Raw genomic sequence first — 40,468 nt, 5'->3', positions numbered from 1 at the left:
GCAGCCTGGCCGGTTTTACGCCCCATCAGGTGTTTAGCGGGGAATACCTTGAAATCGCTCACCTCCGGCAAGCGGCACTGGACGAGATGTACGCTCAGCACCCGGAGCGCTTCAGTAAAGGTCGTCCAAACGTACCGCTGCCACCGGCCGAAGTCTGCATCAATCCGGTGCCAGAGGATGCTGATCAGGAGACAATCGAAAAAGGCGTGAACTTCCCAACGTTGCCACGGGCGATTACAAAAGCAATGTAATGTTTAAAAAACTGGCTCAAATGACGTTGACACGTTCCGGCCCCTTAAACTCAGATCCGTTTAAACAAGGCCGAACGCTGCTGTTCTTCCGCACCATCGGCAGCAGTAACAAATCGCTCCATATGAATATCGCGTTCAAACAGTCGCCCTTGCATCAGGGTGCTGATGGCGGCGTCGATCATCGGTGGCGGGCCACACAGGTAGGCTTTGTGGCCTTCGAATTTGCCATCGAACCGGGCATTGACAGCATCGTGGACAAAGCCGGTAAAGCCTTGCCACTGGTCGTCGGGTTCCGGGGCATTCAGTGCCGGAATGTAGTGGAAGTTGCTGTGCTGCTGTTCGAGGGTTTCGAAAATCTCGCGGTTATACAGTTCGCTGATGTTGCGCGCTCCCTGGAACAGGTAGATCTGGCGACTATCGCCTTCTTCGAGCAGATCCAGCACCATGGATTGCGGGCTGGACAGGCCGGAACCCCCGGCGATAAAGATCACGTCCTTGTCGTCCGATTTGCGGGTGAAGAACTGGCCGTAAGGGCCGGAGATGGTGAGTGTGTCGCCGACCTTGAGCTGATTGTGCAGCCAGGTCGTACCGGCACCGCCGGGCACCAAACGGACATGCAGTTCCAGGGTGTCGGCTTGTGACGGTGTGTTGGCAATGGAGAATGCGCGACTGCCTTCAACGCCGGGAATAATCAGGTTGATGTATTGCCCGGCCTGAAAAGCCATATCCCGATCCAGACGGAAATGAACACCCTTGATGGTGGGCGACAGGTTGATGATGTCGGTTACTTCTGCGCCAAAGTCTTCTACCGGGTGTCCGGCAAAATCCGGGTCGACGTCGATGTCGGCTTCTATCACCAGATCGCTTTCCGGGATGGCACAGCAGGCGAGAATTTTGCCTTCGTCTTTTTCCATGTCCATCAAGGCAAACGGTGACGCAGCACCAACATCGACATCCCCTTCCAGCACCTGGCATTTGCAGGTGGCGCAGGTGCCGTGGCCACAGGCAAAGGGTAACCAGACCCCCTGGCGCAGCGCTGCATCCAGAATGGTTTGCCCTTCTTCTACCTCAATCTGCTCGCCAGTGGGTTCAATGGTGACCATGTAGCTCATGCTGTTATACCCCTGCGCCCTGGAAACCGGTCAGTTCCGGTGTGGTAAATCGCAACAGTGACTTGTGGCCAATGCCTTGTTCCGCCAGGCCTTTGTTGATATCGGGTGTGAAGGACTGGCCATCCAGTAGCCAGACAACGGTATCCCAGTTGATTTGTTCCCATTCAGGATGAATCCCAAAGGCTTCGCCCATGACCTGGTCACGAAAGTCGCTGAATGGCATCGCCGGTGGCACTGGCCAGGCGAAGGCAGCCGGGAACATCAGGTGTCTGTCCCAACCGGCGTACACCACTTGGTTGCCGTGGAAGTTTTCGATCTTGTCTTTGATTTCGCCGACATAGTCTGGCGTGATTGCTTGAACAGCCATATTGTTATTCTCTTGTCTGGAGCCTGACATCTGCTGTCAGACTCGGTGTTGTTTTTTCCGTAGGGACGGGCTCCGTCCCTGTCCGTTTCGCTCCGTCCCTGTCCGTTTCGCTCCATCCCTGTCCGTTTCGCTCCGTCCCTGTCCGTTTCGCTCCATCCCTGTCCGTTTCGCTCCGTCCCTGTCCGCTTCGCGCCCAGCACATCCGGTGGGGTCAGGCTGATTTCCATTCCTTCCAGCGCTTTTCATCCGGACTGCCTTTAAAGTCGAGGTTGTCGGCTCCGAGATTAAAGTTGTAATAATCACGCAGCACCTCTTCCATCCCCGGGCCACCGCAGTTGCCCTGGAAAATTTGGTGTGCCGGTAACCAGGCCTGAACGTATTTTTCCGGCTCGTCATCGAAGATGTCTTTACAGCCGTCCGAGCAAAAGTGGTATTTGTCGCCCTTGTATTCCGACATCCGGTAGGAGAGCTGGCCGGGGTTGTCCATTTCGGTAAACAGCATTGGTATCTGACAGGTGTTACATAGCTGCGGCAGCGCCTTGTTGTATATACGCTTGCCTTCGTCTTCGAGTTTTTGCGCCAGCTCCCAGCGTGGGCGGTAGTATTTGTCGAAGGTATTAGGGTACTTTTCGCTCAGCCAATCCATTTCCTTCTCGGTCGGAATCCAGGTATGGAAGCCCGCAGCATGGCCGAAGGTGTAAAACGTCCACCAGGTCTGATGGCTGATGTGTTCTTTTTCTTTTTCAGTGGTCTCAACGTACTTCGGCTTGCGAATGCCGTAGCGGGCCAGATCCTTGAACAGCGCACCACCGGCTTCTTCAAAGTAAACTTCCCAGGCTTCCTGCCAGCTCATCACCTTGTTCGGCAGCATATAGTCCATCATCATGCCGACGAGACTGAGCATACGGGTGCCACGCCAGAACCATTTGTCAATCCACTTCTGCACGATGGGTACGTTGGCTTCGTCCTGTTCCAGCAGGAACTTGATCACTTCCAGACCCAGGGTCATATGGCGGGCTTCGTCGGACTGGGCCGAAAAGCCGAACGTCACCGTCGCCATATCGCCGTTGTGTGCCGCACCCGACATAAAGGGTACAAATACCAGGTTGGTGAGTACGTACTCAAAGCTGAAGCTGATCGCTACCAGGAACTCGAACGGGCCTGCCGTGCGGGCATCATCAAAGAAGGATTTTGGCACCGACAGATACCAGACCCGGTCGTGCATATGGCTCCAGTCCTGGAAACCATCAAAGAACTTGTTGTACTGACTCATGGCATGTATCTGGGTCTGTACGTGTCGCAGTTCGTCGATGGACTGCATCTGACAAGCCACGCGGGCACCGACGCCGCCAAACTGGCGGCCAACATGGGCAAAGCCCTGAAAAGCCTGATATTCCAGCGGTGAAATACCGGTCAGGAACAATTTGATGGCATTCATATAACGGGGGTCAGAGACGTTCAGGTGACCGTTATTCTGTGCCGATGCATCAAAAATGGCGTAGAGCTTCTTTTCTTTCTCGGCCTGGTATTTCCAGTAAGCGTCCATGGTCAGACGGAAAGGGTCTTCCCACTTCGACCAGTCGTTGATCTTGATGCCCTCAAAATCTTCGTAAGGAAAGGCCTGCTTGCGATCTTCGTAGGAGAATTCCCAGTCAAGATCGCGAGTCAGTAACTTGTATTTGTCTTTCAAATTCAGTTTTTTTACAGCCATGATGTGGCTCCTTGTTATTTTTGTTGGGTCAGGCGTCGGGGGCAGACGGCTTTCAAAGCACCCAGCTCAGCTCAAGCCGGTCTTCATCCTCATCCACGTTGCCACCCAGGGAAATCAGGTTCAGATGCAGTTCCTGCACGTCCCAATCACGGCCGAGTTTTTCTTCTACGGTTTCCCGCTTCACCACCATAAGATTCTCCTGCTCCATGCGGATCATGGCGGGCTGGTAGATCACCGTGACTTCTGGGTTATCTTCTTCTACCGCTTCGACGATATAGCGTGAGACGTCGTTGTCTTGCAGGATCAAATACACTTTGGACATGGGGTTCCCCTTCAGGACAGGCCGAGTTTGGCGGTACGTTTATCCAGTGCCAGCAAGGCATCTTCCAGTGATGCCGTACCACCACAGAGCTCCTGCGCCACTGGAGCCAGCGCTTCGGCAACGCGGCCACGCCAGTCGTTCAGCCACTGGCCTAGCAGTGCCTTGTTGGCGTCGGATTCTGCTGCGGCGGTCTTGAGTACGCTGTCGATCCAGCGACTGTTGTCACGATTCCACTCACGCATAAATTCGGTCAACATGCCGACGTCCTGCGCGCCATTGGCGTTCAGCCATTGATCGTACTGCACGTAAAACAGCTCGAAGACCAAGGTGTCGATCACCAGATCCTGGGCAATAAAGGTTTCGAACCAGTCCTGTACCGTCAGGGTTTTTTCACACAGGGCACGCATGCCTTGCCAGGTGGGGTCTTGCATCCAGAGTTGCTTGGCCTGCGTAAGCAGGTCACCGCTATTACCATCCAGAATCAGGCCAATCCGCGACAGGTACTGGGCAATGCCCAAACGATCCATACCGTTAAACAGCAGCGCCTGGGTTATGGATGTACCAAAACCGATGGAGCAGCCATACACGTTGTTAAGGTTGGCGGTGTGTTCGACATGGCGCAGCGGAATCAGATGCCGAACCAGACTGGCCTTGACTGCGTCCGACAGGTGTTCTGGCAAGCCGCGCTTTTCAAAAAAGCTGTAGTTGTTCTCGGCTTGCTCCTGCATTTTGGCGCGTTGCTGTACGTAGGTGCCGTAATAGAACTGGCGTGGGTCTTTCAGGTCGTACCAGTCGGCCATGGCCACAGCCGTTCTCGAACGGTCGTTCAGTTCTTTGTCTGGCTGCCATAACGGACGGTAGTGAAAGTTGATTTCAGCCTGAAGATCGTAAGTGGCTTCCTGGTAACGGGAGGCTGGCTTGTCGCCAAAGCGACGTTCCAGATTGGCGAAGGTCTGGCGCACCGGCTCCAGCGTCGAGGTTTTGATTTCTACAGTCATAATTGACGTCCTGATTGGTTGTTGTTGTTTTCAGAGTCAGTAGCTACTGGTAAAAATGGCCAGATACGCGCCATGTATGTATGGCGATTAACTGTGCATTTTCTGATCACTCTTCACCCAGTGATGTCAACACAGGCGAATATTCAATAGCCTGCTAGTTTCGGGAATGGTTATCAGCCATCAGCGTATCTTCGCCGTAGCGCCATTTCGCCGTTTCAGCATCCACTGTCTGCTTTTGTGCTTCGGTCATTTCGATGACGTTATTGGCGCGACAAAAGGTCTCAAATACCGCTGGCGGCATAATAAGTTCGACAAACAGGGTTGGATCTCCAATAGCAAAATCGAATTCAACAAAGCGGGCACCTTCCGGGCTACGCACACGGATATAGCGAGTTGCTTCATTAAAATGGGTGTTTGAGGATTCATATTTGAGTTCATGCATACTGAAATAACCTGTTTATTATTTTTAGCTAACCAGTGATCTTCTGTACCCAGGTATATCAGCAAGACGTATGCCACAAACAACGCTACATTTCAGGCCAGAACAGGGGCTATATCGTCGATATAACCCTCCGTACCTGAGCAATTCATCAGGCGACCGAAATAGCCTCATGATATGATCAGGTCATGCGTTGCGGCGGTAACTGATATAATTAACCGATTCGATTCCGATGCAGCAAAAACAGAACCTGCTACATCGCATATGACCGTCGACGGCAATTCCAAAACAATAAAAAGATACCTATGACAACTTCATCAGCGACATCAAATAACGTGCAGCCACCCGAAGTACCGGATGCCAAAGATCTGATTTCCCAAATCCGCTTTTGCCATGAAAAAGGCGAAATATGGCTGCAGGAAGCCCGCATGCTGCTGATTCATGCCAGTGATATGGGCATTCTGCGGGAGGAGCTGGTGACGTCCATGGGGATGGAGCGAGCGCGGGGGTTTCTCATGCGTTTTGGCTACCAGTCAGGCCAGCGAGATGCCGAAGTCGCCCACAAAATACGCAGCCATATGTCTCTGGAACAGGGGTTTATGGCCGGGGTTCAGCTCCATGCCATCGAAGGCATTGTTCTGGTGGTCGCCAAAAAAGTGCAGCTGGATCCGTCGATCCATCATTTTTATGGTGAGTTCGACTGGCACGGCTCGTATGAGGCGGATCAGTATCTGGCCAAGCACGAGCTGTCTGACTCACCGGTGTGTTGGACGCTGCTGGGGTACGCCAGTGGTTATACGTCAGCCTTTCTGGGCATGCCCATTTTGTACAAGGAAGTGCAGTGTCGGGGCATGGGACATGAACACTGTTCGATTGTCGGCAAGCCGGCAGAACAGTGGGAAGACCGTGAAGCCATGCAGCGGTTGATGACACCCGACCACCTTGCCGATGAGCTGTTCTCGCTGCAACAACAGGTCTGTCATCTGAAAGCCAGCTTCCGCCAGGGTGCACTGGATGACGATCTGCTGACCAATTCAGTCGGTCAATCGGAAGCCTTTATGCAGGTGTGTCAGCTGATTCGCAAAGCCAGCCAGAGTCGGGCCACGGTGTTATTACAGGGAGAAACCGGCGTCGGCAAAGAGGTTGTCGCGCGCGGGCTGCATAACGCCAGCGATCGGGCCAATAAAGCGTTTATCGCCGTCAACTGCGCCTGTATTCCACCGGATCTGATCGAGGCGGAATTGTTCGGAGTCGAAAAAGGCGCATTTACCGGGGCGACCGTCAGCCGTGAAGGCCGTTTTGAGCGGGCCAACGGTGGCACTATTTTTCTCGACGAAGTCATCGAACTCTCCCCTCGCGCCCAGGCAACCTTGTTACGGGTTTTGCAGGAAAATGAACTGGAGCGGGTCGGCGATAACCAGACCCGTGCCATTGATGTCCGAGTGGTCGCAGCCACCAACGAAGATCTGGAAAAAGCCGTCAAGGAAGGTCGCTTCCGGGCTGACCTGTTTTTCCGGCTGAACGTTTTCCCGGTGCGAATTCCACCACTACGCGAACGGCTACAGGACATTCCCCTGCTGGCGGAATATTTTCTCGAAAAATACCAGAACCTTTACCGTAAACAGCTGGCTGGCATCACCGACAAGGCCATGCAGTCGCTGATTCGCTACAAATGGCCAGGTAATATTCGCGAGCTGGAAAACATGATCGAGCGAGGCGTTATTCTCACCGACAACGGTACATCAATTGATCTGTGTAATCTGTTTCCATCGTTGATGGAACCGTCGCATCCGCTGAATGTAATCGACCAGAACGGTTCATTGTCGGCCAGCACGTCCCAGCTGATTGTGCAGCAGAATCATATCCGCAGCCTGATCGACGGTGGTGTCGGGCTGGAAGAAGTAGAAAAACAGATGCTGCAACAAGCGATGGAACAATCCGCTAATAACATCACCCATGCAGCGCAGTTATTGGGTATCAGCCGGGCGGCCATGTCCTATCGATTAAAGAAGCTGAATGATATGGAAAAGAACGATTCGCAGTAGAAACAGCCAAAACAGAAACAGCCAAAACAGAAACAGCCAAAAAATAATAATTTACATAACAAGAAAGGATATATCGGTGTAAAAGGGCGGGTAAAAAAAGCGGGGCAAAAAAGGCGACAATTGCACCCGCCAAAGGTCAAAACCGGAATATTCCAAGAGGCCAACAATATTCTTAATACTCTGGCAATAGTCGCAGTATTTTAACAGTGTCCACGGTACCCGGATGATTATATGCACCGGGTTCTCAGGGTTACTAATCCAGACTGATTGTGAGTTCCAGTCGTAATTTGTGCGGCCGGGTCAGGTCGATATGACCCTCAAACAACCCGGCAACCAATCGCGTTTGAATCAGGTTACGATCGTCAAAAAGGATTCATGTAATTTACGTTGCGCAAAATCCAGACCACCGCCTTCTCCCAGTCCTTCAAAGGTCCAGGTTAATACCTCGCTGTCTGGATACACGGTATAACCACCCATAAAGGTTTCAAAGCGGTTACCCGATGGATCCCAGGCATAAATGGTCGCCCCACGGGTGATGCCATGACGGGTTGGGCCAATATCGACCGGTACATCGTTCATCGACATCAGGTCGGCAGCACGCAGTACTTTTTCCCAGCTATCCAACAGGAATGACAGGTGATGCAGCTTGCCGGGTTCCGGGTGTTCAACAAAGGCAATATCGTGAACCTTGTTGGAACAGGTCATCCAGATGCCCATATTGGCTTCGCCATCCGGCGTCAGTGAGCGCTCCACCAACTGAAAACCCAGTACATCTTCAAAAATCTTCTGCACTTCCATCACATTTGGCCCATACAGCAGGCAGTGATCAAGACGCAGTGGCGCAATGCCTTTTTCAGCCCCTTCGTTCCAAGGGTTCGGGTTGATACCACCGAGGCCGTTACCAATGCGGGTCTTCTCGGCATACAGTTCAATATCGTGGCCGGACGGCAGGGTAAAGCGCACCCGCTCACCGGTTTCCAGCAGTTCTCCGGCCGGGATACGGGTGGTTGGCAAACCGTATTCAATCAGGTCGGCTTCCAGCTTGTTGAGCGTCGCGTTATCCAGCACGCGAAAAGCAAAAAAATCGATACCGGCGGAGTCGGCTTCACGCAGAATCACACTGCTGTGATCGTACTCTTCCCAGCATTTCAGATAGACGCGGCCCTGATCATCTCGCCCGGTTTCGGTCATGCCGAGGATGTCCCGGTAATGATGAACCCCTTCTTCAAGATTCATTACCCGAATCTGGGCATGCCCTGGACGTAAAACACCTGTCATTGCCATCTTGCTGTCCCCTTTTTGTTATTTTCACAGTGGGTATTTTTAAAAATCAGCGGATGCAGAAACGGTCAACTCACCATAAAACGTCGTCTTGCCGACGGTTGGCGATGATCGATTTCACACCATATGAGCCTCAAATTATCCCAGCACCCGATACTCGTCTAATACTATTGACCCGGCCACTTCATGCCAATAAGGTATTAAGATCTCGTTGGCCATCCCAGGAATGACGTATGGAACTTCGCCAGATCCGCTATTTCATTGAAGTTGCAGAAGAAGGCAATATTGGCCGGGCAGCGCTGAAACTGCATATTTCCCAGCCACCTCTCACCCGTCAGATTCAGCAACTGGAAGAGAATCTGGGAGTGCAGCTGTTTGTCCGTACCCCCAAGGGCGTTGAGCTGACCGAAGCCGGTGCCATGTTTCTGGAAGAAGCCAGGAATATCCGTTCGGTCGTCGCACTGGCGGCCGAACGCACCCAGCGTGCTGGCCGAGGCCAACTGGGCCGACTGGATGTCGGGATTTTTGGTTCGGCCATTTTCGATACCATCCCCAAGCTGCTATTGGCGTTCCGCAACCGCCATCCCGACGTCAATGTGGTGCTGCACAATATGGAGAAAGGCGAACAGATCGAGGCGTTACGCCAGCGCCGTATCACGATCGGATTTAACCGCATGCTGGCACCGCTGCCCGATATCGTCAGCGAAGTGATTGGCACCGAAAAACTGTACATTGCCGTGAATGTGCAATCGCCGCTGGCTGCCCTTGCTGCCTTGCCTTTCCGGGTACTGGAAAACGAACCCTTGATTGCCTTTCCCAATTCTGGCCGCCCCAACTTTGTCGACAAGATTGTCAACCTCTGCCAGGAACAGGGATTTCTGCCCAATATTGTGCAGGAGGTCGGTGATGCCGTCACCGGTGTTGCGCTGGTATCCAGTGGTTTTGGCGTGTGTGTTGTGCCTCAGTCCGCCACCAAACTCGGGCTGCCCGGCGTGATATTCAAACCCTTTGAAGGCTTGCCGGAAGCCGCTTCGGTCGACCTCAGTTGCGTGTATCTGAAAGACCGGGAGTCACCGATCCTGACCTCGTTCCTGGAGACCGTAAGGACAACCGCGCTGACTTAGTTGGACTGGCGAGCACTATGCTCGTCAGTGCGAGCGCTGCAACTGCCGATATTTTTTCAACCGGTATTCAAACTGGGCTCGGGTCATTTTCAGCAGTCTGGCTGCGGCCGAGAGATTGCCGCCACTTTGTGCCAGGGCATAGTCCAGAGCGCTGGTTTCCATGCTTTCCAGCGAACCGAAAGTATCCAGAAACGAGGCAATCAGTCCATCGCTGCTGCCGTCACCAGCCGAGGGTAACGGATGGTCAGTCACCCTGGTATTCGCAGCAGCACTCGGCTCTCCCCTGCCGGAACGGGTCAATTCGCCATCCGGCCCCAGTTTGAACAGGATTTCCAGATTGTCTTCATCACCAGAAAACAAATGGTGTAAATCGATATTGGCGTCGTTATCCGCCAGAATAACTGCTCTTTCGATGATATTTTCCAGTTCCCGCACATTGCCGGGCCATTCATAAGCCCACAAGGCTTCGCTGGCGCGCTGTGTGATGCCCTTGATCACCTTGTTAAAGCGCTGCGAATAACGTTTTACAAACACGCTGACCATCAGCGGCAGATCTTCCCGGCGTTCCCGCAGTGGAGGTATTTCGATGGGGAAAACATTCAGCCGATAGAACAGGTCTTCACGGAAACGTCCGGCTTTGACTTCGTCGCGCAGGTTACGATTGGCAGCGGCAACAATACGCACATCCACCGCCCGAACCCGGATGTCACCAACCCGTTCAACTTCACCTTCCTGCAGCACCCGCAGCAATTTGCCTTGGGCATGGAGTGGCAAGCTGGCGATTTCATCCAGAAACAGGGTGCCGCCATCGGCTCGTTCAAATCGTCCGGGGCGCGATACGGTCGCCCCGGTGAAAGCGCCTTTTTCCACGCCAAACAGTTCTGCCTCGACCAGATCTGCTGGAATCGCAGCGCAGTTTACCGAGATCAGCGGTTTATCCGCACGGGGGCCAATCGCATGCAGGGTTTTCGAAAAACGTTCCTTGCCAACGCCGCTTTCGCCCTTCAGCAGTACCGTGGCATCTGTCGGGGCAACCCGTTTCAACAAGTGTACCGCTGCGTTAAAGCTGGCGGAGGCACCGACCAGATCGGGTAAACTGCTGATGTCGGCCAGTTGAAAACCCTTGTCCTGCCGGGGTGGCGGTCGTCGGCCTGGTGCCGCCACAAAGTCCTCGATTTGTAAAAACTTCAGGTGTTCGGCGGAGTCGTCACACTCATCTAACGGTTGTCCAACCACGCGACAGCGAGCATGACCCATGGCAACGCATTCTACCTCGCGCCAGAGAATCGGACGCCCCATCATGGTCGTGGTTGCACCGCAGGCGTAACCCGTCATCATCCAGCAAGCCGGAATGCCACTGATGCTGTAATGCTGCAGATGAGCATCGGCTTCCCATGACGATTGCCAGTAATAATCGCCCCAAAAATCACCGGTCTGCTCATTGAAGTGCATGCGGTCGACGGCCTGATTACGAACGAATCCCTGCAGTTCCCGCAGCCTCGGCAACATCGCCAGCTTGGTGTCTGTCTGACCGCCTTCGGACTCGATCAGCGAGCGGGCATCGGCCACGCCCTGCTGATAGCCCAACCGGGTGAACATCTCTCGGGTCTTGTCCAGCCCCAAGCGTTCGATCAACTCCCGCCGCAGCGCGGCCAGAGAAAATCCATGCACCAGTAACATGCGATTTTCAAACAGCTGGATAAGTCCACTATCGGGTGCAAAGCGGAGTTTTTCCGCCAGTGCCTGATCATCAATAAATTCACGGATCGGATGTAACGTCTGATGTGGGTTGTGGGCTGACATAGCAGTTTCCCACCTCCTGTTTATTTTTATTATTAGAGCAATTTTCTTTATTTAAGCAATTGCTGAATTTCATCATTTTATTAAAGCAGTCTATTAAACCATCAGCAATAAAATTAAATTCCCATAAAATTCAATATGTTACAAGAATAAAAAAACTGGCATATCGGTTGCTATCTCCTAGTCAGCCCGACAACCGGGACTGTGAACAATAATAAAAATGATCAAGGGAGCAGGCCATGACCGGTCCATTGCTTTTCACCGTACGTATTCAGCAAAAACTCACGCTGGCAGAAGATATTATTGGCCTAACGCTTGTTTCACCAGACGGTAGTTTATTACCTGAATTTGAGGCCGGTGCCCATATCGATATCCACCTTGCCAATGGCATGGTGCGTCAATATTCGCTCTGCAACAGCCCGGCACAACGCGACCACTACCAACTGGGCATCCTGTTGGATCCGTTGAGCCGGGGTGGCTCGCTGGCGATTCACCAGACCCTGCAAGCAGGCGACACACTCACCATCAGCGCACCGCGTAATCTGTTTCCACTCCAGCCTTCTCCACGCTATCGGCTGTTTGCCGGAGGCATCGGTATTACCCCGATTCTGGCCATGGCCGAAAGCCTGCAGCGGCAAGGGCAGGACTTTGAACTGCACTACTGTGCCCGTTCGCGTTCCCGTGCCGCCTTTGTCGATCGTCTGCAAACATCTGCCTTTGCCAGCCGGGTGCAGTTGCACTTTGATGACGACCCGACAACCGCACCACTGGATGCCCCGGCGCTGTTAGCCAACCCGGATTCCAGCCATCTCTACGTCTGCGGGCCGGAAGGCTTTATTCGCCATCTGACGGAAACGGCCAAGGCCTGCCTTTGGGCGACCACTCAGGTGCATTACGAGCAGTTTTCAGCCCCCGTTACCAACCACGAGGCGCTGTCCAACCGTCATGCATTTGAGCTGCAACTGGCCAGCTCTGGCCAGATTATCCCGGTCTCTGCCGATCAGTCTGCCGCCCAGGCGCTGATCGCAGCCGGTGTCCCGGTGGCGATCTCGTGCGAGCAGGGCATCTGTGGCTCCTGCCTCACGGCGGTGATCGATGGCGAACCGGATCATCAGGACTATTTTCAGACCGAGGCTGAAAAAGCCACTAACAACCGTTTCACGCCCTGTTGCTCCCGCGCCAAATCCAGACGTCTGGTACTGGATATCTAGGCGGATTGGCAGCCAGTCATAACACCCGTTCAGTCACCGTTTTGGTTGAGCCAGTCTCAGCCACGCTATGGCCGTACAGCGTCGGCCACCCTTCAACACAACATGAGATATAACAATGACAACAACGCAAAATCTCCCTTATCTGAGCAATATCTGGTACGTCGCAGCCCTGTCCACCGAAGTCGATGATGAGGCCCTGTTCAGCCGCACCTTGCTGGACACCAGCATCATGATCTACCGCCGCCAGGACGGCACCCCGGTTGCCTTGCGTGATCGCTGCCCACACCGTTTTGTGCCGCTGTCGCAAGGCAAGCGAGACGGTGACAGCGTGGTCTGCCCTTACCACGGCCTGAGCTTCGATTGCAGCGGCAAGTGCAATCACAACCCCCATGGCAACCAGCATATTCCCGAGGCAGCGGTGGTGCAGTCTTTCCCACTGGTGGAGCGTTATGGCTTCCTCTGGATCTGGATGGGCAACCAGCCAGCCAACCCGGATCTGATTCCCGACTATGGCCCGCTGGTTGATGGCCACCCGAACGGCGTCGGTTACACCTACATGCGCCGGGAATGCAACTACGAGCTGATCAACGACAACGTGATGGATCTGAGCCACATTGACCACCTGCATGGTGAGATCATCACCACTCGCGGCAAACTGTCACCCCAGGTGCCGCAACTGTCCGAAACAGCAGACACAGTGTCGGCCCGCTGGGAATGGGAACAGACACCACCCATGCTGATTTTTAACCAGTTCCTGCCAGCCCCCGAAGCCTCAGCACGGCATTTTATCGGTATTACCTGGAGCGCCCCGGCCAATATTCAATTGACGGTGGGTGCCACCCAGAACAATGACAGCCTGGATCTGCATCATTGTGTCGGTCAATACGACCTGCATACCTGTACTCCGGAAACGCTGAACTCAACTCACTATTTCTTTGGTACCCGGCGCAATCATCTGGAAGAAGATGCGGAATTTAACGCCATGAAAACCAAAGCCATGCACGATGCCTTTGAAACCGAAGATGGCCCGGTGCTGGATGCAGTTCACCAGCAAATGGGCACCACCGACCTGTTCAGCCTGAAGCCGGTCTTGCTGCCCAGTGACATTGCCGCCGTCAAGGTGCGTCGCAAACTGGCTGAACAGATTACGCTGGAACATCAGCCATTATGATGGCTAACGTGCTAACCGGCTGATCGATTCTGTTCTGCCACTCGACTGGGCTGTTGTGAAGCAACAGCCCAAACCCAAACCCAAACCCAAACCCAAACCCAAACCCAAACCCAAACCCAAACCCAAACCCAAACCCAAACCCAAACCCAAACCCAAACCCAAACCCAAACCCAAACCCAAACCCAAACCCAAAAATAAACCTAACAGCGGCAGCGACGACGGTTTATTCCCAGGCCCGCTCAGCGACTTCCTTCTCGGTGGGGACGATGATCTGACCAGCGATATTGGAAACCACCCGAAAGTAGTCTTCCCGCAAACTCCCTTGCATCACCTGTTCCCGAGGCTTACCGGTCACCACGTACACCGACTGCACACTCAAGTGATCAAAACGCCGCCAGCTTTGCGGGTCCTTCAAACCAGTAAAGGTCAGCCCTTCAAGGCGTTTCGCCAGTGTCCGGGAATCCAGTGTGCCTGCTTCCTCGGCCACGCGCTGGTAGTGCCAGACAAGGCTATAGGCGGTAGCTGCCAGCGCCGACGGGTTGGTTTCGTAACGTGCAACATAAGCCTCGGTAAAACGCACACCATCGCCATAGCGGTAGTCTTTCGCGACCTGCCAGCTCCAGGGAACCGTCGCAATCACCCCTTCCAGCATGTCCGCTCCCACCGCGCGGGCCACACTGAGCGTCATATTGGGAGCGACAATTTTTAACGCCGTGGTCAGCCCCAATTCATGGATCACCTGCAATGCCTTGGCCAGGTCATCACCCGCTTGCACCAGTACCAGCACCTCGGCCCCGTCATCCCTGGCTTGCTCAACGGCGGCGATAAACTCCTTGCGGCGCGGGCCAGGAAAGCGGGTTAACGACTGTCCGTGCACACTGAGATCGGTGGTATGGGTGAATTTGCGCAGAATCTGCTCTGTCATTAATCCCCCAGTGCTATCGCTGGTGATATAAAACATCTTCTTGCCGCCAAGCGACTGGTTGATATAAAACGCCAGCGTCTTGGCCGCCATCCAGGCATCGTAAGAGGCATAAAACACCGTCGGCCGTTGTATACGGTCGCCGGGCGAATGAAACAGGGTATCGAAATACAGCAGGTTGGCATTGGCCGCCGCCGTGGCGGTTGCCTGCGGTTGCAGCGAGCTGCCAAAAGCCATGCTGACACCCGCGTTGACCAGTTCGCTCACATGCTCCTGTTCCTTACCTTTGCGGCCAGAGGCCGACAGCAGCAACTCCAGCGGCTTGCCCAGCACGCCACCTGCCGCGTTGATTTCATCAATCGCCAGCAAGGCTCCACGCGCCTGATCGATACCCAGATTTTTGTAGCGTCCGGTATTCGGAAACGTCATGCCGATTTTGACGGTATCGGCGGCCACGACCGGTAACACCAGTAGCGCCAATAGCCAGACACAGCCTCTGAACGAGGCCGCCAGTAACCCAATCATCTTCATAAACTCAACACCCGTTCACAAACCAGTGACACAAAAAGGCCCGCACAGGGCGGGCCAAACGAGCACTCCAACAAGAATCTAACGACCGGCAGCGCGCAGTTGCTGTACGGTAAACTTGGACGCCGGACTCAATTCAGGGTTAACAATGCCCTTGAATTGACCCGTGGTGCAGTGATCCGCCTGCATATCCACCATTGAGAACGAGTCATCGATCGACACACCCGATCCCTTGTTAATGGCCAGATGGTGGTCTGGATGCGTCTGACCAATGGTGAAGGTTTTCCACATTGCCCCGTTGCGGTCATAGGTGATGTTACGCGGGATCACGTACGTCTGGGCGTCGATATAATGCTCGCGACGACCAACCGGATGGTTGGGATCGGTTGGCTCCGACCAGAGGACGTAGGTCTTGCGCAGCTGCCAGGTGATCTGCGGGAAACAACCGCCCTTGCCACCAAAATCGACAAACTGATACCCCTCATCGTCCACTGGCTCAGCGGCCAGTGCCAAGTCGTTGTGGTTATACATCGGCGACAACATCCACTGGGTACCCTTGTAGGTCCACTCCATGTCACTGATGCGGCCACCATAACCTTCAAAGTCTTCGATCATGATGTCGGTACCGAGGAAGGCATCCGTGGTTTGACCAGACGACAAGCGACGCACCCGGCGCTGGAAACCCAGATACAGGTAGGCGTTATCGTTTTTGGTATCGTCCTGGAACTTGTGAATCAGCAGCTGGGTGTTCTTGACGTCAAACGGTTCCAGCACCTGGGCATAGGTGCCACGGAACAGGCTGGACGGGTTCGGAGTGATTTCCGGGTAAGGTTCCTGGGCAGTACGGCGGGAAAAGTTCAGGAAGTTGAAATTGAACTTGAAGGTACGTTCAACCTTGCCGGACGACATGTTTTTCATGGTCCAGTAGAACGGCATAATGGCGGCAGAATCGCCCCAGTTGTAGCCGTACTTGTAGTTCCAGGCCAGCTTTTCACCGGCTCGGGGATCATCCAGGGATGGCTCCTGCGGGAACGGTCGACCGGCACCCGGTGCATTGATTTCACCCACTTTTTCTCCCAGCGACGCCTGCCCGGCATATTGGCGAGTGGCATCGACATACGACTTGTGGAGATCAAACGAGGTCGTTGCACCGACGGTAATTTCATAATCACCGTTCTTGATAAACATATAGGTGGCCGGATCCAGATACGACACCACCGAGTCGACGTTGCTGGCGTTGATCACCATACCGGGTTTGATACCGGCAACCTCCGGGACGCCCCCTTTCGCATACGGATAAAACGATTCCTGAATCACCGCTTCCGTCACTGGGGCGGCCTCGACGGCCAGCGCCGGGCCAGCCAGCACGGCTATTAATGCAATCTGCTTGTACATGTCGGTTACCTTTTATGGTTATCAGAAGCCGTAACGAACGGTCAGCTGGAGTTCATCTTCCTGGTTGGCAACACCAATCGGGCCATTACTAAAGCGGGCCAGTGGCTCCCACTGCGGCACATCGGGTTCACCGGCCAGAGCGCTGGCGGACCAGTCAAATTTCTGTTTGCCGCCTTCCTTGATATTCAGAGCGAGGTTGACCAGCCAGTGATTGTCCGGCTGATACGAAATACTCGGGGCAATCGCGGTGGCTTCGGCCTTGACATCGTGAGCAACCAGCAGCTGTGGACTGAGGCGGTTGTTCATATAGAAGCCCTTGAAGAGCAAGGTGCCGGTCCAGTTTTTCTCGGCGTCCGGCATATCGTCTTCGTGATCCAGTACGTGTTGACCAAACACCTGCATCGATAGCAGGAACGCGCTACGGGTGCCGAGCGCCGGAATAATGATGTTCTTGTCCATACCAATCACGTAACGGGCAATATCGGTTTCCTTGTGCCCATCGAGATCACGCGCCAGCTCTTCACCCTGGGTGTAGGCTGCTTCCACACGCCAGGTGGCATCGGTATTCATATCGTAATAATCGAGCGAGCCGCCGAGCAGGCTGACGCGAGGGAAGTAAATATCAAACACACCATCGGCGGCCGGGGTGCCGGGATCTGGCCCACGCCAGTGAATGGAAGGCAGCTGCTGGAAGTAACGCAGCGCATTCACCGAGAAGGTGGCATCGCCATAGACCCCTTCCCACTTCAGCCCACCCTGGGTATTTTCCAGGCTGCGATCCGGCAACTTGACGTCGTGAATGATCGGAATGGTGCCCGCCAGGTAAGACGAGAAGAAGCAACCGGCATCCAGAATGGCGTATGCCTGACCACAGGTGCCCAGGTTGTTGGGACGGAACTTGTCGAAGTTCCAGATCAGCTGGAAGTTCATGTCGTCAAAAACGCTGTTGGCACCCATCAGCAGGTCGGCTTTCAGCATCCACTGGGGAATACGAATGTCTTCCAGTTCGTCGTAAATATTGTGGCGGGAATAATCCACCGGGTTGATGGTATCCAGTACCCGGAACAAGTCTGTACGCCCCCAGATCACTTGCTGTTTACCCAGCCGGACGGTCAGCTGGTCTTCACCGACATCGCGGGTCGCATCGATATACAACTCACGGATAAAATCCAGTTCGTCGTTAAAGTCAGGGGTGCGGACGTCTTGCGAATCGTCATCCATATAGCCATGCAGGTTATCGCACAGCTGCTCATCGTTCTCACACGGCAGCGGCACTCCTGCGGAAAGCAACAGGCTGGACGCACCGCCGTCCGGGTGCCAGTTTTCGCCCAGATAGTCTTGTTCGGCATCCTTGCCAAATTCATCACTGTTGAGGTCGTAAACACCATCGTAGGTAGCGCGTAATACGCCGTTTAACGTGACGTTGTACCAGCTGCCACTGGTATCAACAGGTCGTATAAATTCAGCTTGTACGGTGTTGCGGAACTTGGATAACCCAACCTCGTCCCGATAGTAAGTCGCGTTCTCTCCAAACCCACTCCAGCTCGTCTCATTGGCCACCACCAACGATGGACTGACAGCGGCTGCAACAGCAAGGGCTATCAGGGATCGTTTGGCCAGCATGATTCCAGGCATGTTATACCTCCGGTTTATTGTTATTTTCGCAGCGCCAACCACTCTGGATATGAAGAATCCAGGCAGCAGGCAGCCGATTCCCGACCTCGACCAGGCGAAGCGCGTGAATTTTTTATTAACGGTTAATCGGCGTGAATAATACCGTCTTCGTCAGTGTACGATTGACAGATAAACGCCGGTTTGAATACCAGTATCCAGCTGGGTACCAGTAACATGGCGGCCAATCCGTTTAATACCACCATAACAATCAATAACAGTGCGGCATCGGCCTGAAACCTGAGGTCCGATAACAACACCCACATAACGATACCGGATATCAGCGTAATCGCAGTAAAACTCACCGCCAGACCGGTGGTTCTCACCGCTTGTCGAACCGCAATATTGATATTATGCGAACGCACCATTTCACTACGAATCCGGTCCATCATATAAATCGAATAATCGATACCCACCCCGACACCGACGGCAATAATAGGTACAGTATTGATATTAATACCCATCCCCATCACGCCCATATAGGCATACGTCAGCGTGGTGGCGAACAGCATCGCCATAAACATCATTACCCCTGATATAATCGAGCTGTAAAACAGGGCGACAAACACAAAGATCAGAATAAACACCAGCGGCAAAACCCACAGGTTGGTTTCGTAAGCCGCTTCGTTCATGGCGGCGGTTACGCCAATAGTGCCACCGGCCAGGCGAATACTCAGCCCTTCAACCTCGTCGCCATGGGCGGCGATCCATTCCTTCACCATATGAATGGCACGACGAATAGTCTCTCCCTGGTGATCCTTGTAATAAAACACCAGGTTGGCAATACGTTCGTCGGTATCAACAAATTCGTTCAGCGCGCCAGGAATCGGGTTCGACATCATGTAGGTAAACATCAGCCCGCCGACGTACTGCTCATCATCGGGAATTTGCAGCCAGCGCGGGTCATTGGTGTGCAACAAGCGGTTGACCTGCATCACCAGATCGGGGATGCCCTTGGCCCCGCCCACGTCCGGGTCAGTCAGCATATGGCGTTCCAGATCGGCCAGCGCCGCCAGTACTTCCGGACGTTTGATGCCGCCCTTGCTGTCGGTTTCGGCAATGATGTAAAGCTCTTCCGAACCGGGAAAACTATTGTTAATCGCGCTGGAAGACAGGTTGTAGTCGTGATCCTGATAAAGAATCGGCGAGCCGGGTTCCGATTCACCAATCACCACCAGCGACGAGGCATAAAACCCGCCACACAACAGCAAACCGCCCAGCCACAACGCCCGGCGTGCAGATTGGGTATCGCTGACCAGATCGGCGCAGACAAACCCGACATGACGAAACAGGGTGTGTTTGATGCGGGTGTTGCGTGGCCGAGGCAATACCGACAGCAACAGCGGCACCGCCAACAATACGGTAATGATAATGCTCAACGCCCACAGCGAGGCGTAATGGGCCAGCTTGGTATTCAGTGGGATCGAGCCAACCGCAATCAGCAACAGGCCAATGGCATCCGAGACCACACCCAGGCTGCCCGGCCGGAACAGGTTTTCAAAGGTGGTGCGGGCGGCCAACTGGTGATGATCCTTGCCATCTGGGGTGGCCTCATCCAGCTCATTGATTTCGGCATAGTAGCGCTCAACGATCTGGATGCCGTGCGACATCGCCCGTGCCGAAATCAGAAACGGAATCACCATGCCCAGCGGGTCAATGTTGTAGCCAAACAGCGAGATAATACCAATGCCCCAGATGGTCGACACCAGCACCGCCGCCAATGGCACCAGCACGCCGTATAATTTGCGAAAGTAGAACACCAGCAAGCCGATCATGATCACCGCAGTAAACAGAAAGATCTCGATAATCTGATCCAGATACTGGTAAGCCCAGCCCACCAGCATCGGCTGGCCGGTAACGTGAATGCGGTATCCAGGTTGCGCTTCGGTGGCTCGAATCGCCTGAATTTCATTAAACGTGGCCTCGTAATCAAGTTTGCCTTCGTTTAACTGCGCCTTGATCAACGCCATGCTCTTGTCCGGACTGACCAGTGGGCCATACACCCGAGGATTCGAGACCACGTCTTTTTCCAGCTTTGCCAGCGCCGCCGCCGAAAGATCACCGCCCTGGGGGTCGAAATAGGATTGGGAATTGACATTACCTTCCGGCGTCATCCACACCTTGCGGGAGTTGCGGTGCGTAACGGAAGTCACCAGATTGTGGTTCACCCCGGTCAGGCTATCCACCGCCATCGTTACCCGGTGAATTTTCTGCAGCGCCTCATTGGAAAAGACGCTACTGTCGAGTACTTCAACTCCCACCACAATCACATTGGCACCACCAAAACTGTCTTTGATGCTGTTGTGCAGCTCGATATACGGGTGTTCCTGCGGCAACAAATCGGCAAAATCAGAATACATTTTAACGGCCGGAATCTGCGCCGCAAAAAACAGCGTAATCAGTAAAATAGCCGCCAGAATGGTACGAGGATGCTTAAAAGCCGACGTCTCTAGCACATGCAGAAAATGCGTTGCCTTGTGGGCGTCTGCGGAATACTGGTTCATTTGAAGGTCTCTGTTCTGCTTATTATTGTATTGGATTTAACGCAATTGATTACGGGCCACGACAACCAGACCACCGCTGCCTCCCACCAGAATCAGCTGCTCGCCCACGAGTACCGCATCGCGAAAATAGGCACCATGGCCAACACCACTGACGGTGTGCCACTGCTCACCGGATCGACGTAACAGCAGACCGCTCTCCCCCAGTGCCATTATCTCGTTGCCCACTTGCTGCAAGGCATAAACCGGTGCCGCCACACCGGTTGGCTCGGCCACCCAGTGCTGGCCGCCGTCACGGGTGTGCAGAATCGAGCCGCCCAGACCCGCCACCCAGCCTTCTCCAGAGGTCTCGAATAATGCTCCCTGAGGGTAAAAGTCATCATCAATCAGCCCGGCAGACTGCCAGCTGAGACCGCCATCGATGGTGTGGTACACCAGCCCCAACTCGGCCACGGCGTAGGCGTCAGAGGTGGAGACAAAATCGATCTGGGTGAAGATGGCGTCTTCGCCCAGGCTTTGCTCCTCCCAGGATGCACCGCCATCCAGGCTGCTGAGCAAGGTACTGAAACTGCCACCGACCCAGAGTGTATTATCGGGAGCGCAATCCAGCGTCAGCAGCGATTCCAGCGTTGGTATTGGTACAGAACGCCAGTGTTCACCCTTGGCGTCACTGACCCAGAGCTGGCGATTATTCGACAGCGCGTAAAAGCGCTGATCCGGACAGACTTCAATATCAATCAGATTAGCGTCTCGTCCCAATGCCAGCCGCTGCCAGCTGTCCGCAGAGGCCCGTGGGCGCACCAGCACCACGCCAAAATTCCCCACCACCACCACTACCTCATCATTGGCCGCTACCGCCATCAACTGATCGGTACGTTGAACCGGCTGGCGATTGTTTTCCGCCACCCGCTCCATATTCAGACGTGCCTCACAACCATACAGGCCGACAACCAGCAAAAAGGCACAACAAACCCTGACAGTCATAAACATAGTCATATCGCCATATAAAAAATAAAAGCCCGTCCCACCTGTTATTCAGGCGAGCATCATTACGAGCAGAAAAATTACATCAAATCATGCCGCCTGATTAAATCGACGCGCCAGCTTGCCAACAACCTCCAGGGTTATATCACTGCGGGGATATACCCGACAGGCAAGGACAATATTTTTTTGTTGATCTTCGGCACTGATATGACAACGAGCCATCGGCCCCGCTTCGTATTCGCCGGAGGTAATACGGACTTTGCAGATACCGCAACCACCACCACGACAACCAGCAGGCACCGCACGGGAGTTGGATCTCAGCAACCCGGTGAGCAAGGAATCCGAATCACGACAAATAACCGTGCGGTCACAGCCGGAGACAGAAATTGAGTAATGCATGGCGACCTCGACTTTTTATTTTTATTCAGCAAGTCTGATGGTGTTAGAAAGCTACAATAACTCGACAGAAATATACTCTCTAATACTATTTGCAGACCGGCTTAATACTGATTAGGTATTAGAAAATACAGCGGGCTACAACAAAGCGGATTTACGACTGTCTGGCCCGATTTCCCAGCGCCTGCTGCCATGCCCGACCAGCCGTTATCACCCCAATCGCCCAACCTGCAGGACGGATACTGTCTGGCAGTACAAAAAATAACGAGTTACCAATATGGGTTTTCGAGGATTCATATTTGAGTTCAAACATACGGAAAAAACCTTTTTATTATTGTTGGCCAATGACTCCCGCAATATCAGCAAGACGTATGCCATAAACGACACCACATATCAGGCCATAACTCGGGTATATCAGTGCGATAACCCTCATCGCCTGAGCAATTGGGGACATCCATTTAATCCTGCACGGCTCTGCGCGAGTGTTGCCGTTGTTCAGGGCAAGGCGACGAATGCAGCGAAATGACGAGTCCTTTTCAAATTCGTCAACACCGCACTGGACGGCGGCAACCCGCGCCCTTCGGGGGCTGCCGGATGATCTCGACTCGGTGTCGCCGACTTTTGACTTGACCCGTCAGGCCTGCAAGTCGGCTTCGTGATTCGAAACCATCCGGTGGCCCAGAGTGAGCACCGGATTAAATAGATGTCCCCAATTCATCAGGCGGCTCAAACAGCCTCATTATATGATCAGGTAAGACGCTATTACCGTAACGGATATGACGCCAGCATGGTGCGCCGCTGTTTGACTTGACCCGCCAACAGATGACCCAGATCACTGCGACAGATCGGATTGACTACTCACTACTCCTGCCCGGCCCGCGCTTCCAGCTCCTGCTTCCGTGCCCGATCCGCCGTAATCCCGCCAATCGCCCAGTCTGCCGGACTGACACGGGTACAAATACCCCGGATTTCCATCCGATCAATCCCCAGGCTGGTGACCAGAATCGCGGTAAAAGCAGCATGCAGCTCCTGCACCTGACTGGCAGCACGGTCTTGCAGCACAAAAAACTGGTAGAAAGGGGCCAACAGCGTGGCGTCAGGCAAACCCAGCCAGCCACCACCCGCCGCAATCTGAGCCGCTGGCAATATCTGGATATAGGCACGAATACGCTCAACCGGCGCAGCCAGTATCTCGGCAAACACCCGGCAGGCTTCGGTGCAAATCACCTCGCGGGATTCCCGCACCGCGTCGGTATCAGGCAATGTAAAAATAATAACCGGCATTTTAATGACCTCTCATCAACAACATAATCAGGACACTGTTACAGCAAGACAAACAGGAACAGCAGCACACACAGGCCTGCTATGGCAGGCCACGGCGACGGCCACTATCCAGCATCAACGTCGAACCCGTCATCGAGTCCGCCTCGACGGCCAGCAGCGTTTTAACGGCCCAGGCCACTTGCTCCGGAGTGGTAAAAGCCCCGATAGACGATTCTGCTTGCATTTCTTCCAGCACCTTCTCCACTTCAATACCGCGCTGCTCGGCACGGGCTGTGGCCACGTGCCGCAAGCGTTCGGTATCAGCCGGCCCCGGCGCAATCGTGTGAGCCGTGACGCCACGCGGCCCCAGAGCCAGACTGATTTGACGTACCACGTTAAACAACGCCGCGTTGGCCACTCCGGCAGAAGCCGCATAAGCCGTCGGCTCCAGACCATAATGACCGGCAATCGCGACCAGCCGCGAATGGGGCTCAAGGTACGCATCGACGGCACGACACAACCGCATAAAGCCACCCACCTTGATATTGACGGCATCCACCATGGTGGCCGTCGGTGCCACCAAAATGCCACCAGCCACCCCGACACCCGGCCCATGCACCACCAGCTGAACCGGGCCAGTCACCGCATGATGAATGATTTCTATCGACGAATCCTCAGAGATATCGGCCGCGACAGTACGGATGCCGGGATACTGTTCTTTCAGTGCATCCAGCGAATTCTGACGGCGGGCAACCGCCAGTACTTGTAACCCTTCGGCCAGCAGTGTTTTGACAATGGCCTGACCAAAAGCACCGGTTGCCCCCACGACCACAGCGGTTTTCTGACGATTATCCATGATGTCTCTCCAACGCCTGCGTCGTGCGCAGGTTTGTTATTTTTAGAAGCGTTAATAACGTGTAGAAGGCACCGCTGCAAACGCCACGAGCGCCGTCGTTTTCAGCGGTGCCTCAGGTGTACCCCAGGAGCCTGTCGGACTTAGGCGTTCGTCGCGAGGGAAAGACTGATTTGAGGCGAATAGTGGTTCTATTTAACAAGAATTTGCTCACAAAAGAGCCAGATTCAGCTTTTCCGCAGTAGAGCAGCCCTAAGCTCGACAGATTCCTAGACTAAGGAGATAGTAAAATACCTTCCAATACCCTTTGGAAACGCTCTTCATACCTGAAAAGAAGTACCCTTCCCCATCGCAGCAGGCACTGCCAGAAAAGCCGGGCCGTGACCGGAAGGGCAGTGATTTATACAGGATGTTTGCCTGCCGCAACGGCGTACAACATCTCCAGCGCCAGGGTTGCTCCCGCCAGCGAGGTGATTTCTGCATGGTCATAAGCAGGAGCCACTTCCACCACGTCCATACCACGAATATCCATTCCGGCCAGGCCCCGGATAATTTTTAACGCACAATCCATGCTCAGACCTGCCGATACCGGAGTGCCGGTGCCAGGCGCAAACGCCGGGTCGAGAGCATCGATATCAAAGCTGATATAAACCGGCCGCCCTGCGACCCGCTGGCGAATGCGTGTCAGTGTCGCAGCTGGGCCAAGGTCGTTTAACTCGGCTGCATCAATGACTTCGAACGGGTGCCCATCCAATTCATAAGCAGTACGAATCCCCAACTGAATCGAGTGTTCGGTATCCACCAGCCCTTCAACCACCGCATGGTGAAACAGCGTGCCATGATCGTATTGGCTGCCGCCGTCATAGGTGTCGGTGTGGGCATCAAAATGAATCAGCGCCAGTGGTCCGTGCTGTCGCGCCTGGGCCCGCAAGATCGGCAGGGTGACAAAGTGATCGCCACCAAAAAACAGTGTCTTTTTCCCGGCCTGTACCAAAGCAGCGGCGAAGGCTTCGAGGTTGTCTACCAGCGTCTGTGGTTCGCCATGGCGGAACGCAAGGTTCCCGGCATCCTCCAGTTTTAACACGTCACCCAGCGCAAAAGTCCATGGCCAGCGCTTGCCTTCCCAAATCAGGTTGGCCGATGCCTGACGCACCCCCTGAGGCCCGAAACGGGCACCCGGACGACCAGATGTTGCCATATCAAATGGCACCCCTGCCACAATGACATCGGCCTGGGAATGGTGAATATCCGTCATCAACGGGCACTGCATAAAGGTCATGCCTAACGCACTATAGAGAGGCATATCGGCATTGGCAGTAGCGGAGGCAATAGCCATCGGATTCTGGGCAGCAGGCGTCGGGTACATGAATATTCCAGTCATTCATTGGGTTGTCAGAAGCTGAGATCAGGGTGTTTCCTGTGTCTCGATACGGTATCAAGTGCAGAATAAGCGCCGCCAAACTATTATAGAAATGAATAGTATTCCTGATATAATGCACCGTGTGCATAATTAATCGAGATCCTGAGAATGTCCGACACCGCGTCGCCACTAAGACATTTTGACCTTAACCTGCTGCAGGTATTTGATGCCCTGATCAGCGAATGCCACGTCTCGCGAGCCTCCGAACAGCTGTTTCTGAGCCAGTCGGCCACCAGTCACGCCCTCAACCGGCTGCGTCAGCAACTCAACGATCCCCTGCTGGTACGCTGCGGCAGCGGCCTGCAACCCACGCCCCGTGCGCTGGCAATGCTGCCAGACGTCAAAGCCATCCTGAAACAGTTGGAACTGACCCTGGCCCCACCCAAACAATTTGAACCGGCCCACAGCCAGCGGGTATTCACCATTGCTGCCACCGACTACTTTGAAGCAGTGGTACTGCCAGACATGATGCCGATGCTGCAACAGCAAGCACCCGGAGTCATCTTTGATCTGGAAATGATCGGCCCGCACGCCTCACTGGAACGACTGGAAAATGGCACAGTCGACCTGGTGATCGGCCTGGATGAAAACCTCACCGTGCCCGCCCACCTGCTGCGGCAGCCCTGGCTGACCGAACAACTGGTCTGCCTGGTGGGCACCCGTTTCGACGACATCCCCGCACAGCTCACCCTCGATCAGTACCTGGATTTTCCCCACGTGGTGATGCTGGACCAGACTGATACCAGCACCAATGGCATCGATCGCTGGCTGGCGGGCCAACAGCGACAACGCCAGCGCATGGCACAAATGATCAACTACCTCGCCGCCGCCCGTTTGGTTGCCGAACGCCGGGCTTTATTAACCCTGCCGCGTCGCATGGCCGAACTGTTTTGTCATTGGTTACCGGTGCGCACAGTGGAAGGACCAGACGATATGCCCAACTGGGAAATGACACTGATACAACACCCGCTACACGTACAAGACCCGGCCCTGCAGTGGCTGATAGAGCAAGTTGTCAGCGCCAAACCGTAAGCGGGGAAACACCATGCTGCCGCCAGAGAGGGCCGCTGTGCCCGCCAAGTGGCGTTGATAACAACGCTAAGCTGCCGCGAGCGTGGCAACTCGCGGATAGGTAATTAACCAAACCGCCACTAATGCCACCACCATATAGAAATAACACGTCGTTTTATACTGAATTGGCAAAAGCAAAAAAAACGCGCAAGCTGGAAGCCGTAGCAATCAAGGAAGAAGCACTGTGCGATCAAGAAAAACAACTGGTCATTCAACAGAAATTGCAGCCATCCCGTTTGAACAATGCCCGGCAAAGACATGGACTCAACCAGACGGCTCTGTTGTTGAAGGGCGCAGTGTTCTGAATCACTGCCAGATCGTCGGAGAAACGGCCCGTTGCCTGATTGCACGTTTTCCGGAACCCATGCGTTCACGTTTGTTTCCAGTTGGTAGTGAAATAGCCGCTGGTGGCCATGACATTGGCAAGGTCAGCCCATCCTTTGTAGCCAAGATTCTGCGAGCCTGCGGGATCGATTTCAAAACCTTGCCAGAGCTAACCAAAGCAACACCGGATCTTGAATCTCAGTGGGGTGGCCATGCCGGTGTCAGCCAAGCAACGGCTGAAGAGCTGGGCACGCCGAAATACGTGGCAGAAATTCTCGGTCAACACCATGGTTTTAATCCAAACGTTGATGACAAACGCGGCGATGCCGAGGTTTTTGGTGGTAATGCCTGGTTTGATGAGCGCAAGAAGCTGGTTGCCGCGCTCAAGGATTGTTTGAACTCCGATTGGCCTGTAGTCGAGCACGCCGCCCAAGCTCGAATTATTGCTGGCCTGACCTCAACGGCAGACTGGATTGGCTCAGGCAAATTCTTTGAAGATCCAACTCAAGACTGGCAGCCTAATATCAACGCCGCCCTGAATGACGCAGGATTTATTAAGCCGGTTATCAAACAGGGTCTGTCGTTTATCGACGTATTTGATCCGATCAAGCGCCAGATGCAACCCCGAAAAGCCCAGACGTTGTTTCTGGATCAGATAACTGGCCCAGGCATTTATATCCTCGAAGCCCAGATGGGAATGGGTAAAACCGAAGCGGCGTTGTATGCCGCCTACCAATTACTGGCCCAGCAGAAAGCAACCGGTATTTACTTTGCCCTGCCAACCCAGCTGACTTCCAACAAAATATACGATCGGTTTAATGCATTTCTGGATCAGATTCTTGGCCCTGACACACCCAACCGGGCCTTGTTACTGCATTCTGGTGCCTGGTTATTAGAGCACTCCGACATGGGTGAGGATGGCGCACCGGGTGGTGCCTGGTTTAATCAAAGCAAGCGTGGATTACTGGCTCCCTTTGCCGTTGGCACCATCGACCAGGCATTGATGGCAGTGATGAATGTCAAACACGGTTTTGTCAGAGCGTTCGGTCTGGCAGGCAAGGTAGTCATCCTCGATGAAGTTCACAGTTACGACCTTTATACCGGTACGATTCTGAATGAACTGGTGGCCTTTCTGCGCCAGATTGAATGTACGGTGATTATTCTCAGTGCGACCTTGAGTCAGTCGCGTCGTAATGCCCTGTTGCAGCAAGCGACAGTCAGCTCAGCTTATCCGCTGGTGACTGCCGTCAGCAGCATGGAAAATACCGTCGTAACCGAAATGGCTGTTCCGACAGAAGACAGTCAGTCAATCACTCTGACCTCTTGTAGAAATGATCATCAGGCGCTGGAAGAAGCCCTGCGTCGTGCCCAACAGGGCCAGCAGGTGTTATGGATTGAAAATACCGTTACCGAAGCCCAACAGCGTTATCTCGATATGGCCAGTCGTGCCGTGCAGCTCGGTTGTGATATCGGCTTATTGCACTCCCGTTTTACCCCCCAAGATCGCGCGGTGAATGAAGCTAAATGGGTCAAATTGTTTGGCCGTTCGGGCTGGTCTCAACGCCCGCATCAAGGCCGGATTCTTATTGGTACCCAGGTGCTGGAGCAGTCTCTCGACATTGATGCGGATTTTCTGGTTAGCCGTTTTGCCCCCACCGACATGTTGCTACAACGGATTGGTCGTTTATGGCGTCATTCAGACACTCCGCGTCATGCTTGCGCTTTGCCGGATTGCTGGTTGCTGACACCTGCGATGGAGCAGGCATTAATCAATCCACGTGCTGCATTTGGACTGAGTGCAATGGTCTATTCCCCCTATGTGCTGTGTCGCAGTCTGGAAGCCTGGCAGTCCCTCTCGGTTGTTGCACTGCCTTCCGGGATTCGTCCATTAATTGACCAGACTTACGCAGAGCGTCTGGAAACTGATGAATGGTCCGTGCTACTGCACGAGCTAACACAAGGCACTCGCTTCCATACCGGAGAAGAAGCCCAGCTAGCACTGGCCAGACTCACACTCTCCAAAGGTGGCAAAACTTTGCCCGAACATAAGGCTGAGACTCGTTACAGTGATCAAGATACTCACGACGTTTTACTACTGAGCAGTTTGCGTATCGATGCTGGTGAAACCCGTATGCGTTTGCTGGATGGACGCGAACTGAAGTTGCCCCATAGTCGCCAGCGATTGAGCAAAGCAGGCTGGCGCACCCTCGCAGTCGCCCTGAACCAGCAACTCGTCAGGGTCAGTCCGGCCAATTGCCCAGCTCGTATTGCCAAACACACGCTGGAAAAACTGCATCTACACGAAGTGTTCTATCTTGGCAAGCCGGAAGACGATGAGGCGCTGCTACGGGTAGCGCTGGTCAGTCCAAGTGGAGAGCTGCAAACGCTGGATAGCCGCCCGGCGGGCGAAAAACACATACTGGAATACCGTAATGACCTGGGCTACCGGGCGCTTTCCAACAAGGAATGACTATGGAAAACCGTTTTAACCTGATTGATGAACCCTGGATTCCGGTTGCCGACGTTGGCCGGGTCTGCCTGAAAGAGATTTTCAGCCGTCCGGATTTGAGAGCACTGGGTGGCAACCCGGTGCAAAAAATCGCACTCACCAAACTGCTGCTGGCAATTGCCCAGACTGCTGTAACCCCCGAAGACGATGACGAATGGAAGCAAATGGGCTGGCAGGGTATGGCCGACAAATGCCTGGATTATTTGAATAAATGGCACGACCGGTTTTATTTGTATGGCGATAAACCGTTTTTGCAGATGCCTGCAATACGTGTTGCAGACGTGAAATCTCTGGGAGTGCTGTCTCCAGAAGTGAGCACAGGAAATACCACCGTTTTGACCGAATCTCAGAAAGAGCAGCGGGTCAGCGATGCGGATCAGGCCATCACGACAGTCGTTCAAATGGGGTTTGGTCTGAGTGGTAAGAAAACGGACAACTCAGTGGTTCTGACCCCCGGATATAAGGGGAAACAGAACGACAAGGGCAAAGCAGGGAGTGGCAAAGCCGGGAGTGCTGTTGGACATACGGGGTTGCTGCACTCGTATTGGTTGGGTGAATCAATATCTCATTCCCTGTGGCTTAACCTCTTCACCTTGGAAGATATTTCCGAAATGGCGATGTATCCAACGCTGGGCGAAGCCCCCTGGGAACAAATGCCCACCGGTGAAGATGACGATATTGCCCGTGCCTTGAAGCAATCATTGATTGGACGTCTGGTTCCTATGGGCAAATTCTGCTTGTTGGCCGACGAGGGCATTCACTACACCGATGGCATTGCACATGCCAGTTACCTTGATGGCAAGGCCGACCCCAGTGCCTCAGTCGATTTTGCTCAGAAAAAACCGAAAGCCTTATGGGTGAACCCAGGCAAACGCCCCTGGCGTGAGCTGACATCGCTGTTGCAATTTATCGAGCAAGGCAAACCAACCGGATTCGACACACCACAGCTGCGGCACACCATGAAACGGGTAACCCGAACGACAGAAAACTTCGCCATCTGGTCAGGTGGGTTGCGTGTCAGCAGCAATGCCGGAGAGCAATATGCTTCTGGTACTGATGACTACGTTCAGTCAGAAATATGGCTGTCCTCTGAACTGCTAGGTAGCACTTTCCTTGAGCAGTTAAAGCACGAAATGGCACAGCTCGAGTCGGGGCAGAAAATGCTGCGGGGAGCAGTAGTTCGCTATTTCCGCCAACTGTCGGATATTGACAAATCTGGCTCTGGCAAGGCTCAACCCTTTGTTCACAATCAGGCTGAAAAAGCAACCAATGTATTTTGGCAACTGTGCGAACGGCAGGCCCAGGCGCTTATTGATGGATGCGATACCTCAGAGGAAGCTACACAGCAACGCCAACAACTGCGCCGTACGTTTGCAGGCTATGCCCTGCAGGTATTCGACCAACTGTGCCCCAACGACAGCGCTCGCCAAATGGACGCCTGGGCACAAGCCCGACCCAATTTTTCCAAATATCTAAAAGCCGAATAAGGAGTGTGTCTGGATGGATCAGAAACCGGCAGAGGCCAGTAATACCAGCACTGGCAAGCTATCGCGAGCCGCACGGTTTGTTGGCTACGTAATTGATCGTATAAATAAAGACAACGGCTTTGCCGCCCGTTTAAAGCGGGCAGACAACCCGGCAACGGAATACCAGAGCTGGGAGCTACTCGCCGAATTTGGCGTTGACCTGGAAAAGGACTGGGAGCGTTTGCCCTACTGCACAGTTGGCGCAGCACTGGCACGTGCCAAACCTGGTGCTGATGGCAAGTTACCGTTGGGAGGTGCCATTGCCGCCTGTTATGACGATGGCAATCAATCAGATCAGGCCAAGGCCCGTTTGCGCCGCCTGCTGGCTTGCACCAGCACCGCCGAAGCCTGCCGTATCCTGCGGCCATTACTGACGTTAATGGCCAGTCGTGGGATAATTCCTAATTTCAGCCAACTGTTGCAGCAACTACTGTGGTTTTCTGGCCAAGGACAGGAACGTGTCCGTATCCGTTGGGCAAAGGACTTCTACCGCAGAGCGGTGGAGGCTGACGACGCCATGGCGGAGGCAACCCATGACTGAGTTATACGCCAGTGCACTGCATCTCGACCGCAAGGCTGTAAAAGCCTTGAAAATTACCGATCCGTATTCCCTGCACCGAGTGGTTTATAGCCTGTTTCCGGACGTTCGCACCGAGGCTGAAAAGCAAAGCCATATTCAAAGTGGATTTGTATATGCCGATAAGGGCGGCGACTTCCATAGCCGCAAGGTATTGATTGTATCGAATCGCGCACCGCTGGAGCAGGTTGAAGGGCTGTATGGCGACGTCATCAGCAAATCTATTACGACCTCATTTCTGGAACACCCACGCTACCACTTTAAGGTACAGATCAATCCTGTGCGCAAAGACAAGCAGACAGGCAAACGCGTTGCGGTTAAAGGGCGTACCAATACCGCCGACTGGTTTATCCAACGTGCGCCCAAAAACTGGGGATTCGAAGTGGATCCACAACATCTGCAAATTGATGCCATCGAGGTACTGCAGTTCAACGACAAAAGTGGTCGCCGAATCACCTTGGGGAAAGCCCATATTCAGGGCCAGCTCACTGTCACCGACCCGCAGCAGTTTCAGAACAGCTTTAAAAACGGCATTGGCAAAGGGCGAGCGTTTGGCTGCGGCCTGCTACAAATAGTGCCGATCATCGACAACCCATTTGCCTGATTTCATTTCAAGGACAAGAAAATGACCAACGCTTTCAAAAATACCCGTATTGAATTCCATATCCTGCAATCTTTCCCGGTCACCTGCTTGAATCGTGATGACGTTGGCGCTCCGAAGTCCGCCATGATTGGCGGTGTGCCACGAGCGCGAGTGTCCTCCCAGTGCTGGAAACGCCAGGTGCGCTTGGCTATGCCGGATTTCGGTATTCGCTTAGGTGTGCGCAGTAAAAAAATTGCAGCCTTACTGTCTACTGAATGTCTGGCGCTGGGGGCCAGTGAGGCACAAGCCAAGGACTGTGGCGAAGCCATGGCAGGCTTTTTTGCCGACGATACGTTGTTGTTTTTGAGTGAGACCGAAGCCAAAGCCTTCGCCGCCTATGCCCAGGAAAAAAGCTTCGACCCCAAAGTCCTGAAGGACAAAGAGCTGGTAAAAGTATCAAAAAAAGTCGTGAACACCAATCTGGATGCGCTGGATATCGCGCTGTTCGGGCGAATGGTGGCCAAGGCACCCGATATGAATATCGAGGCCGCAGCCGCTTTTTCCCATGCAATATCCACCCACAAAGTCAGCAATGAAGTGGAGTTTTTCACGGCTGTTGATGATCGCAAAGCAGACGATGAAAGTGGTTCCGCTCATATGGGCAGCCTTGAATATAACTCAGCGACTTATTACCGTTACATCAGCCTGGATCTGGGACAGCTTGAACAAACCCTGGGAGAAGGAGCAGACCTGAAAGCCGCTATTGATGCCTTCGTCAAAGCTTTGTACGTCGCAGTGCCTGATGCCCGCCAGACCACCCAGTCTGGAGCCTGCCCATGGGATTGTGCCCGGGTTCTGGTACGCAAAGGACAGCGTTTGCAAGCCTCATTTGAACAGCCGGTTAAATCCAAAAGTGACGGTTTCCTCAATCCCAGCAAAGAGGCTTTGAAAACCTGGTTGGATAAAAAAGAAAAACTCTCCGGCTCATTATTTGGCAAGCAGGGGGACTACGAATGGGGCGACGATATCGAATACAGCATTGATCACCTAATTAACGACCTGCAATCTCATCTGTAACGGAGGCACGTAATGAGCGACCAAACGCGTTATTTGTTGCTATGGCTGGAGGGCCCGTTACAAGCCTGGGGGCATGATTCCAAGTTCGGCGTACGCGATACCCTGAACTTTCCAACCCGCTCCGGTGTGTTGGGATTACTGTGCTGTGCCCGTGGTGCAGGAGGGCCAGAGCAGGAATGGTTGCAGCAAATGACCAGCATGACGATGGGGGTTCGGGCATACGCCCGGATCGACCGCAATGGCAAACCTGCATTACAAGAACCACCGTTACGTGATTTTCAAATGGTGGGAAGTGGATACGACAACAGCGACCCCTGGCAAAGCCTGTTGATACCCAAAACAGCCGAGGGGAAAAAAGCGGTGGGAGGCGGTACTAAAATGACTTACCGCTATTACCTGCAAGACTCCGCTTTTGCAGTCGTAGTGGAAGTGCCTGAGGGTCAGGGCGACGCTTTGGCTGAAGCACTGCAAAACCCGGTATGGGACTTGTATCTGGGACGCAAGGCTTGCGCCCCAGCGGAGCTGATCTATCAAGGCCTGTTTGATAATGCAGCAGCGGCCTGGCAACAGGCCGCTGCTATAGCACAGAGCAAACAACGATTGGCCACTTATGAAGTGATTGAGGGTGATGATGAAAGTGATGGTGAAGTAATCACCCTTAACGATGTCCCCGTACAGTTCGGGCCCAACAAGCGTTACCGAGACCGCCGGGTCACCTTGTTGGAGCTGACATAATGACGAAAGGCGAACGTCTGTTTGTCAAAGTGACGCGGGAATCACTTCCCAGAGTCAAAGACAAATACCCGTTTTTGTACCTGGAACGGGGACGACTCGAGATCGATGACAGCAGTGTCAAATGGATTGATGCCGACGCCAATGTTGTCCCTATTCCAGTTGCGACCATTAACTGTCTGCTATTGGGACCGGGTACCTCCGTAACCCACGAAGCCATCAAGGTCGCCACCGCCGCCAACTGTTCGGTGAGCTGGGTAGGAGAAGACAGCCTGTTGTTTTATGCAGCAGGTTTTTTGCCAACGTCTGACACCCGTAACCTGAAACGGCAAATGGCGTTAGCCTCTGATGACGACAAAGCACTGGAAGTTGCTCGGGCCATGTATACCCGACGCTTCCCGGACGCAGATTTAAAGGGCATGACCTTGCCAGCCATGATGGGCATGGAAGGCAACCGGGTCAGAGCACTGTACCAACAAAAAGCCGAACACTACGGAGTCGGCTGGAAAGGACGACAGTTCACACCCGGCAAATTTGAATTCAGCGACCTCACCAACCAGATACTGACAGCAACCAATGCCGCGCTGTACGGCATTCTCTGCTCAACCGTACATGCCATGGGCTACTCACCTCATATCGGTTTTATACATTCTGGCAGCCCCCTGCCCTTTGTGTACGACCTGGCCGACCTCTACAAAGAGCCACTGTGCATTGACCTGGCGTTCTTTTTAAGTCGCGAAATGGCCGGACGGTATGACAAACACAAAGTATCGGACGAATTCCGCAAACGAGTTATCAACATGAAACTGCTGGATCAGGCCAGCAACGATATTAACGAATTGATGGGGGTCAGCCGTGCTCGTCGTGCTCGCCAATGACCTGCCACCCGCCGTACGCGGGCGAATGAAACTCTGGTTTGTGGAACCACGCCCCAATGTCTTTGTGTCTGGCGTGAAGGATTCGGTAGCGCAAACCGTGGTCGACTACCTAGTACAACACTGCCCAATAGAATCTGGTTTGATGCTGTTTCGCAGTATTCCCGAACCGCCGGGCTATGAAATTCGATACAAAGGTAAACCTCGAAAACCCGTGATTGAAATATCGGGATTACAGTTAATTATTGAAAGCCTTAATTTGTAACACGACGTTCTTTAATAAGCAGATGAATACTCAATAAAATACTGTTTAAATGTTCAGGGTCGTCCCCACGCCCGTGGGGGTGTTTCTACTGAGGCCAGCACCGGTATCGCAATCGTGTCGTCGTCCCCACGCCCGTGGGGGTGTTTCTAGCCCGCTCTCTCGGATTGCGTGCCTCGTATCGTCGTCCCCACGCCCGTGGGGGTGTTTCTTTTATCGGCCAGTAAAAACCAGTCTCGGCTGTGTCGTCCCCACGCCCGTGGGGGTGTTTCTCACAGACAACACCACCACCGCCACCAACAAAGGTCGTCCCCACGCCCGTGGGGGTGTTTCGATTCCCGGCAGCCCGTGGACTGAAAAAGAGGAGTCGTCCCCACGCCCGTGGGGGTGTTTCTTTGCTCTCTGTGGATGCGCTCCGCCTCCGCCTGTCGTCCCCACGCCCGTGGGGGTGTTTCCGATGAATTACTGCACTACTGACGTTACCAGCTAGTCGTCCCCACGCCCGTGGGGGTGTTTCTCAGACGCCTTGGTTGTGAGTTCAGGCGCCTCCGTCGTCCCCACGCCCGTGGGGGTGTTTCCAGTTCATCGGATCTGACCGACTCAGGAATCAAGTCGTCCCCACGCCCGTGGGGGTGTTTCCTGTGGCGGCTGGCAGGAAATTCGCAAGAGGATGTCGTCCCCACGCCCGTGGGGGTGTTTCTCGTATTGCAACCGTTCAGTTTTAAATATGTCGGTCGTCCCCACGCCCGTGGGGGTGTTTCTGTATGCTGACGGCCAGTGAACACATTGGTTATGTCGTCCCCACGCCCGTGGGGGTGTTTCCCTCGAGCCACTCGACAGACTCCAAACCGATGCGTCGTCCCCACGCCCGTGGGGGTGTTTCTGCGTCAAACTGGGCTGACTCATCCTGAAATTCGTCGTCCCCACGCCCGTGGGGGTGTTTCTAGGTCAGCGTTTTGATACTGTTTTTGATCCTGGTCGTCCCCACGCCCGTGGGGGTGTTTCTAGGTCAGCGTTTTGATACTGTTTTTGATCCTGGTCGTCCCCACGCCCGTGGGGGTGTTTCTTTCTGACGCTGTTGGGTCTTCAGCCTCAACCCGTCGTCCCCACGCCCGTGGGGGTGTTTCTCGCGGACTCTCAATGCGTCCGCGCTCAACTTGGTCGTCCCCACGCCCGTGGGGGTGTTTCTATTTACCGTGGCGATGCCCGGTATTTAGCATCGTCGTCCCCACGCCCGTGGGGGTGTTTCTCTCGATGGTCACCCTGATTTTTTGTATAAGCGGTCGTCCCCACGCCCGTGGGGGTGTTTCCGTCATCGGTGACATTGACGCCAGAGCGGCCCAGTCGTCCCCACGCCCGTGGGGGTGTTTCTTGGACAAACGCCGGATACTCTCACCACGGCTGGTCGTCCCCACGCCCGTGGGGGTGTTTCTATATGCAGACTGGCTGCCACCTGGGTTTAATGGTCGTCCCCACGCCCGTGGGGGTGTTTCTGTATAGCGTGACAGGTATGCAGTGGTTGATCCGTCGTCCCCACGCCCGTGGGGGTGTTTCTTTTGCTGACCTCTACCCCTGGGTTGAGTACGGGTCGTCCCCACGCCCGTGGGGGTGTTTCTGTATGACTCCTTCAGAACAGTGTAAGGCTGCCGTCGTCCCCACGCCCGTGGGGGTGTTTCTGGCGTAATTATCGACGACTGGGGCCAGACTGAGTCGTCCCCACGCCCGTGGGGGTGTTTCTTTAATGGCTGGACAGCCAGTAAGGGCGGGTTGGTCGTCCCCACGCCCGTGGGGGTGTTTCTGTCTTGCTCGGTTGCTGTGTTTGAAGCCATCAGTCGTCCCCACGCCCGTGGGGGTGTTTCTGAGTTCCTTCAAGAATGTTCAAATGGTGATTGGTCGTCCCCACGCCCGTGGGGGTGTTTCTATATCTGTAGATTTTTCACGTGTTTTGTGACGGTCGTCCCCACGCCCGTGGGGGTGTTTCGGCTATCACCTGTATTGCGGCAAACTGAACCAGGTCGTCCCCACGCCCGTGGGGGTGTTTCCCCCGTGTTTACTACGCACCACATTGTCATTCGGTCGTCCCCACGCCCGTGGGGGTGTTTCCGATATGCTGGCCGAAGGCGCGCCCATGGTCGAGTCGTCCCCACGCCCGTGGGGGTGTTTCTGCCATGGCTTGGCAAGGTAAACTACTCCACTGGTCGTCCCCACGCCCGTGGGGGTGTTTCCTGATGTTATTTGGCTCCATGTCCTCTGTTCGTGTCGTCCCCACGCCCGTGGGGGTGTTTCCCCACAAGCCAAACTGAAACTCAGCGCCGAAGCGTCGTCCCCACGCCCGTGGGGGTGTTTCCGCCATACACCGCCGCGGTAGACATCAGCGTCGGTCGTCCCCACGCCCGTGGGGGTGTTTCCAGCCTGACCCTGCCGCTGACCCTGAGTCATCGGTCGTCCCCACGCCCGTGGGGGTGTTTCCCCCATGACCAACACTCCCTATTTCACCCTGTTGTCGTCCCCACGCCCGTGGGGGTGTTTCTTGAGCAACATGTTCGGCTCCATCCAGTACGGAGTCGTCCCCACGCCCGTGGGGGTGTTTCCGGCACGATTGAGGAACTGGCAGCGAATGTCGAGTCGTCCCCACGCCCGTGGGGGTGTTTCTACTGCCAAGTCCTGGTACTGACGTTGCCGATGGTCGTCCCCACGCCCGTGGGGGTGTTTCTTTTTCAACCTGTTCCGCCAGCGCCGCTTTGTCGTCGTCCCCACGCCCGTGGGGGTGTTTCCCATAGAAATTACCGTCGACAGGGGAGCCAGTTGTCGTCCCCACGCCCGTGGGGGTGTTTCGCCGTTCATGTGTCTGTATTCATGGGTGAAGTCGTCGTCCCCACGCCCGTGGGGGTGTTTCTGCGTTCGGCAGCGCCAACGGTGGCACCCGACTGTCGTCCCCACGCCCGTGGGGGTGTTTCTGCGTTCGGCAGCGCCAACGGTGGCACCCGACTGTCGTCCCCACGCCCGTGGGGGTGTTTCTGCCAGGGCTTTAGATATAATTTTTTCAGTGTGGTCGTCCCCACGCCCGTGGGGGTGTTTCGGCTCCGTGAGGTTCGTCTGGCTGAGCGGCTGGGTCGTCCCCACGCCCCGTGCGCTGGCAATGCTGCCAGACGTCAAAGCCATCCTGAAACAGTTGGAACTGACCCTGGCCCCACCCAAACAATTTGAACCGGCCCACAGCCAGCGGGTATTCACCATTGCTGCCACCGACTACTTTGAAGCAGTGGTACTGCCAGACATGATGCCGATGCTGCAACAGCAAGCACCCGGAGTCATCTTTGATCTGGAAATGATCGGCCCGCACGCCTCACTGGAACGACTGGAAAATGGCACAGTCGACCTGGTGATCGGCCTGGATGAAAACCTCACCGTGCCCGCCCACCTGCTGCGGCAGCCCTGGCTGACCGAACAACTGGTCTGCCTGGTGGGCACCCGTTTCGACGACATCCCCGCACAGCTCACCCTCGATCAGTACCTGGATTTTCCCCACGTGGTGATGCTGGACCAGACTGATACCAGCACCAATGGCATCGATCGCTGGCTGGCGGGCCAACAGCGACAACGCCAGCGCATGGCACAAATGATCAACTACCTCGCCGCCGCCCGTTTGGTTGCCGAACGCCGGGCTTTATTAACCCTGCCGCGTCGCATGGCCGAACTGTTTTGTCATTGGTTACCGGTGCGCACAGTGGAAGGACCAGACGATATGCCCAACTGGGAAATGACACTGATACAACACCCGCTACACGTACAAGACCCGGCCCTGCAGTGGCTGATAGAGCAAGTTGTCAGCGCCAAACCGTAAGCGGGGAAACACCATGCTGCCGCCAGAGAGGGCCGCTGTGCCCGCCAAGTGGCGTTGATAACAACGCTATCTTTCCACCTGGGAGGGCCGGGCCGCCGTGCCCGCCAATGGCGCTGATAACAACGCTAGGTTGCTGGCGAGCGTGGCAGCTCGCGCTCCCGGAATCGAAGTCCGCCAACGGCATTGAGTTAATTTGCATTGGGAGGGCCGGGCCGCCGGGCCCGCCAAGTGGCATTGAGAACAACGCTATATTTCCTCCTGGGAGGGCCGGGCCGCCGTGCCCGCCAATAGCGTTGATAACAACGCCAGGTTGCTGGCGAGCGTGGCAGCTCGCGCTCCCGGAATCGAAGTCCGCCAACGGCATTGAGTTAATTTGCATTGGGAGGGCCGCCGTGCCCGCCAAGTGGCGCTGATAACAACGCCAATCTATTGGCGAGCGTGGCAGCTCGCGCCCCCGGAATCGATGTCCGCCAACGGCATTGAGTTAATTCGCATTGGGAGGGCCGGGCCGCCGTGCCCGCCAACGGCATTGATAACAACGCCAGGTTGCTGGCGAGCGTGGCAGCTCGCGCCCCCGGAATCGATGTCCGCCAACGGCGTTGAGTTAATTTGCATTGGGAGGGCCGGGCCGCCGGGCCCGCCAATGGCGCTGATAACAACGCCAGCTCGCGCTCCTGGAATCGAAGCCCGCCAATGGCGTTGACGCTTACACCAGAACGTACTTGCGCTCTCAAGCGCCGTTAAGTCCACTAAACAACGGCATCATCAACGCAAACAATTCTGCCTGCGAGCTGATATTGCATTTGCTGTACAGCTGACGGCGGAAAACCTTGACCGTCTCTCGGCTGATACCCAAATGCAACGAAATGGATAACGATGAGTGGCCTTGCAAGATATACATGGCCACTTCGGCCTGACGGCCACTCAGCCGAATATCATGCTGTTGCTTCAGTGCTTCTCGTAATCGTTCGGTCACCGGTAGCTGGTGCTCAGTGGAAAATTCACTGGGGACATAACCCTGCCAATGCAGTTCGCACAAGGTCGTCAGCACATGTTCATATTGTTTGATGGCGGCAAAATCCTGCTGCGAATACAGCTGGTTGCTGCTGCCATCGCGACCAAAGCAGGCAGTAAGGGTGGTATCGCTGCCAAGGCGGGCAAACACGGCGATTTCATCCACCAGCGTGGTGCTCTGGTAGTACTCGCGAAAATAACTGGTTTGCCGAAACTGGTCTGGTGCCAGCTCAAATAACCGGTGTACGCCCGCTTGCAAGCCATTGAGATGCGCCTGGTAGTAAGGATCGAGCAGGTAGGCCGCTTTCA

At 54.6% G+C, this 40,468-nt stretch carries 35 protein-coding genes, 1 pseudogene and 1 CRISPR repeat array (1 of these 37 only partly in view); of the genes and pseudogenes, 17 read left to right on the top strand and 19 right to left on the bottom strand.

Annotation, left to right across the window (positions count from 1 at the left end):
* Positions 1 to 251, top strand: a pseudogene (locus WG929_RS10715) (hypothetical protein); the annotation flags it as partial.
* Positions 252 to 301: 50 nt separating this feature from the next.
* On the opposite strand, the gene WG929_RS10710 reads toward WG929_RS10715, so the two are convergent.
* The 6 genes from WG929_RS10710 to WG929_RS10685 form a co-directional block, all read right to left on the bottom strand.
* Positions 302 to 1,363, bottom strand: coding sequence for an NADH:ubiquinone reductase (Na(+)-transporting) subunit F (locus WG929_RS10710; RefSeq protein ID WP_416206006.1), 1,062 nt, complete (start codon positions 1,361 to 1,363; stop codon positions 302 to 304).
* A gap of 4 nt (positions 1,364 to 1,367) precedes the next feature.
* Entirely contained in the window at positions 1,368 to 1,730 is a 363-nt protein-coding gene (locus WG929_RS10705; protein WP_369855814.1) for a phenol hydroxylase subunit P4, read from the bottom strand.
* A gap of 211 nt (positions 1,731 to 1,941) precedes the next feature.
* On the bottom strand, positions 1,942 to 3,441 hold the full coding sequence (locus WG929_RS10700) for an aromatic/alkene/methane monooxygenase hydroxylase/oxygenase subunit alpha (RefSeq protein ID WP_369855815.1): 1,500 nt from the start codon (positions 3,439 to 3,441) through the stop codon (positions 1,942 to 1,944).
* A gap of 52 nt (positions 3,442 to 3,493) precedes the next feature.
* Positions 3,494 to 3,763, bottom strand: a complete 270-nt coding sequence (locus tag WG929_RS10695) for an MmoB/DmpM family protein (RefSeq protein ID WP_369855816.1) — start codon at positions 3,761 to 3,763, stop codon at positions 3,494 to 3,496.
* Positions 3,764 to 3,774: 11 nt separating this feature from the next.
* Positions 3,775 to 4,761: an aromatic/alkene monooxygenase hydroxylase subunit beta gene (locus tag WG929_RS10690; RefSeq protein WP_416206005.1), complete on the bottom strand. Its 987-nt coding sequence runs from the start codon at positions 4,759 to 4,761 to the stop codon at positions 3,775 to 3,777.
* 154 nt (positions 4,762 to 4,915) lie between these two features.
* The gene (locus WG929_RS10685; protein WP_416206004.1) at positions 4,916 to 5,203 is read right to left on the bottom strand and encodes a phenol hydroxylase subunit; all 288 of its coding nucleotides are present in this window, start codon (positions 5,201 to 5,203) and stop codon (positions 4,916 to 4,918) included.
* Between the two features lie 302 nt (positions 5,204 to 5,505).
* Here WG929_RS10685 and WG929_RS10680 point away from each other — a divergent pair, with 302 nt between their 5' ends.
* Positions 5,506 to 7,245 (top strand): sigma 54-interacting transcriptional regulator, encoded by a 1,740-nt coding sequence (locus WG929_RS10680; RefSeq protein WP_416206003.1) that lies wholly within the window; start codon positions 5,506 to 5,508, stop codon positions 7,243 to 7,245.
* A gap of 348 nt (positions 7,246 to 7,593) precedes the next feature.
* Here the strand turns inward: WG929_RS10680 and WG929_RS10675 are convergent, their stop codons facing one another.
* Complete coding sequence (locus WG929_RS10675) at positions 7,594 to 8,529, bottom strand: catechol 2,3-dioxygenase (RefSeq protein WP_435873318.1); 936 nt, start codon at positions 8,527 to 8,529, stop codon at positions 7,594 to 7,596.
* 230 nt (positions 8,530 to 8,759) lie between these two features.
* On the opposite strand from WG929_RS10675, the gene WG929_RS10670 reads away from it, so the two are divergent.
* A complete protein-coding gene (locus tag WG929_RS10670; RefSeq protein WP_416206002.1) occupies positions 8,760 to 9,650 on the top strand; it encodes a LysR family transcriptional regulator in 891 nt (296 codons plus the stop codon).
* Positions 9,651 to 9,674: 24 nt separating this feature from the next.
* Here the strand turns inward: WG929_RS10670 and WG929_RS10665 are convergent, their stop codons facing one another.
* A complete protein-coding gene (locus WG929_RS10665; RefSeq protein WP_416206001.1) occupies positions 9,675 to 11,453 on the bottom strand; it encodes a sigma 54-interacting transcriptional regulator in 1,779 nt (592 codons plus the stop codon).
* A 236-nt stretch (positions 11,454 to 11,689) separates the two neighbouring features.
* On the opposite strand from WG929_RS10665, the gene WG929_RS10660 reads away from it, so the two are divergent.
* Together WG929_RS10660 and WG929_RS10655 are read left to right on the top strand one after the other, a co-directional pair.
* Positions 11,690 to 12,661, top strand: a complete 972-nt coding sequence (locus tag WG929_RS10660) for a PDR/VanB family oxidoreductase (protein ID WP_416206000.1) — start codon at positions 11,690 to 11,692, stop codon at positions 12,659 to 12,661.
* 115 nt (positions 12,662 to 12,776) lie between these two features.
* Positions 12,777 to 13,832 carry a Rieske 2Fe-2S domain-containing protein gene (locus tag WG929_RS10655; RefSeq protein WP_416205999.1) on the top strand — a complete coding sequence of 352 codons (1,056 nt, stop codon included), beginning with the start codon at positions 12,777 to 12,779 and terminating at the stop codon, positions 13,830 to 13,832.
* 223 nt (positions 13,833 to 14,055) lie between these two features.
* On the opposite strand, the gene WG929_RS10650 is transcribed toward WG929_RS10655, so the two are convergent.
* The 7 genes from WG929_RS10650 to WG929_RS10620 form a co-directional block, all read right to left on the bottom strand.
* Positions 14,056 to 15,285, bottom strand: a complete 1,230-nt coding sequence (locus WG929_RS10650) for an ABC transporter substrate-binding protein (protein ID WP_416205998.1) — start codon at positions 15,283 to 15,285, stop codon at positions 14,056 to 14,058.
* 78 nt (positions 15,286 to 15,363) lie between these two features.
* Positions 15,364 to 16,677: a DUF1329 domain-containing protein gene (locus tag WG929_RS10645; RefSeq protein WP_416205997.1), complete on the bottom strand. Its 1,314-nt coding sequence runs from the start codon at positions 16,675 to 16,677 to the stop codon at positions 15,364 to 15,366.
* A gap of 21 nt (positions 16,678 to 16,698) precedes the next feature.
* A complete protein-coding gene (locus tag WG929_RS10640) occupies positions 16,699 to 18,312 on the bottom strand; it encodes a DUF1302 family protein (RefSeq protein WP_416205996.1) in 1,614 nt (537 codons plus the stop codon).
* Between the two features lie 122 nt (positions 18,313 to 18,434).
* Positions 18,435 to 20,852 carry an efflux RND transporter permease subunit gene (locus tag WG929_RS10635; protein WP_416205995.1) on the bottom strand — a complete coding sequence of 806 codons (2,418 nt, stop codon included), beginning with the start codon at positions 20,850 to 20,852 and terminating at the stop codon, positions 18,435 to 18,437.
* 36 nt (positions 20,853 to 20,888) lie between these two features.
* Positions 20,889 to 21,833, bottom strand: coding sequence for a WD40/YVTN/BNR-like repeat-containing protein (locus WG929_RS10630; RefSeq protein ID WP_416205994.1), 945 nt, complete (start codon positions 21,831 to 21,833; stop codon positions 20,889 to 20,891).
* Positions 21,834 to 21,923: 90 nt separating this feature from the next.
* Positions 21,924 to 22,232 carry a 2Fe-2S iron-sulfur cluster-binding protein gene (locus WG929_RS10625; protein WP_369855829.1) on the bottom strand — a complete coding sequence of 103 codons (309 nt, stop codon included), beginning with the start codon at positions 22,230 to 22,232 and terminating at the stop codon, positions 21,924 to 21,926.
* 151 nt (positions 22,233 to 22,383) lie between these two features.
* Complete coding sequence (locus tag WG929_RS10620; protein WP_416205993.1) at positions 22,384 to 22,542, bottom strand: hypothetical protein; 159 nt, start codon at positions 22,540 to 22,542, stop codon at positions 22,384 to 22,386.
* 199 nt (positions 22,543 to 22,741) lie between these two features.
* Between WG929_RS10620 and WG929_RS10615 the strand changes: the two genes are divergently transcribed.
* Complete coding sequence (locus WG929_RS10615) at positions 22,742 to 22,888, top strand: hypothetical protein (protein ID WP_369854690.1); 147 nt, start codon at positions 22,742 to 22,744, stop codon at positions 22,886 to 22,888.
* A gap of 202 nt (positions 22,889 to 23,090) precedes the next feature.
* Here the strand turns inward: WG929_RS10615 and WG929_RS10610 are convergent, their stop codons facing one another.
* From WG929_RS10610 to speB, 3 genes are all read right to left on the bottom strand, one after another.
* On the bottom strand, positions 23,091 to 23,513 hold the full coding sequence (locus WG929_RS10610) for a tautomerase family protein (RefSeq protein WP_416205992.1): 423 nt from the start codon (positions 23,511 to 23,513) through the stop codon (positions 23,091 to 23,093).
* Between the two features lie 79 nt (positions 23,514 to 23,592).
* Positions 23,593 to 24,348: an SDR family oxidoreductase gene (locus tag WG929_RS10605; protein WP_369855832.1), complete on the bottom strand. Its 756-nt coding sequence runs from the start codon at positions 24,346 to 24,348 to the stop codon at positions 23,593 to 23,595.
* Between the two features lie 397 nt (positions 24,349 to 24,745).
* Entirely contained in the window at positions 24,746 to 25,711 is a 966-nt protein-coding gene (speB, locus tag WG929_RS10600) for an agmatinase (protein ID WP_416205991.1), read from the bottom strand.
* Positions 25,712 to 25,873: 162 nt separating this feature from the next.
* Here speB and WG929_RS10595 point away from each other — a divergent pair, with 162 nt between their 5' ends.
* The 11 genes from WG929_RS10595 (at position 25,874) to WG929_RS10545 (ending at position 39,145) form a co-directional block, all read left to right on the top strand.
* On the top strand, positions 25,874 to 26,797 hold the full coding sequence (locus WG929_RS10595; RefSeq protein WP_416205990.1) for a LysR family transcriptional regulator: 924 nt from the start codon (positions 25,874 to 25,876) through the stop codon (positions 26,795 to 26,797).
* Between the two features lie 122 nt (positions 26,798 to 26,919).
* On the top strand, positions 26,920 to 27,141 hold the full coding sequence (locus WG929_RS10590) for a hypothetical protein (RefSeq protein WP_416206009.1): 222 nt from the start codon (positions 26,920 to 26,922) through the stop codon (positions 27,139 to 27,141).
* Complete coding sequence (cas3, locus tag WG929_RS10585) at positions 27,057 to 29,630, top strand: CRISPR-associated helicase Cas3' (protein ID WP_416206008.1); 2,574 nt, start codon at positions 27,057 to 27,059, stop codon at positions 29,628 to 29,630. The genes WG929_RS10590 and cas3 overlap by 85 nt, the downstream gene beginning before the upstream one ends.
* Positions 29,631 to 29,632: 2 nt before the next feature.
* Positions 29,633 to 31,156 (top strand): type I-E CRISPR-associated protein Cse1/CasA, encoded by a 1,524-nt coding sequence (gene casA / locus WG929_RS10580; protein ID WP_416205989.1) that lies wholly within the window; start codon positions 29,633 to 29,635, stop codon positions 31,154 to 31,156.
* A 13-nt stretch (positions 31,157 to 31,169) separates the two neighbouring features.
* The gene (gene casB / locus WG929_RS10575; protein ID WP_416205988.1) at positions 31,170 to 31,736 is read left to right on the top strand and encodes a type I-E CRISPR-associated protein Cse2/CasB; all 567 of its coding nucleotides are present in this window, start codon (positions 31,170 to 31,172) and stop codon (positions 31,734 to 31,736) included.
* Complete coding sequence (gene cas6e, locus WG929_RS10570; RefSeq protein ID WP_416205987.1) at positions 31,729 to 32,376, top strand: type I-E CRISPR-associated protein Cas6/Cse3/CasE; 648 nt, start codon at positions 31,729 to 31,731, stop codon at positions 32,374 to 32,376. Before casB ends, cas6e begins: the two co-directional genes overlap by 8 nt.
* A gap of 21 nt (positions 32,377 to 32,397) precedes the next feature.
* Positions 32,398 to 33,432 (top strand): type I-E CRISPR-associated protein Cas7/Cse4/CasC, encoded by a 1,035-nt coding sequence (cas7e, locus tag WG929_RS10565; RefSeq protein WP_416205986.1) that lies wholly within the window; start codon positions 32,398 to 32,400, stop codon positions 33,430 to 33,432.
* Between the two features lie 12 nt (positions 33,433 to 33,444).
* Positions 33,445 to 34,167 (top strand): type I-E CRISPR-associated protein Cas5/CasD, encoded by a 723-nt coding sequence (gene cas5e, locus WG929_RS10560; RefSeq protein ID WP_416205985.1) that lies wholly within the window; start codon positions 33,445 to 33,447, stop codon positions 34,165 to 34,167.
* Positions 34,167 to 35,042, top strand: coding sequence for a type I-E CRISPR-associated endonuclease Cas1e (gene cas1e / locus WG929_RS10555; protein WP_416205984.1), 876 nt, complete (start codon positions 34,167 to 34,169; stop codon positions 35,040 to 35,042). The genes cas5e and cas1e overlap by 1 nt, the downstream gene beginning before the upstream one ends.
* Positions 35,020 to 35,304, top strand: a complete 285-nt coding sequence (cas2e, locus tag WG929_RS10550) for a type I-E CRISPR-associated endoribonuclease Cas2e (RefSeq protein ID WP_416205983.1) — start codon at positions 35,020 to 35,022, stop codon at positions 35,302 to 35,304. Before cas1e ends, cas2e begins: the two co-directional genes overlap by 23 nt.
* Before the next feature lie 58 nt (positions 35,305 to 35,362).
* Positions 35,363 to 38,380: direct repeats of the CRISPR family, unit length 28 nt; unit sequence GTCGTCCCCACGCCCGTGGGGGTGTTTC.
* 6 nt (positions 38,381 to 38,386) lie between these two features.
* Positions 38,387 to 39,145, top strand: coding sequence for a LysR substrate-binding domain-containing protein (locus tag WG929_RS10545; protein WP_435873317.1), 759 nt, complete (start codon positions 38,387 to 38,389; stop codon positions 39,143 to 39,145).
* Between the two features lie 730 nt (positions 39,146 to 39,875).
* Here WG929_RS10545 and WG929_RS10540 read toward each other — a convergent pair.
* A protein-coding gene (locus tag WG929_RS10540; RefSeq protein ID WP_416205981.1) for a helix-turn-helix transcriptional regulator crosses the window boundary here: on the bottom strand, positions 39,876 to 40,468 show its 3' portion. Its footprint extends 214 nt past the window's final position; only the last 593 of its 807 coding nucleotides appear in the window; its start codon lies beyond the right edge, outside the window; the stop codon is at positions 39,876 to 39,878.

Origin of the sequence: Oceanobacter antarcticus (assembly GCF_044962685.1) — a bacterium.
Taxonomy (GTDB): Bacteria; Pseudomonadota; Gammaproteobacteria; order Pseudomonadales; family Oceanobacteraceae; genus Oceanobacter; species Oceanobacter antarcticus.
The sequence above is the reverse complement of the archived record's forward strand: the minus strand, read 5'-3'. Positions and strand labels throughout refer to the sequence as shown.

Coding starts and splice junctions, on each gene's coding strand:
- cas7e (WP_416205986.1), top strand. CDS start 32,398: ATGACCAACGCTTTCAAAAATACCCGTATTGAATTCCATATCCTGCAA.
- WG929_RS10705 (WP_369855814.1), bottom strand. CDS start 1,730: ATGGCTGTTCAAGCAATCACGCCAGACTATGTCGGCGAAATCAAAGAC.
- WG929_RS10635 (WP_416205995.1), bottom strand. CDS start 20,852: ATGAACCAGTATTCCGCAGACGCCCACAAGGCAACGCATTTTCTGCAT.
- casB (WP_416205988.1), top strand. CDS start 31,170: ATGGATCAGAAACCGGCAGAGGCCAGTAATACCAGCACTGGCAAGCTA.
- WG929_RS10660 (WP_416206000.1), top strand. CDS start 11,690: ATGACCGGTCCATTGCTTTTCACCGTACGTATTCAGCAAAAACTCACG.
- WG929_RS10675 (WP_435873318.1), bottom strand. CDS start 8,529: ATGGCAATGACAGGTGTTTTACGTCCAGGGCATGCCCAGATTCGGGTA.
- WG929_RS10680 (WP_416206003.1), top strand. CDS start 5,506: ATGACAACTTCATCAGCGACATCAAATAACGTGCAGCCACCCGAAGTA.
- WG929_RS10690 (WP_416206005.1), bottom strand. CDS start 4,761: ATGACTGTAGAAATCAAAACCTCGACGCTGGAGCCGGTGCGCCAGACC.
- WG929_RS10650 (WP_416205998.1), bottom strand. CDS start 15,285: ATGAAGATGATTGGGTTACTGGCGGCCTCGTTCAGAGGCTGTGTCTGG.
- WG929_RS10630 (WP_416205994.1), bottom strand. CDS start 21,833: ATGACTGTCAGGGTTTGTTGTGCCTTTTTGCTGGTTGTCGGCCTGTAT.
- casA (WP_416205989.1), top strand. CDS start 29,633: ATGGAAAACCGTTTTAACCTGATTGATGAACCCTGGATTCCGGTTGCC.
- WG929_RS10695 (WP_369855816.1), bottom strand. CDS start 3,763: ATGTCCAAAGTGTATTTGATCCTGCAAGACAACGACGTCTCACGCTAT.
- WG929_RS10595 (WP_416205990.1), top strand. CDS start 25,874: ATGTCCGACACCGCGTCGCCACTAAGACATTTTGACCTTAACCTGCTG.
- cas1e (WP_416205984.1), top strand. CDS start 34,167: ATGACGAAAGGCGAACGTCTGTTTGTCAAAGTGACGCGGGAATCACTT.
- speB (WP_416205991.1), bottom strand. CDS start 25,711: ATGTACCCGACGCCTGCTGCCCAGAATCCGATGGCTATTGCCTCCGCT.
- WG929_RS10605 (WP_369855832.1), bottom strand. CDS start 24,348: ATGGATAATCGTCAGAAAACCGCTGTGGTCGTGGGGGCAACCGGTGCT.
- WG929_RS10615 (WP_369854690.1), top strand. CDS start 22,742: ATGCAGCGAAATGACGAGTCCTTTTCAAATTCGTCAACACCGCACTGG.
- WG929_RS10670 (WP_416206002.1), top strand. CDS start 8,760: ATGGAACTTCGCCAGATCCGCTATTTCATTGAAGTTGCAGAAGAAGGC.
- WG929_RS10640 (WP_416205996.1), bottom strand. CDS start 18,312: ATGCCTGGAATCATGCTGGCCAAACGATCCCTGATAGCCCTTGCTGTT.
- WG929_RS10685 (WP_416206004.1), bottom strand. CDS start 5,203: ATGCATGAACTCAAATATGAATCCTCAAACACCCATTTTAATGAAGCA.
- WG929_RS10620 (WP_416205993.1), bottom strand. CDS start 22,542: ATGTTTGAACTCAAATATGAATCCTCGAAAACCCATATTGGTAACTCG.
- WG929_RS10610 (WP_416205992.1), bottom strand. CDS start 23,513: ATGCCGGTTATTATTTTTACATTGCCTGATACCGACGCGGTGCGGGAA.
- WG929_RS10655 (WP_416205999.1), top strand. CDS start 12,777: ATGACAACAACGCAAAATCTCCCTTATCTGAGCAATATCTGGTACGTC.
- WG929_RS10700 (WP_369855815.1), bottom strand. CDS start 3,441: ATGGCTGTAAAAAAACTGAATTTGAAAGACAAATACAAGTTACTGACT.
- WG929_RS10625 (WP_369855829.1), bottom strand. CDS start 22,232: ATGCATTACTCAATTTCTGTCTCCGGCTGTGACCGCACGGTTATTTGT.
- cas5e (WP_416205985.1), top strand. CDS start 33,445: ATGAGCGACCAAACGCGTTATTTGTTGCTATGGCTGGAGGGCCCGTTA.
- WG929_RS10710 (WP_416206006.1), bottom strand. CDS start 1,363: ATGAGCTACATGGTCACCATTGAACCCACTGGCGAGCAGATTGAGGTA.
- WG929_RS10665 (WP_416206001.1), bottom strand. CDS start 11,453: ATGTCAGCCCACAACCCACATCAGACGTTACATCCGATCCGTGAATTT.
- WG929_RS10645 (WP_416205997.1), bottom strand. CDS start 16,677: ATGTACAAGCAGATTGCATTAATAGCCGTGCTGGCTGGCCCGGCGCTG.
- WG929_RS10590 (WP_416206009.1), top strand. CDS start 26,920: ATGCCACCACCATATAGAAATAACACGTCGTTTTATACTGAATTGGCA.
- cas6e (WP_416205987.1), top strand. CDS start 31,729: ATGACTGAGTTATACGCCAGTGCACTGCATCTCGACCGCAAGGCTGTA.